The following is a 56,977-nucleotide window of genomic DNA, read 5'->3' on the forward strand; positions in this document are numbered from 1 at the left end:
TACTACGTGTGTTTCGGTCCGGCGGGGACTTCGCTCGCGGAGTTGGTTCGGGTCGCGGGGGCGCGGTGGGCGGTCGAGGAGTGCTTCCAGACCGCGAAGAACGAGACAGGGCTCGACCACTACCAGGTTCGTGGTTATCGGGCGTGGTATCGGCATGTCACGTTGTCGATGGCGGCCATGGCCTACCTGGTCATCACGCGGGATGCCGCGAAAAAAGGGGGCCCGGATTCTCGGGGGCGACAGGGCTTCCTCTGACCGTCAACGAGGTGCGGCGCTTGTTCAACCGACTTGCCGAACCGATCGTTCATTGTGTTGAGCACGTAGTCGGATGGTCGATCAGACGGCGGTCGAGTCAGCTCAAGGCGCAGCAAAGCCGATTACGACATCACCCTTATCACAACCTGTCGTTGTCGTGTTAAGGGCCAAGCGGGAAGAGCCAAGAGCGAAGAGCTGAAAGTCAAGAGCTGAAGAGCTCGCCTCGCCGGCGGGGCAGGCCTCCAAAAACGAGAGGGACGAGCTCTGCCGGCCGGTGGCCGTTGGGGCGGTGGTCCGGTTTACGGACAACTACTGCGGTGGTCGGGGTCCCTCGTCTCCGTTTGGCCTCCTTTCAGGCAAGCACACTCGTCAAGACGCCGGATGACTGTGCGGTCTGCCGGGTAGTGCGGCGGCATCTTGACGAGCGTGCTCGGGCTTCGCCAGGCCAAACGGAGACGAGGGACGCGGGATTGGGTGGCTGCGGGCTCGCTGCGCTCGCCCCGCAGCCCGCGAGGCGGGTGGCTTGCGCTGTGGTGGTTAGGAGGCGGTTCGCTCGATCGTCGCGCTGGCCAGCACCAGGTCGCCGGCCTCCGGATCCTCGCGGTAGACCGCCACCGCCTGGCCCGGCGCCACGCCCGACAGGGGCTCGCGCAGGTGGACCACCAAGTCGTCGCCCACCAGCTCCGCGATCGCGGGGGCGGTGCCGCCGTGGGCCCGGACCTGGGCCACGCACTCCACCGGGCCGGTCCAGTCCACGCGCGACACCGGGCGGACCGCCACGATCTCGCGGACGGCCAGCTTCTCCGCCGCGCCCACTCGGACGGTGCCGGACACCGGCTCCAGGGACAGGACGTAGCGGGGGCGGCCGTCCGGGGCCGGGGCGTCGATGCCCAGGCCCTTGCGCTGGCCGACCGTGAAGCCGTGCACGCCCACGTGCGCGCCCAGCACGGCGCCGGTCTCGTCGTCCACCAGGACGCCCGCGCGCTGGCCAAGGCGCTTGGTCAGGAAGCCCTGGGTGTCGCCGTCCGGGATGAAGCAGATGTCGTGGCTGTCCGGCTTCGCCGCCACCGACAGGCCGCGTCGCGCAGCCTCGGCGCGGACCTCGGCCTTGGTCGTCCCGCCCAGGGGGAACATCGCGTGCGCCAGCTGCTCGTGGGTGAGCGAGGCCAGCACGTACGACTGGTCCTTGCCGTCGTCGGCGCTGCGCCGCAGCTCCGCGCGGCCATCGACGGTGGCCAGGCGCGCGTAGTGGCCGGTGCACACGGCGTCGAAGCCGAGCGCGATGGCCTTGTCCAGCAGCGCCTCGAACTTGATCCGCTCGTTGCACCGCAGGCACGGGTTGGGGGTGCGGCCCGCCGCGTACTCCGCGACGAAGTCCTCCACCACGTCCTCGGTGAACCGCTCCGCGAAGTCCCACACGTAGAACGGGATGCCGAGCACGTCGGCCGCCCGCCTCGCGTCGTGCGAGTCCTCGATCGTGCAGCAGCCGCGCGACCCGGTGCGCAGCGTCCCCGGCTTCGCCGACAGCGCCAGGTGCACCCCGGTCACGTCGTGCCCGGCTTCGACGGCGCGCGCCGCCGCGACAGCCGAGTCGACCCCGCCGCTCATCGCCGCGAGCACCCGCATCCCCGTCACACCTCCGCCTTGTGCCTGCGCATCCCCGCGATGCCCGCCGAGCGGGCCCGCTCCACGACCGGTCCGATGACGCCCGCCAGCTCGCGCACCTCGGCCTCGGTCGAGGTCCAGCCGAGCGTGAAGCGCAGCGAGCCGCGCGCCAGCACCGGGTCGACGCCCATGGCCAGCAGCACGTGGCTGGGCTGGGCGACGCCCGCCGTGCAGGCCGAGCCGGTCGAGCACTCCACGCCCTTGGCGTCCAGCAGCATCAGCAGGCTGTCGCCCTCACAACCGGGGAACGTCAGGTGCGCGTGCCCCGGCAGCCCGTCCTCGGGGTCGCCGTTGACGACCACGTCCGGCACCACCGCGCGCACCGCGCCGACCAGCTGGTCCCGCAGCGCCCGCAACCGGGCCGCCGACGCCTCCCGCTGCTCCACCGCGTGCCGCACCGCCACCGCGAACGCCGCGATCGCGGGCACGTCCAGCGTCCCCGACCGCACGTCCCGCTCCTGCCCGCCGCCGTGCAGCAGCGGGGTGACGCCGACCTGCCTGCCGAGCAGCAGCGCGCCGACGCCGTACGGGGCGCCGATCTTGTGCCCGCTGACGGTGAGCGCCCCCGCGCCGCTGGCGGCGAACGAGACCGGCACCGAGCCGACCGCCTGCACGGCGTCGGTGTGCAGCGGGACGCCGAACTCGGCGGCGGCGGCGGACAGCTCGGCGACCGGGTTGACCGTGCCGACCTCGTTGTTCGCCCACATGGCCGTGACCAGCGCGACGTCCTCGCCCAGCACCGCCCGCAGCGCGTCGGGCGTGATCCGCCCGGCCGCGTCGGGCTCGACCAGGGTGACCTCGGCGCCCTCGTGCTCGGCCAGCCAGTCGACCGCGTCGAGCACCGCGTGGTGCTCCACGGCCCCGGCCACGACCCGGTTGCGGCCCTCGCGCCGCCGCGCCCAGTAGGCGCCCTTGACGGCCAGGTTGTCGCTCTCGGTGCCGCCTGCGGTGAACAGCACCTCGGACGGCTTGGCGCCGAGCGCGTCGGCGATGTCCTCGCGCGCCTCCTCGACCAGCCTGCGCGCCCTGCGCCCCGAGGTGTGCAGCGACGAGGCGTTGCCCGTGCGGGACAACGCCTCGGTCAGCGCCGCGATCGCCTCGGGGAGGACGGGTGTCGTGGCGGCGTGGTCGAAGTAGGCCATCAGTCGTCCAGGGTAGCCCGGCAGCGCGGTCCGGTGAGCACGGCACCGAGCACCGCGAGGGAGGCCATGAGCAGGTCCAGGGGGATGACGGCGGCGGTGAGGTTCGGGGCGGCGGCGAGCACGACGCCGCCGAGGCCGACCAGCAGGGCCGAACCGAGCATGTCGCTCACCTGCAGGGCCGAGGAGTTGAAGCCCCGGTCGGAGTCGGTGGACGCGGCGAGGGTGAGCACGCTCAGGCTGGACATGGCCATGCCGACGCCCAGACCTGCGACGCCCCACAGCACGGAGGTCAGCCAGGCGGGTCCCCAGCTCGGTGCGATGAGGGTCACGGAGGTGATGCCGACGGCGCTGACGGTGAAGCCCCAGCGGACCAGGCTCTCGCGCGGGATGTCGGTGCGGCGGGACTGCCACACGGACGCGGCGGACCAGCCGATGGCGCTGAGCGTGAGCGGGATGCCCGCGGCGGTGGCCGAGTAGCCGTGCACGGTGGTGAGGGTGAGCGGGATGAACGCCTCGACGGCGAAGAACGTGCCCGCGAGCAGGCCCCTGGCCAGGATCGTGACGGGAAGGCCGCGCCGGGCGGTGAGGGTGCCCGAGGGCAGCAGGACGCGCAGCGACGGGACGAGGACGGCCAGCGAGGCGGCCCCGAGCGCGAGGCTGGCCCAGCCGGGGTGCTGCGCGGCCCAGCTGAGCCCGGCGACGCCGCCACCGGCGCCGAACGCGGCCAGCGGCAGCCCCCGGCGGGCGGGCTCGTCGCCCCGGTGCGGGGGCAGACCGCGCAGCACCGGCAGGACCAGCGCGAACCCGATCGCGACCAGCGGGACCAGGCCGAGGAACACCCAGCGCCAGCTCAGGTTCTCGGTGAGCCAGCCCGCGACGGCGGGCCCGACCAGCGAGGGCACCACCCAGGCGGCGGACAGCGCGCCGAACACGGCGGGGCGCAGGCGCTCGGGGTAGACCAGGCCGATCAGGACGTAGACGGCCACGATCTGGGCGCCCGCGCCGAGGCCCTGGAGCACCCGGCCCGCCATCAGCAGGGCCATGTCCTGGGCGATCCCGGCGACGGCCAGCCCGACGACGAACAGCGCGGGGCCGACGAGCAGCGGCAGGCGCGGGCCGATCCGGTCGCAGACCCGGCCGGACAGCACGACCGCGACCACGCTGGCGGCCTGGAACCCGAGGAACGGCCACGAGTAGAACGCCTGGCCGTCGAGGTCGGCGACCATGCGGGGCATCGCGGTGCTGACGCCCATGGCCTCGAACGCGAGCAGGGTGATCAGCAGGACCATGCCGGTGACCGGGCCCCGGTTCTCGGGAGCCCACAGACCGGGTTCGGGGACGGGGGTGGGGACGGGGGTGGGGGTGGTGCCCGGTTCGGCGGCCGAGGCCGAGGCCGAGGCCGAGGCGGAGGTGGAGGTGGGGGTGGAGGTGGGGGCGGTGGCGACGCCCGCCTTGGCGGCGGGTTCGGTGGCCGAGGTGGAGGTGGTGGCGCCTGCCTCGGTGGTGGGCCGGTCGCCGGTGGTGGGGATGGCTGCGGACGTGGCACCCGGCCCTGCGGCTCCGCGCGCGGCGGCGCTCGTGTCGGCGGCGGCCCCGAGGGCGGTGGTGGGGAGGTCGTGCGGGTCGCCGTCGGGTCGGGTGTCACGTGGGGTCACCCGTCCCATGTTCCTACCTCGACCGCACTGGAGGTCAACCAGGTTTCCCGTTCGGGGCAGCCGCGCGAACGCGGGTTTCCCGGCAGCGCCCGGAGGCGGCGGAGGACTTCCCGCCGCCACTCGGACCGCACCCCGGTCAGCCCTTCCGGCTCAGCCGCCGCCGACCGCTCCTGCCCCGACGTGGGACGACCGCCTCGGCGCCCGGCGGCAGCACCACCGGTGACAGGACCACCCCGGCGGGCACCCCCGGCGCGACCATCCCCGGCGTCCGCGCCGCCACGACGGCCCGGTGGCCCGAACCGACCGCCGTCCCCGGCGGCAGCACCCGCTCGGTGGCCGCCTGCGCCAGCGCCGCCAGCTCCCGGCGGTCGGCGGCGCGGCCGGGCGCGATCTCGTCCAGCACGTGCACCTCCACGACCAGCCCGCCGGTGCGCACCACCCGCCAGATCGCGTCGACCAGCCCGTCCGCCCCCACGTACGCGGGCCGCGTGGTCGCCGCCCCGGCGCGCAGGTACCGCAGCGCCACCGGGCGCACCGGGACACCGGCGTCGAGCGCGGCCTGGAACAGCGCGGGCCGGAACCTGCCCGACTCGCTGCCGCACCAGGTCGTCCCCTCCGCGTGCACGCCCACCGCCGCGCCGGAGCGCAGCGCCGCCGTCAGCTCCGCGACGGTCCCCGGCAGCAGCCGCAGCCGCTCCCGGTCCAGGTAGACGGTCCGCGCGGCGGTGATGATCCAGCCGAGCACCGGCCACGACCGGATGTCGCGCTTGGCCACGATCCGGATGGGCTGCACCGAGTCGATGACCAGCTCGTCCAACCAGGACACGTGGTTGGCGACCACCAGCACCCCGCGTCCCGGCGTGCCCTGGAACCGCCGCTCGCCCACGACGCGCACCCCGACCCCGGAGGCCCGCACCATCAGCCGGAACCACCCGCGCAGCACCGCCTCCCGCGCCCGCCCGCGCAGCACCAGCACGACCGGGACCACGAGCGCCCCGCAGACGAGCGCGCCCGCCAGCCCGGCGAACCGCAGCACCGCGCGGGAGCGGCCGACCGTCGCGCCCTCGGCCACGCACCCCTCGCCGCACGGCGAGAGCGGCATCCACGCGTGCGCGGCCATCAGCCGACCTCGCCGAGGAAGAACTTCAGGTACCGCTGGTCGACCCGCTCCATGGACAGCAGCACGAGCAGGTCCGCCACGCCGAACGCCGGGTCGTGCGCGGGCCGCCCGCACACCCAGGCGCCGAGCCGCAGGTAGCCCTTGAGCAGCGGCGGCAGCGCGACCCGGCCGCCTCGGACGACCGCGTCCACGTCCCACGGCGAGCGCGGCGCGACCCGGTGGGTCTCGGGGGCGAGGTTCTTCGCCGACACCTGGTCCCACACGCCCGCCGCGTGCGCGCCGCCGTCGCCCAGCGGCACGGAGGCGCAGCCGACCAGCCAGGAGTGCCCGGACAGCAGCATGTACCGGGCGATCCCGGCCCACACCAGGGAGACGACCGCGCCGGAGCGGTGGTCGGGGTGCACGCAGGACCGGCCGGTCTCGACGATCTGCGGGCGGAGGCCGTCGAGCGCGGTGAGGTCGAACTCGGTGTCGGAGTAGAGGCCGCCCGCCTCGCGCGCCCGCTCCGGCGGCAGCATCCGGTAGGTGCCCACGATCTCGCCGGTGGCGTCGTCGCGGACCACGAGGTGGTCGCAGAACTCGTCGAAGGGATCGATGTCGAGGCCGGGGACGGGGGTGGCCAGGGCCGCGCCCATCTCCTCGGCGAAGACCCGGTGCCGCAGGCGTTGCGCGGCGACGACCTCGTCGCCGTCCCTGGCGACCAGGAGGGAGTAGCCCGCGCTGCGGTCGGCGGTGCTCCCGGTGCTGACAAGCAGTTGCGGCTGCGTCATGGCACGTGTGTACCGAGCGCTCGGCGACCTTTATCAGGTTTTTCCGGTGACGCCTCGGTGGCAGCCGGATGAATTGCGCGACGGGGTGATCGGCATTTCCACCGGGTACTCCTCTCGGCAATCCGCCGGTGGTCCGCTCGTCGGGATCCGGGGAATCCCAGGGGGAAAGCCGGAGGGCCGCCCCGCGTCGCGGGACGGCCCTCGGACCTGGCTGGAGCGGGTGCTCAGCCCTTGCGCTTCTCGACCTCGCCGGTCAGCTGCGGGACGACGTTGAACAGGTCGCCCACCACGCCGTAGTCCGCGATCTCGAAGATCGGGGCCTCGGCGTCCTTGTTGACCGCGATGATGGTCTTCGAGGTCTGCATCCCGGCCCGGTGCTGGATCGCGCCGGAGATGCCGAGCGCGATGTACAGCTGCGGCGACACCGTCTTGCCGGTCTGGCCGACCTGGAACTGGTGCGGGTAGTAGCCGGAGTCGACCGCCGCGCGGGAGGCGCCGACGGCCGCGCCGAGCACGTCCGCGAGCTTCTCCACGACGTCGAACTTCTCCGCGCTGCCGACGCCGCGGCCACCCGCGACGACGACGGTCGCCTCGGTCAGCTCGGGCCGGTCGCCCGCGACCAGGACCTCGCGGCCGGTCACCCTGGTGACCTTGGCGGCGTCGGTGGCGGGCACCTCGACGGCGACCTCGGCCGCCTCGGCCGGGGCCTCCTCGGCCTCGACGGCGCCGGGGCGCACGGCGATGACCGGGACGCCCTGCGTGGACTTCGCCTTGACCACGAACGCGCCGCCGAAGACGGACTGCGTCACGGAGCCGTCGGCGGCCACGTCGACCGCGTCGTACAGCAGGCCGGAGCCCAGCCGCACGGCCAGCCGACCCGCGACCTCCTTGCCCTCCAGCGTCGCCGAGACCAGCACGGCGGCCGGGGCGGCGGTGGCGGCGACGGCCTGCAGCGCGTCGACCTTCGGGGTGACCAGGAGGGCGTCCGCGTCGGCGGACTCGACCGCGTACACCTTGACCGCGCCGTAGCGGGCCAGGGAGTCCTTCACCTTGCCCGTGACGCCGGGCGATCCGACCACCACCGCGGCCGGGTCGCCGAGACGGCGCGCGGCGGATAGCAGCTCATGGGTGACCTTCTTGACCTCGCCGTCGACGTGGTCGACGAGGACCAGGACCTCAGGCATTTTTGGTTCCCCCTTCCCCTTCAGATGAGCTTCTGGCCGACGAGGTACTCGGCGATCTTGGAACCGCCGTCGCCCTCGTCCTCGACGCGCTGACCGGCGGTGCGCGGGGGCTTCGGGGAAGCCTCGACGACCTGGGTCCACGCGGCGGCGGCGCCGACCTCGTCCGCGCCGAGACCGAGGTCGGCGGCGGTGAGGGTGGTCACCGGCTTCTTCTTCGCGGCCATGATGCCCTTGAAGGACGGGTACCGGGGCTCGTTGATCTTCTCGTTGACGCTCAGCACGGCCGGGAGGCTCGCCTCCAGGTGCGCGACGCCCTCGTCGGTCTCCCGGACGGCCTTGACCACGCCGCCCTCGACGGTGACCTTGCGGACGTGCGTGAGCTGGGGCAGGCCCAGCAGCTCGGCCAGGATGGCGGGCACGGCGCCCGCGCGGCCGTCGGTGGCCTCGTTGCCCGCGATGACGAGGTCGAAGCCCTCGACCGTGCCGAGGGCCTTGGCCAGGACCTTGGCGGTGGTGAGCGCGTCGGAGCCGTGCAGCGCGGGGTCGGACACGTGGATCGCCTTGTCCGCGCCCATGGAGAGGGCCTTGCGGATGGCGTCGGTCGCGCGATCGGGACCCATCGAGAGGACCGTCACCTCGCCCCCGTGCTCGGCCTGGAGGACCAGCGCCTCCTCGACGGCGCGCTCGTTGATCTCGTCGAGCACGGCGTCCGCGGCGTCGCGGTCGAGGGTGTGGTCGGTGTCGCTGAGCTTGCGCTCGGACCAGGTGTCGGGCACCTGCTTGACCAGGACGACAATGTTCATGGGTCCTCTTCGACCTCCTGCGGACGGGCGGCGGACGTGACTTGGGCGACCGTGCTTCAGCCGTGGGTCGCCGGATTGCCGGTGTGACCCTGCCATGTCGGCACCGCGTTGGCACGGTGGTGTCGGCCACCCCGATGTTACCCACGAGTAGCAGCCCGTTCCGCACCTTCGGGACGTGACCCTGCTCACCGGGAACCCCTTGGGGGGCTGTTGGGGGCGACCCCCGGCAACCCCCTATCAGGCTAGCGTCGGGCGCATGTACCGGAGAGTTGCCATCGTCACCGACTCGGCCGCGTGCCTGCCCGAGCGCGTCACCGACCAGATGGGCATCGGCGTCGTGCAGATCCAGGTCAGGCTCGGCGACCGGACGGACGACGAGGCCCGCGTCCCGGTGGCCGACCTGGTGGCCGCGATGCGGGCGGGGACGCCCGTGAGCACGGCCCCGCCCGACCCCGGCGCGTTCTTCTGGACCTACTCCGACCTGGCGGCGGCGGGCGCGCAGGCCGTGGTGTCGGTGCACATGTCGGGTGCGCTGTCCCGCACCTTCGAGGCCGCGCGCGAGGCGGCGACGCAGGCGCGGGTGCCGGTGACCGTGGTCGACAGCGGGACGGCGGGCACGAGCCTGGGGTACGCGGTGCTGGCCGCCGCGGCGGCGGCGCGGGCGGGCGGGGACGCGGCGCGGGTCGCGGACGCGGCGCGGCGCACGGCCGGGCGGTGCACCGAGCTGATCTACGTGGACGCGCTGGAGTTCCTGCGGCGCGGCGGGCGGGTCGGGACGGCGGCGGCGCTGCTCGGGTCGGCGTTCGCGGTGAAGCCGCTGCTGACCGTGGAGCGCGGGCGGATCGTGCCGCTGGAGCGGGTCGTGGGCGGGGAGCGGGCGCTGCGGCGGGTCGTGGACGTGGCGGTGCGCCGGGCGGGCGAGTTCGAGGTGGACGTCGCGGTGGAGCACTTCGACGCGGTCGAGCGGGCCCAGGCGGTGCTGGAGGAGCTGCGCGCGCGGGTGCCGAGGGTGCGGCAGGCGATGCTCGCGCCGGTCAGCTCGGCGGTCGGCGCGCACGTCGGCCCAGGGGCCATCGGTGTGACCGTTTCGCCGGTTTAGCCCGATTCGGAACCCGAGCGGAGGTTTGCCCGTTGGACGGGGTGGGAAGTTGGACGGTGCGGGGAAGGAGAAGGACATGGCATCGCTGTTCAGCAGGATCACCGCGTTCGCGCGCAGCCCGCAGGGGCGCAGGATCACCGACCAGGTCAAGAACGCCGCGCGCGACCCGCGCACGCGGGCCAAGGCGCAGGACGTGCTGAGGCGCTTCAAGAAGCGCTGACCGGGGTCCGGGCTCCGGCCTGGGTCGCGGGGACGCGGCCGGACGGGGAACGGGCTCCACCGGCACGCCCCCTTCACGCGGCGCCCACCGGGGGCGCCGCCCTCCTTGAGCACGACCGGCTTTTCACCAGCAGCACCCGAGGGGTCGCCGACCGGCGGCCCCTCGGTCGTGCGCGGGCTTGGTCGTGCGCGGGCCTAGTCATGCGCAGGCCTAGTCATGCGCGGCCCCTCGGTCGTGCGCGGGCCTAGGTGCGCCTGCGGACCTGCTCCTCCGGCTCGTCCGAGACCGTGCCGCCCTGCGGCGGGACCTCGCGCCCGCCCTCCCTGGCCGCGCTGACCGGCGAGGGTGCGGGTTTGTCGCCCGGTTCCGGCCGCCGGACCCCGGCCGACCGCGCGGCCCTGCTGTCGACCTCGACGCCCAGCTCCGGCTCGACGTCCGCGAGGTCGCCGGACCTGCGCTGCTCGACGAGCTCGTCGACCGGGTCGGCCTCGGCGGCGCCCGCGATCGTCCCGGCCGCGCGCGGGGCCTCCTCCGGCTCGTCGGCGTCGACCGGGTCGTCGGGCAGGTCGAGCACGTCCACCAGGTCGGGCTCGGGCTCGGCGACGAGGCCGTCCGCCGACCGGGCGGGGGCGGACCCCCGGCTCCCCGCGCCGGGCGACTCGACCTCGGGCTCGGCGACCAGCTCCCCGGCCGCGCCCTCGTCCCTGGGCGCCGGAACCTCGGGCCGCCCGGAGCTGCGGGGGCCGGGGACGTGCGGCAGCGCCTCGGGGGCGGACGCCTTCGCCGCGTCGGCGGCCACGGCCCTGCCCCCAGCCCCAGCCCCGTCGACCGGCGCACCGGCGGCCTCGGCCTGCGCGCCGTCCGGCTCGCCCTCGGCCGCGTCACGGGCCGCAGGGGCGACCGCAGGGTGATCGGGCGCGGAACGGTTGGCGGAGGGGCGGTCGGACGCGGAGTGGTCGGCGGAGGAAGCTTCGGGCGCGGGGCGGTCGGTGGAGGAGGCGTCGGGCACCGGGCTCCCGGCTTCGGAGCGCTCGGCCACCGCGCGCTCGGCCACCGGCTGGTCAGCCGCGAGGTGATCGGTCACAGGCGCCTCGACCAACGGCTGGCCGGTCGCAGGGCGGTCGGCCACCGGCGGCCCGGCAGCAGGCCGATCCGCAGCGGGGCTCTCAGCCACAGGCTGGCCACCCGCAAGACGCTCGATCACCGGCTGGTCAGCGGCAGGGCGGTCAACCACCGGCGGCCCGGCAGCAAGCCGCTCCGCAGCGGGGCTCTCGGCCGCAGGCTGGCCACCCGCAAGACGCTCGGCCACCGGCTGGTCGGCCGTAGGTTGATCAGCGGCAGGGCGGTCAGCCGCGAGGTGCTCGGCCACCGAGCGCTCGTCCTCAGGGCGTTCCGCCGCCGAACGGCCACCCACCGGGTGGTCCGCCGCAGGGCGGTCAGCCACCGGGCGCTCGGCCACCTGCCGGTCCGCCGCAGGGCGCTGGCTCACCGGGCGCTCCGCCACCGGGTCACCCGCCACCTCCCGGTCGGCCACCGGGTGCCCGGCCACCTGCCGGTCCGCCTCAGTCCGGTCAGCCACCGGCCGGTCCGCCGCAGCCCCCTCGGCCACCGGGCGCTTCGCCCCTCCGGGCGCGGGATCGGCGCGGTCCGGCGTGGTCCGGTCGCTCGTGGTGAGGTCGACCGGTTCCCTCGGTCCCCGCCCACGGCCCTCCTCCACGACCCGCGCGACCTCCTCCGCCCACCCCAGCTCGGACAGCTTGGACACCAGGTAGGAGGCCTCCAGCGACAGCTCGTCCGCGTCGGCGAACCCGGCCCCGATCGCCACCTCCGGCTCCACCCCGCCGCCGTTCCGGCCTGCGGGCTTGCCGGTCCCGGCCGGGCCGCGCTCGTCGTCGGACGCGTCGGGCCCGGTCAGCAGGTGCAGCGGCACCACGCGCAGCCCGCTCGCCCGCGTCGTGGGCCGCGCCTCGGGTTCCTCGGACGCGAAGGCGTCCTCCTCGTCGGCGGGCTGGTCCTCCGCCGGGGTCGCGCCGCCCGCGCCGCCCTCCGCCGGTTCCGGCTGGGCGACCAGCTCGGGCCGCTCCCGCGCCAGCAGGTCCGCGATGTCCACCAGCCGCATCAGCGGCTTCGGGGGCGTCGCCGGGCGCTCGCGCGGGTCACCGCCGTCCGCCGCGCCGTCCCGCAGGACCTCGGCCGCGTCGACCCCGCCGTCCTCCCACGGGTCGTCGTCGGCCGCTCCCGACTTCCCCGGCCCGCTCGCGGCGCCCGGTCCGGCCGCGTCGACGCCGCCGTCCGACCACGGGTCGTCCCCGCCGGTCCCCCACCGCCCGACCACGCCGACCACCGGGTTGCGGTGGATCGGCCGGGTGGCGAAGTCGTCCGGCGGGAAGCTCGGCGCCTGCGCCTCGGCGCGCCCGCCCGACTCCCGCGCCGCGTCCGCCTGGTCGTCCGGCCGGTAGCCGTCCGCCTCGGCGGGTTCCTCCTCCACGTCCTCGGCGCGCCTGAGCATCCACGCCGTGAGCACGCAGCCCGCGGCGAACGACAGCATGCACAGGCCGAACACGAAAGCGACCGCCCCGGTCATCATCCGGACTCCCTACCCGACGAGCACGTCGACTTGCGGTCCACCGCCGGGGACCTCGTGCGCCCGGTCGGCGACGACGCGCGTCCTGATCGCCCCGACCGGCACGCCCCGGTCGACCAGCGCGGCCCGCACGACCTCCGCGCGGCGCAGCGCCAGCACCGAGGACTGGCCCTCGGGGGCCTCGCCCGGCCAGGTGTGGGCGACGAGCGTGACCGCGAGCCCGCCCGACCGGCCGAGCACGTCGCCGAGCAGCCCGAGCACCGAACCGCCCCGGCCCGCGTGCTCGACGCCGCCGGGTTGGAACTCCACGCCGGTGACCGAGTGCTCCGCGAGCACCCGCTCGACCTCGCGCCGCGCCTGCGCCACCGGGCCGGTGTGGTCCAGCGCGACCGTCCCGGCGCCGGTCGTGCCCGTTCCGGCGCCGGTCGTGCCGGCGTCCGGCGTCCCAACCCCGTGCGTCCCAGTTCCAGGCGTCCCGGTCCCAGGCGTCCCAGCGCCGGTGGTCCCGGACCCAGGTGTCCCGACCCCGGGTGTCCCGGCGCCTGCCGTCCCGAGGTCCGGCGTCCCGACCCCGTGCGGCGCGCTCTGCGGGAACGGGCCCGAGCGCGGGGCGGGCGGCGCGGCGAGGGGGTGGGTCGTGGTCCGCTGCGCGGGGTCGCGCGGCGGGGCGAACGGCAGCGCCCCGGTGATCTCCTCGTCGGCGAAGGCGAACCCGAGGCCGGTGAGCGAGGCCGGGACCACGACCAGACCCACGAGCAGCGGCGTCAGCGGCAGCCCGCGAGCGCGCATCAGGCCCCCGCCCGGAGGCTCGGGCGGTGGTGGCGCGGATTCACCCGCAGCTGTCGAAGAACCATCGCCCGCCCCGCTCGACTCCAAGAAGATTCGCCGAGGATAGCCACGGCCCCACGGCCGAACCAGCACGTGAAAATGGCTCACGACGGGCGGGTTCCGACGCACCCGACCCGCGTTTGCAGCGCAAACGCAGAGCAACAAGATCAAGAGTTCCACACCGCAGGTCACCCGATGGTGTCAAACGTGTAGCGGGCGAAAAAAGCGCTCGGACCAAGCGCCTGTGAATACGCCGGACTTCCTTCGCTCGGATTAGTGACACCCGTTCGGCAGAGCGCTGCTCTACCGGTGAGTAACGCCGAGTCCACGTCCAACTACCCTGGACGGGTGACCGTCGAGCCCCTTCCCCTCACCGGCGAGCGGACCGCGCCCGGCATCGAGGCAGAGAACTACTGGTTCCGGCGGCACGAGGCGGCCTACCTCGCCCTGCTGCGGCACTGCGCCGGAGCGGTCGTGCTGGAGGCCGGGTGCGGCGAGGGCTACGGCGCCGCGCTCATCGCCGACCGCGCGGACCGGGTGATCGCGCTCGACTACGACGCGCACACCGCCGCCCACGCCGCCCGCGCCTACCCCGGACTGGCCGTGGTGCGCGGCAACCTCGCCGACCTGCCGCTGCGCTCGGGCAGCGTGGACGTGGTGGCGAACCTCCAGGTGATCGAGCACCTGTGGGACCAGGAGGGGTTCCTGGCCGAGTGCGCGCGGGTGCTGCGCCCCGGCGGCAGGCTGCTGATCACCACGCCCAACCGGATCACCTTCTCCCCCGGCCGCGACACCCCGCTGAACCCGTTCCACACCAGGGAGCTGGCCCCCGCCGAGCTGGCCGACCTGCTCACCGGGGCCGGGTTCGAGGTCGAGGAGCTGACCGGGCTGCGGCACGGACCCCGGCTGCGCGCGCTGGACGAGCGGTTCGGCGGGTCGATCATCGACGCCCAAGTCGCGGTCGTGGTCGACGACAACCCGTGGCCCGCCGACCTGCTGGCCGCCGTCGCGGGCGTGACCTCCGACGACTTCGAGCTCACCCCCGACGAGATGGACGCCAGCCTGGACCTGGTGGCCGTGGCGGTCCGCCCGTGACCGGCGCCGAGGGCACGTTCTGCCTGGTGCTGCACAGCCACCTGCCGTGGCTCGCGCACCACGGGGCGTGGCCGGTCGGCGAGGAGTGGCTCTACCAGGCGTGGGCGCACTCGTACCTGCCGGTGGTGGACCTGCTGGAGCGGTTCGCCGCCGAGGGCAGGCGGGACGTGCTCACCCTCGGCGTCACGCCGGTGCTGGCCGCGCAGCTGGACGACCCGTACTGCCTGCGCGGCGTCCACGACTGGCTCGGCAACTGGCAGCTGCGCGCCAACGGGGCCGCGCCGAGGCTGCCGGAGCTGGCCGCGCGCGAGCACCGCGAGTCGGCGCTGGCGCTGGAGCGGTTCGAGGGCCGCTGGCGGCACGGGTTCTCCCCGCTGCTGCGCCCGCTGGTCGACTCGGGCGTGGTGGAGCTGCTCGGCGGACCGGCCGCGCACCCGTTCCAACCGCTGCTGGACGAGCGGCTGCGGGCGTTCGCGCTGGAGACCGGGCTGCGGGACACCGCGCTGCGGCTCGGGTCGCGGCCCGAGGGGATCTGGGCGCCGGAGTGCGGGTACGCGCCGGGCATGGAGCGCGGGTACGCGGCGGCGGGCGTGCGGCGGTTCCTGGTGGACGGGCCGTCGCTGGGGAACGAGACCTGGGCGGGCAGGCGGGTCGGCGACTCGGACGTGGTGTGCTTCGGGCGGGACCTGGAGGTGTCGTACCGGGTGTGGTCGCCGCGGATCGGCTACCCCGGCCACCCGGACTACCGGGACTTCCACACCTACGACCACGCCAGCGGGCTCAAGCCGTCGCGGGTGACCGGGGTCGAGGTGGCCCCCGAGCACAAGCGGCCGTACGACCCGGAGGCCGCGCGGGCGGCGGTGCGGGAGCACACCGAGGACTTCGTGGGCGCGGTCGTGGCGCGGCTGCGGGAGCTGCGGGCGGCGCACGGGCGCGAGGCGCTGGTGGTGGCCGCGTACGACACCGAGCTGTACGGGCACTGGTGGCACGAGGGTCCGCTGTGGCTGGAGTCGGTGCTGCGCGCGCTGCCCGAGGCGGGGGTGCGGGTGACGACGCTGCGCGGCGCGGTCGAGGCCGGGCACGTGGTGGGGTCGGTGGAGGTGCCGCCGTCGTCGTGGGGCGCGGGCAAGGACTGGAACACCTGGAGCGGGCCGCAGGTGGCGGACTTCGTGCACGCGAACGCCGAGCTGCAGCGGGAGCTGCTGGGGCTGGAGCTGGGCGGGGCGGTGCGGGACCCGGTCGCGGACCAGGCGGTGCGGGAGGCGCTGCTGTCGCTGTCGAGCGACTGGGCGTTCATGGTGACCAAGGACAGCGCGGCGGACTACGCGCGGTACCGGGCGAAGGAGCACGCGGAGCGGTTCCGGGAGCTGGCGGCGGAGCTGCGGGCGGTGCGCGGCGGGGGCGACGCTGACGGGACCGGCGGGACCGGCGCGGACCTCGGGCGGGTCGCTCGGGCGCGGGAGCGGGCGGCGGGGCTGCGGGCGCGGTCCGGGCCGTTCGGGCACCTGGACGCGAGGGCGCTGTGACCGGTGCGGCCGGTCGGGTTCCACCGGTGGGCTCGTGGTGGGATTCCTTGGGGCGGCGGGCTTTCCGGCCCGCGCGCGGGGGTTTTCGTGGCGGCAGGGGCGTTGTGGGCCGCGAGGGCGTTGTGATGCGGGTCGCCGCAGGATGCGAGGGTGCCGGATGCGCGTGCTGATGCTGTCGTGGGAGTACCCGCCGGTGGTAGTCGGGGGGCTGGGCAGGCACGTGCACGCGCTGGCCGGTCGGCTGGTCAGGGCGGGGCACGAGGTCGTGGTGCTGTGCAGGCAGCCCGAGGGCACCGACGCGGTGACGCACCCGACCGAGGACGCGGTGCTCGGCGGGGTGCGGGTGGTGCGGGTGGCGGAGGACCCGGCGCACCTGGTGTTCGAGCGGGACCTGGTGGCGTGGGTGCTCGCGATGGGGCACGCGATGACCCGCGCCGGGCTGGCGCTGCTGCGCGAGGGCTGGCGGCCGGACGTGGTGCACGCGCACGACTGGCTGGTGACGCACCCAGCGGTCGCGCTGGCCGAGGCGGCCCAGGCGCCGCTGGTCGCGACCGTGCACGCGACCGAGGCCGGGCGGCACAGCGGGTGGCTGTCGCAGACGCTCAACCAGCAGGTGCACTCGGTGGAGTGGTGGCTGGCGAACCGCGCGGACGAGCTGATCACCTGCTCGGCGGCGATGCGCACCGAGGTGGCGCACCTGTTCGAGGTCGAGCCGGGCGGGATCACCGTGCTGCACAACGGGATCGAGCCGAAGCGGTGGCGGGTGCGCGCGGCGGACGTGGCGGCGGCGCGGGCCAGGCACGCGCCGGACGGGGCCCCGGTGCTGCTGTTCTTCGGCAGGCTGGAGTGGGAGAAGGGCGTGCAGGACCTGATCGCCGCCCTGCCGCGCGTGCGGCGCAGGCACCCCGGCACGCGGCTGGTCGTGGCCGGGACGGGCACGCACGGCGGGTGGCTGGTGGAGCAGGCGCGCAAGCACAAGGTGAAGCGGGCGGTGGAGTTCGCCGGGCACCTGTCGGACGGGGAGCTGGCGGCGGCGATCGCGGCGGCGGCGGCGGTCGTCCTGCCGAGCCGCTACGAGCCGTTCGGGATCGTGGCGCTGGAGGCGGCTGCGGCGGGCGCGCCGCTGGTGGCGTCCACGGCGGGCGGCCTGGGCGAGGTCGTGCTGGACGGCGAGACCGGGCTGTCGTTCCCGCCGGGGGACGTGGACGCGCTGGCGCGGGCGGTGTGCGCGGTGCTGGACGACCGGGCGGCGGCGACGCGGCGGGCCAAGGCGGCGAAGGCGCGGCTGGCGACGGACTTCGACTGGGGGACCATCGCGGAGGGGACGGTCGAGGTGTACCGGGCGGCGGTGGTGCGCGAGCGCGCGGCGCTCGGCAGGCCGAAGATCGGGACGGGGAACGTGTTCCTGTAGGGCTTCGGGTTCCCGGTGCGGCCGGGGTCGGTTCAGCCCCGGCGCCCGAGCCGCCAGGCGGCGAGGGCGAAGAGCGCGGCGACGCCGAGGCTGAGCGCGCAGACCACCCCGTCGCCCCCGGAGCCGATCAGGCGCACCCCGACGACGAGGTGGCCGACCGCCCCGACGGCGAGCCCGCAGACGGAGATCCGCCAGAGCACCCACGAGGCCAGCACCAGTCGAGCCCGCTCCCGCGCCACCCGCCGCCGCACGGCCGCGAGGTCGGCGGCGAGGTCCTCGACGCTCCTGCCGTCGAGGGCGCGCTCGAACGCCACGGCGCCTCCTTCCGGGTTTTTCGCCGCGCCGCCGATCCGGGGTGAGCGGGCGGCGGGCGCTTTTTCCAGCAGGATCATATTGACGCGGTCAACCGGGTGCGGAGATCCCCACCGGAGCACCGGAATTCCACGTCGGAGCGGAAAACCGGGGGCGCGCGACCGGGGCCACACCACCCCCACAACCACGCTCACCAGCGACAACGCGCCAACCGGTGGACGCCTCGACCACCGGAGCGGTCGCGGCGGCGCGGAACGACGCCGGAGTCCTTGCGGATTCCTACCTCCGCCGAACCGGGCGCGGAACGCAATCCTGCGGGTGAGAGCGCTTCCACCCGGAATTCACTTCACGAAACGCCGTTCTCCGCCTCCGGGAAACGCAGAACCCACCGCTTCTGCCACGGCGTCTCCACCGCGTGCTTCCGGTAGTGCGCCCGCGTCCACGCCACCGCCTCCCCGCGCGGCACCCCGGACAGCACCGCCAGGCACGCCAGCACCGTTCCCGTGCGACCGTTCCCGCCCCCGCACGCCACCTCCACCGCCTCACCGGCCAGCGCCCGCCGGTGCAGGTCGTGGATCAGCCGCACCGCGGCGTCCCGGTCGCGCGGCAGCCAGAAGTCCGGCCAGTCCACCCACGCGTGCGGCCACGTCAGCACCGCGTCGTGCGCCGCCCGCAGCCGCGCGCCGCCCAGGTACAGCCCGTACCCCGGTTCGACGGCGGGCGGCCCGCCGCGCAGTCCGCGCCCGGACACCACCGCGCCGTCGGGGAAGTCCACCATGCCCAGGTTTCCTACTCCTCCGCCCGCGACTTCTCCAGCGCCTCGCGCGCCTTCCGAGCCATGTCCGCCACGGCGGCCCGCGTGTCCGCCCCCGCCTCGTAGTCCGCCCGCCGGTCCCGCACCACCCGCGCCGGGATGCCCACCGCGATCTTGTAGTCCGGCACGTCCCCGCGCACCACCGCGTGCGCCCCGAGCACGCACCCGCGCCCGACCCGCGTCCCCCGCGTCACGGTGACCTTCGTGCCCAGCCAGCAGTCCGGCCCGATCCGCACCGGGGACTTCACGATCCCCTGGTCCTTGATCGGCAGGGTGACGTCGCTGGTCACGTGGTCGAAGTCGCAGACGTACACCCAGTCCGCGACGAGCGTGGCGGCCCCGATCTCCACGTCCAGGTAGCAGTTGACCGTGTTGTCCTTGCCGAACACCGCCTTGTCGCCGATCCGCAGCGACCCCTCGTGGCACCGGATGGCGTTGCCGTCGCCGATGTGCACCCAGCGCCCGATCTCCAACCGGCCGAACCCCGGCCTGCAGTGGATCTCGACCTTCTTGCCGAGGAACACCATGCCGCGCAGCACCACGTGCGGGTTGGCGACGCGGAACTTCAGCAGCCGCCAGTACCGCACCAGGTACCAGGGGGTGTAGGCGCGGTGCCGCAGCACCCAGCGCAGCGAGGCGAGGGTGAGGAAGCGGGCCTGGGCGGGGTCGCGGCGCGATCCCCGCCACCGCGACCACACGGACGAGCCCCACATGCTGGTCATCCCGGAACCCTAACCGCGCCCGCGCACCCCGCCCTCGCGCGCCACCGCCGCGCCCCGCCAGGATGGCCGCCGTGACGACTCCGCTCATCATCGACACGGACCCCGGCGTGGACGACGCCTTCGCGCTCGCGCTGGCCGCGGCGAGCCCCGAGGTGGACCTGATCGGCGTGACCACGGTCTTCGGCAACGTCGGCCTGGAGCACACCACCCGCAACGCGCTCGGCCTGCTCGCCCTGCTCGGCCGCCCGGACGTCCCGGTGGCCGCGGGCGCGGACCGCCCGCTGGTGCACGCCCAGCCGTCGCGGTCCAGCGCGCACGGCTCGGACGGCCTGTCCGGCTTCGCGGGCACGCTGCCGCAGGCGGGCGCCCCGGACGCGCGGGACGCGGTGGGGCTGCTGGCGGACCTGCTGAACGAGTCCGACCGCCCGGTGGTGATCGCCCCGGTGGGCCCGCTGACGAACATCGCCCTGCTGCTGGCCGCGCACCCGTCGCTGAAGCCGAAGATCGCGCGCCTGGTGGTGATGGGCGGCGCGATCGGGGCGGGGAACATCTCGCCGAGGGCGGAGTTCAACGCGTGGTGCGACCCGGAGGCGGCGCGGCGGGTGCTGGTGGTGGAGGACGTGCCGACGACGCTGGTGCCGATGGACCTGACGATGCGCTGCTCGGTGGACGGCCCGTGGCTGGACGCGGTGGGCGCGGCCTCGGAGGTCGGCCGGGTGCTGGTGGGCCTGACGGCGGACTACCGGGAGGCGTACCGGGGGCTGCTGGGGTGGGACGGGATGGCGCTGCACGACGCGGTGGCGGTGGCCGAGGCGGTCCGGCCGGGGTTGCTGACCACGCGGTGGCTGCCGGTGGAGGTGGACTGCGGGTACGGGCCGGGACGCGGGTCGCTGCTGGTGGACGAGCGGCTGCACGCGCGCGACGCGGGACGGGTGGACGTGGCGGTGGACGTCGACGTGGACGGGCTGCGGGGGTGGTTGTCGGAGCGGTTGAGCGGGTGGTGAGGCGTCAGGGGCTTTCCGGTTCGGGTGGCGCGCTCATCAGCGCCACCGCGCCGCCCGGCCGGAGCTGCGTCCAGACGTGCCCGAGCGGCGCGACGAGCACGCGCAGCAGCACCCCGAACAGGACCGCCACCAGCCGCACCCGCAACCTGCCGAAGTCGATCAGCTCCGCCGGTGGTGGCAGGGGAGGCGGCTCCTCACCCGCGTCCACCTAGTCCGCGCTGCGGCCCCCCGTCCACGAGATCCACGCCTCAGGTCCGCTCGGCCCGCGCCAGCAGGTACACCGGGCTCCGCCCGACCCTGGTCAGCACCACCGCCATCGACTCGCTCCCGATCAGCTTCAGCTTGCGCCGCAACGGGTTCGGGTCCACGTCCAAGCCCCTGACCAGGATCTCCAGCACCCCCACGTCGTGCGCCTTCAGCACCGACCGCAGCGCCTTCTCGCTGTACCGCCCGTGCTCCACCACCCGGAACGCCCGCACCCCCGGCGGCGGCACGGGGCCGGTCAGGTAGGCGATGTGCTCGTCCAGCTGCGCCAACCCGAAGCGCGCCGCGTAGTGCCGCACCAGCCCCGCCCGCACGACCGCCCCGTCCGGGTCCACCAGCCACTCCCCCGGTTCCGCGACCGGGCAGTCGTCGGGCTCGGCGTCGGTCAGGGTCCACGGCTCGCCGCCGGTGCGCAGCACGGTCGCCCGCCGCGACACGCCCGGCGTGGCCAGCCCGCGCGTCCACAGGCACGCCTCGCGCACCTGCCCGTCCAGCGACACCACCTCGACCTCGTCGGCCCACGGGGCGACCGCGAAGTCCACGCCCGGCGCGCACTTCACCGCCAGGTCCCGCCCCTCGCAGGCCTGCGCGAGCCCGTCCAGCGGCGGCAGGAAGTCCGACGGGCGCCAGGTGCGCCGACCGGCCGAGTCGCGGCGCGCCGGGTCGGCCAGCAGCGGGACGCCGCGCGAGGCCGGGCGCAGCGCGTCCGCGAGCGCCAGGCCCACGTCCGGACCGAGGTTGTGCCTGGCCATCGCCAGCCGCACCGGGTCCAGGTCCGAGCCGATCGAGCCCTCCGGCAACCACGCCAGCTCCGCGCCGATCGAGCAGGTCAGGTCGTGCACCGGGCCGGTGAAGCGGGACGCGCGGTGCCTCGCCACCGGCGCGGCGGTGGCCTGCTGGAGCGCGTCGTCGGTGTACAGGCCGTCCGCGAAGTCCACTTTGGACGGCGCTTTCCGGCGCAGCAGCAGCGTTTCCAGCACCGCCGCGAAGAACTCACCGGCCTCGCGCCGGGCCGCCGCCACGTCCGCGAAGCGGGACGCGTCGGTCAGCGGCAGCCCGGACAGCGCCGACAGCGCGGCGCACCCGGCGTCGGAACGCAGGTACGCCACGTCGTCGAGGCTGAAGCCGTACCCCACGACTAGACCTTGCGGCCCGTCACGGACACGTTGTAGAACACCTCGCGCGGCAGGACCTTGGCCAGCACGTTCTCATCCACCCAGGACAGCCGCTGCCACGTCCGGTAGGCGAACATCGCCCACCCGAACCCGAGCTTCTCCCTGGGGACGGCCGCCTCGAAGGTGCGCACCGGCCACCCGAACAGCGCCGCCGACAGCTCCTCCGTCACCGCCTTGACCTGCTCGGCCCCGGCCTCCCGCGCGACCTTCTCCAGCTCGCCGGGGTCGAACGTGTGCAGGTCCACCACGGCTTCCAGCGCCGCCGCCCGCGAGGACTCGTCCAGCTCCTCCTGCGGGCGCCGCCAGCCGCCCAGCACCGGCACGGCCTTGGTCAGGTTCGTGGTGGCCCACCAGGTGAGCTGCCCGAGCTTGCGCGCGTAGAAGTTGCCGATGTTCGTGGGGTCGCCCGCGAACACGAACCGCCCGCCGGGCTTGAGCACCCGCAGAACCTCGCGCATCGCGGCGGGGACGTCCGGGATGTGGTGCAGCACCGCGTGCCCGACCACGAGGTCGAACGTGTCGTCGTCGTACGGGATGCGCTCGGCGTCGGCGACCCGCCCGTCCACGTCCAGCCCGAGGTTCTCGGCGTTGCGCAGCGCCACCTCGACCATGCCGGGCGACAGGTCCGTCACCGAGCCCTTCTCGATCACCCCGCCCTGCATGAGGTTCAGCAGGAAGAAACCGGTGCCGCAGCCGAGCTCCAGCGCGTGCCCGTACGGCCCCTCGCCGCCGGAGACGGCGCGGAACCGGTCCACGGCGTAGGTGATGCAGCGCTCGTCGTAGGAGATGGACCACTTCTCGTCGTAGGTCCCCGCCTCCCAGTCGTGGTACAGCACGTTGGCGAGCTTGGGGTCGCCGTAGGCGGCCTTCACCTCGTCCTCGGTGGCGTGCGGGTGCGGCTTCGGGTCGGTCTGGGGGGCCTCGACGCCGGGGGTGCCGGTCGTGGGGTCACTTGCCACTGAACTTCGCCTTTCCGGGCCCGTTCTCGATGAACGACCTCATGCCGGTCTTCTGGTCCTCGGTGGCGAACATCGCCGCGAACAGCTGGCTCTCCAGCCGGAGCCCGCTGCCGAGGTCGGTGTCCAGCCCGCCGTCGATCGCGGCCTTGGCGGCGGCGTAGGCCCGCGCGGGCCCTGCCGTGAACTGCCCGGCCCACCGCAGCGCGGCGGCGTGCACGTCGTCCGGGGCCACCACCTCGTCGACCATGCCGATCCGCAGCGCCTCCTCGGCGCCGACGAACCGGCCGGTGTAGATCAGGTCCTTGGCGCGGGACGGCCCGATCAGCCGGGGCAGCCGCTGGGTGCCGCCCATGCCGGGGATGACGCCGAGCAGGATCTCCGGCTGGCCCACCTTGGCGTTGTCGCCCGCGATCCGCCGGTCCGCGCACAGCGCCAGCTCGAACCCGCCGCCGAGCGCGTAGCCGGTGATCGCGGCGACGGTCGGCTTCGGGATCTCCTCGACGGCCCGCAGCGCCGAGCTGAACCCGGCGGCGCGCTCGGCCATCTCGGCGTAGGACAGCTCGGCCATCTCCTTGATGTCCGCGCCCGCCGCGAACACCTTCGGACCGCCGTAGACGATCACCGCGCGCACGTCGGCCCGCGCGGACGCCTCGGTGGCGGCGGCTCTGATCTCCTCCTGGACCTGCCGGTTGAGGGCGTTCATCGGCGGCCGGTCGAGCCGGATGGTTCCGATCCCGTCGGAGACTTCGAGCCGTGCGAACTCAGCCACAGGTCCTCCTCGACCTCACTCGGGCGCCGCGCCGCCGGGTGGGACCGGGGCGCGCGGGGTGCGGTCGCGCGGGCGCCGCCCGAGGCGCGGGAGCGCCAGTCGGGCCCGGACCGCGAGCACGACGCTACTACTCGGTAGCCCCCGCCTTGCGCCGGGCGAAGTAGCGGTCACCGGCGCGCTGGAGCTCCAGCGGCTGGTCGAAGGTCTTCGCCAGGTTGTCCTCGGTGAGCACGTCCTCCAGCAGGCCCTGCGCGACGATGCCGCCCTCGCGCAGCAGCAGCGCGTGCGTGAAGCCCGGCGGGATCTCCTCGACGTGGTGCGTGACCAGCACCATCGCGGGCGCGTCCGGGTCCAGCGCCAGCTCGGACAGCCGGGCGACCAGGTCCTCGCGGGCGCCGAGGTCGAGACCCGAGGCGGGCTCGTCCAGCAGCAGCAGCTCCGGGTCGGTCATCAGCGCCCTGGCGATCAGCACGCGCTTGCGCTCGCCGTCGGACAGGGTGCCGAACTCGCGATCGGACAGGTGCTCGACGCCCAGGGTGCCGAGCAGCTCGCGGGCCCGCCCGGTGTCCAGCCGGTCGTAGTGCTCGCGCCAGCGGCCCATGATCGCGTACCCGGCGCTGACCACCACGTCGACGGCCTTCTCGTCGCGCGGGATGCGCCCCATCAGCGCGTTCGTGCACAGGCCGATGCGGGTGCGCAGCTCGAACACGTCGGTGCGCCCGATCCGCTCGCCCAGCACGCTCAGCTCGCCCTCGCTGGGGTGCACCTCGGCGCTGGCCAGCCGGAGCAGGGTGGTCTTGCCCGCCCCGTTCGGGCCGAGCACCACCCAGCGCTCGTCCAGCTCGACGCCCCACTCGACGCCGCCGACCAGAGTGGCCTGCCCGCGCCGGACCGACACGCCCCGCATGTCGATGACCAGATCCTCGTTCTCCACGCCGCCCCGCCTCGCCAGACACCAACGCCACCCCCATTCTCGTGGAAAGCGGGCCGCGCGCCGAACAGCGGGGGGAGCCCATCCGGGTGGCGGTGACCGGGATCACCGGCGAAGTGGCTGATCGTGCCCGCGCGAGCGCGTTCCGCCGCCGTTCCGGGCCAGCCGAAACGATCAAATCCTGCGACCATCGACGCATGGCTGCCGAACCCATCGTGCTCGCGGGCCGCCCGTTCCCCCTGGGGGCCCACCCGGAGGCGGGCGGGGTCCGCTTCGCCGTGTCCGCGCCCCCGGCTCACGCCGTCGAGGTGTGCCTGGTCGACGACGACGGGTCCGAGCGCAGGGTGGAGCTGACCGAGCGGACGTTCGGCGTCTGGCACGGCCTGATCCCCGGCGTCACCCCCGGCCAGCGCTACGGCTACCGGGTGCACGGCCCGTACGACCCGTCCAGGGGCCTGCGCTGCAACCCGGCCAAGCTGCTCGTGGACCCGTACGCGCGGCGGATCACCGGCAAGGTGACCGACCTGGACGCGGTGCTCGGCTACGCGGGCGACCCGATGCTCGGGGCGCCGTCCGCGGTGGACTCGCTGGGGTCCGCGCCGCTGTCCGTGGTGGCCTCGCCCGGCGGGCCGGACACCGGGCCGAAGCCGGAGGTGCCGTTCGAGGAGGCGGTGCTGTACGAGCTGCACGTGCGCGGGTTCACGAAGCTGCACCCGGACGTCCCGCCGAAGCTGCGCGGCACCTACCTGGGGCTCGCCCACCCGGCGGCCGTGGAGCACCTGGTGCGGCTGGGCGTGACGTCGGTGGAGCTGCTGCCGGTGCACGCGTTCATCGACGAGCAGGGCCTCACCCGAGCGGGCAGGCGCAACTACTGGGGGTACACGCCGCTGTCGTACTTCGCGCCGCACCCGGACTACGCGTCGGTGCCCGGCGAGGAGGTCGAGGAGTTCCGCACGATGGTCGCGGCGCTGCACGCGGTCGGCATCGAAGTGATCATGGACGTGGTGTTCAACCACACCTGCGAGGGCGGCCCGGACGGCCCGACGCTGTCCTACCGGGGGTTCGACGCGCCCGGCTACTACCTGCACACCGACGGCGGCAGCACGCTCGACATCACCGGCTGCGGCAACACCCTGGAGGCCGGGTCGCCGCAGGTGGTGCGGATGGTCACCGACTCGCTGCGGTACTGGACCACCGAGATGGGCGTGGACGGGTTCCGGTTCGACCTGGCGTCCACGCTCGGCAGGCCCGGCGGCGGCTGGTTCGACCGGTCGTCGGCGATGCTGACCGCGATCACCTCGGACCCGGTGCTGTCGACCTGCAAGCTGATCGCCGAGCCGTGGGACGCCACCGGCGACGGCTACCGGGTGGGCGACTTCGGCGTGCAGTGGGCGGAGTGGAACGGGCGGTACCGGGACACCGTGCGGGACTTCTGGCGCGGGTCGACCGGGGTGCGCGACCTGGCCTACCGGCTGTCCGGGTCCTCCGACCTGTACGCGGACGACCTGCGGCGGCCCTGGCAGTCGATCAACTTCGTCACCGCGCACGACGGGTTCACCCTGCGCGACCTGGTCTCGTACAACCACAAGCACAACGAGGCCAACGGCGAGGACAACCGGGACGGCACCGACGACAACCGGTCCTGGAACTGCGGCGTCGAGGGCGAGACCGACAACCCGGCGGTGCTCGCGCTGCGGGCGCGGCAGGCCAGGAACCTGCTGGCGGTGCTGCTGCTGTCCACCGGCACGCCGATGCTCACGGCGGGCGACGAGCTGTGGCGCACGCAGGGCGGGAACAACAACGCCTACTGCCTGGACGACGAGACGTCCTGGGTGGACTGGGCGCCGACGCCCGAGGGCGACGCGATGACGGCGTTCACCCGGCGGGTGATCTCGCTGCGGGCGGACAGCCCGGCGCTGCGGCAGCCGGAGTTCTTCGAGGGGCGGCGGCACGGCGAGCCGGACCTGGTGTGGTTCAGGGCCGACGGCGAGGAGATGGCGGAGACGGACTGGTTCGACGAGGGCAGGCGGTTCCTGGGGATGTGGATCGACGGGTCGACGAGCCTGTCGCGGACCAGGGACGGCGAGCTGGTGTCGGACGACTCGTGGCTGCTGCTGGTGAACGCGGCGGCGGACGCGGTGGACGTGCGGCTGCCATCGGCGGAGTACGGGACGCGGTACGAGCCCGCGCTGGACTCCAGCACGCCGGACGGGGCGCCGCAGGCGGGCGGGGAGGCGTTGAAGGCGGGGGCGTCGATGTCGCTGATGGGGCGGTCGCTGGTGCTCTTGCGGGTGCCGGAGTAGCGGGTCGGTCCGGGGGGGCGCCGGGGTGGCGCGGGGCCGGTCCGGTACCGCCGGGCGCCGTCTCGCGGGGCGGGGCGGCGGGCCCAGCGGGTGCGGCCGGACGCCGGACCACGGACGGCGGTACCTCGGCGGCGGAGGTTTTCCTGACTGGTGGGAGCAGCCGCGTGGAACGCCGCGACGTGCGACGATGCGTTCGTGGCCCTGTTCTGGAGCGACCGCACGGTCGACCTGCTGCTGGTCGCCTCCTGCGGCTGTAGCGGGACGCGACGCGCTCCCGGCCGCTGAGCGATCGGCTCGCCGCCACCCGCCCCCGCGCTGCGCCGCAGCGGGTCCCAGCGTCGCGTCTCCCCCACGTCAGCACCCCCGAACGTGGCACCCAGGAGCCGTCATGCCCACGACCCGGATCCGCCCCGCCCGTCCTGTCGGCGAGGCCGCCGCCGACCTGCACCCCCGCTTCGACGCGGACGCCCTGCGCGCCCTGCTGCACCCCGACCGCGACCTGTGGACCCCGACGCAGCTGCGCGAGCTGACCACCTCCGTGGCGGCGGGCTTCCGCGCCGAGCTGGCCGACCTGGTCCGGTACACCCGCCCGCAGCGCTGGTGGGCGCGGCTCGGCCTGACCGAGGGCGTCGAGCTGTGGCTGCTGTCCTGGGCGCCCGGCCAGGGCACCGAGCCGCACGACCACGGCGGCGCGGCGGGCTCGTTCACCGTGCTGGCGGGCGAGCTGCACGAGGACTTCCGGCACCCCGGCGGCCAGGTGGGCACCGCGACCCGCCGGGCGGGCGCCGCGCTCGGCTTCGGCGCGGGCCGGGCGCACCAGGTGCGGAACACGTCGGAGGCGAACGCGGCGAGCGTGCACGCGTACTCGCCCCCGCTGGTGCCGACCCGCGACTACCGGAGCCTGTGGGACATCCCGACCACCATCCCGCCCCTGCCCGCGCACCGGCTCCCGCTGGACCGGCTGCGCGAGCTGGCCGACCTGGAGGGCCCGTGACCGAGGGAGAACCGCGCGCCGCGCGTGCGGAGAGCGCACGTGTGGAGGGCGCAGGGGTGGAGGGCGCAGGGGTGGAGGGCGCAGGGGTGGAGGGCGCCGAGCCGGGCGGAGTCGGTCCGGGTGGAGTGGGACCGGGCGGCGCGAGCGCGCTGGACGGGCGGTTGGCACGGGCTCGGGAGGGCCTGGACCGCCTGTCCCCGCAGCGCCTGCACGAGCTGCTGGGGGACGCCCCCGGTGACGCGACCGGGTCCGGTGACGCGACCGCCCCCGGTGACGCCTCCGGGTCAGGTCGCGCCGACGTGCTGGTGGTCGACATCCGCCCCGAGCACAACCGGGCCGCCGAGGGCGAGATCCCCGGTTCGGTCCCGGTGGAGCGGATCGTGCTGGAGTGGCGGCTGGACCCGTTCGGCGAGTTCCGGCTGCCCGGCTTCACCGCCGCGACCCGCGTGGTCGTCGTCTGCAACGAGGGCTACGCCTCCTCGCTGGCCGCCCGCGACCTGCGCGAGCTGGGCCTGCCGCTGGCCACCGACCTGGCGGGCGGCTTCCGGGGCTACGCGGCGGCCGGTCTGCCGGTGCGACCGGGCCCCACCGACCCGGTCCGCTGACCGCACCCGCCCGATCGGACCGCCGGACCACCCGTTCGCCGCCGGTTCACCGCCCGCTGTCGAGCTACTCACACGTTCGGGTTACCGATGCCGCCGGGAGCGGGTAGCGTCCGCACACCGTGTGGAAGCTGCTGACCGCCCTGGTCCCCCTGACGCTCCTGCTCTGGGGCCTGTCCGGCTACCCCCTGGCCCTGCTGGGCGCGGTGCTGGGCGTGCTCGCCTGCCTGGGGCTCATCGCGCTGGGGCAGGTGATCGGCGCGGCGCTGCTGTCCGTCCGGGTGTCCCAGCTGACCATCGGCGTCGGCTCCGAGGTGAGGACCTGGAGCGGCGCGGGCCGCCGGGTGGTGCTGCGCAGCATCCCGGTGCTGTTCACCGTCATCCTGACCTCGGTGAAGTCCCCCGTCCGCCCGCGCCTGTGGGGCACCGCCCTCACCGCCGTCCTGCTCACCGCAGCCGCCGTCGTCGCGGCCTGGTTCGCCGCCTCGAACCCGCTGGCGCGCGGGTTCGCCGTCGCGGGCACGGCGGTGCTGGTCAACGCGCTCGTCCCGCGCCGGGGCGCGGGACTGACCTCGATGGGGTGGTTCCTGTTCGCCCTGCCGAGGCTGTCCGGAAGGCCGCTGGCCGAGCTGGAGGCCACCCCGGCGGTCAACCGGGCGGTCGTCGCGCTGGAGTCCGGCGACCTGGACGAGGCCGAGCGCATCGCCGACGAGCTGGTGGCCGCGCACCCGGACCTGCTGGTCGCGATCGGCTCGAAGACCGGCGTGCTCACCCTGCGCGGCAAGCACGCGGAGGCGTTGAAGCTGGTCAGCGCCCTGGTGGGCCGCCAGGACCTGAACCAGCGCGACATGGCGTTCCTGATGGCCGAGATGGCGAGCACCACGGCGAACGCCGTCGAGGCGGGCGTGCTGCCCGCCGAGGTCGGCCTCGGCGCGGCGCAGCGGGCGCTCGACGGCGCGATCCAGCTGGGCTACCCGTCGTACCGGTGCAGCGGCATCGTCGCCCAGCTGTCCCTGATCGCGGGGGACACCGAGAACGCCCTGCTGATGGCCCGCCAGGCCGCCGAGCTGAGCGAGAGCTCGCTGTCCCGCGCCGACGCGCTCGCCTCGGTGGCGAGGGCGCACATGGCGGCGGGCGACAACGCCGCGGCCCGCGAGGCGCTCGCCGAGGCCGAGCAGCTGGCGGGCTGGTCGCCGAGGGTCGCCGAGACCTCGGCCCGGCTGAACATCGCCTGACCGGCACCGGCGCCCACAACCGCGACCGGCACCGGCACCGCCCCACCGCCCGCACAACGGCGAACGGGCGCCCGACCCCGAGGTCGGACGCCCGCCCGTCACCCCAAGACGACTACCCAGCCAGCACCACGCGCCCCAGCTCGGCCCGCGAGGCCAGCAGGTCGTGCCTGGGCAGCACCCGCACCGTGTACCCGACCCCGCCCGCGTGCGGCAGGGACAGGTCGACCTCGTACTCCTCGCCGCCCGCGTGCCGCATCGGCGTGGACACCGCGTCGACCAGCTCGTCGCCGTCGCCGACCCGCCCCAGCACCGCCTGCACGTCCACCTCGCCCGGCTCCAGCCCGGCCAGGTCCACCCGCGCCCGCACCGAGACCGGCGCGCCCAGCACCGGGGTGCCCTCGCCCAGCCGGATCTCCGAGTCGAGCACCCGCACCCGCGCCCACGACGCCCGCAGCCGCTGCCGGTACGCCGACAGCTCCTTCGCGCCCCGGTACCCGTCGCCGACCACGGCCTCGGCCGACCCGGCGGCGGGCGCGTACAGCTCCTCCACGTACTCCCGCACCATCCGGGACGCCTGCACCGACGGCCCGAGCGAGGCCAGGGTGTGCCTGACCATCGCCAGCCACCCGCGCGGCACCCCGTCGGACCGGTCGTAGAACAGCGGCGCGACCTGGTTGCCCAGCAGCTCGTAGAGCGCCGTCGCCTCCAGGTCGTCGCGCCTGGTCGGGTCGCCGACGCCGTCCGCCGTGGGGATGGCCCAGCCGTTGGACCCGTCGTACAGCTCGTCCCACCAGCCGTCGCGGATCGACAGGTTCAGGCCGCCGTTGAGCGCCGACTTCATGCCGGACGTGCCGCACGCCTCCAGCGGGCGCATCGGGTTGTTCAGCCAGACGTCGCAACCCCAGTAGAGGAACCGGGCCATCGACATGTCGTAGTCCGGCAGGAACACGATGCGGTGGCGCACGCCCGCGTCGTCGGCGAACCGCACGATCTGCTGGATGAGCGCCTTGCCGCCGTCGTCGGCCGGGTGCGACTTGCCCGCCACGACCAGCTGCACCGGCCGCTCCGGGTGCAGCAGCATCGAGCGCAAACGTTCGGGGTCGCGCAGCATGAGGGTGAGCCGCTTGTAGGTGGGCACCCGCCGGGCGAAGCCGACGGTGAGCACGTCCGGGTCGAACACGTCGTCGGTCCAGCCCAGCTCCAGCGCGGACGCCCCGCGCTGCAACCACGACGCCCTGGTGCGCCGCCGCACCTCGTCGACCAGCTTGCCGCGCAGGTGCCCGCGCAGCTCCCACAGCTCCTCGTCGGAGATCTCCGCGCCCTCGACCACGGCGCTCATCCGGGCGTCCGCCCAGGTGGGGCCGTGCACGCCGTTGGTGACCGAGCCGATCGGCACCTCGGCGGTGTCGAAGCCCGGCCACAGGCCGCGGAACATGTCCCGGCTGACCGTGCCGTGCAGCTTGGACACGCCGTTGGCGCGCTGCGCCAGCCGCAGCCCCATGTGGGCCATGTTGAACAGGCCGGGGTTCTCCTCGGCGCCCAGCGCGAGGACCCGCTGGGTGCTCACGCCCGGCAGCAGCTCCTCGTCGCCGAAGTAGTGCTGCACGAGGTCGACCGGGAACCGGTCGATGCCCGCCGGGACGGGGGTGTGCGTGGTGAAGACGGTGCCCGCGCGGACGGCGGCGAGGGCCTGGTCGAAGTCCAGCCCGTCGCCGGTGACCAGCTCGCGGACGCGCTCGAGGCCCAGGAACCCGGCGTGGCCCTCGTTGGTGTGGAACACCTCGGGGCGGGGGTGGTCGGTGGCCTCGCAGAAGGCCCGCACGGCGCGCACGCCGCCGATGCCCGCGAGGATCTCCTGGCGGATGCGGTGGTCCTGGTCGCCGCCGTAGAGGCGGTCGGTGACGCCGCGCAGGTCCTCGTCGTTGTCCTCGACGTCGGAGTCGAGCAGCAGCAGCGGCACCCGGCCGACCTGCGCCTTCCACACCTTGGCGCGCAGCACCCGGCCGCCGGGCATGGTCACGTGGACCAGCACGGGGGCGCCGGAGCGCTCGGTGACCAGCTCCAGCGGCAGGGCGCGCGGGTCGAGCACCGGGTAGTGCTCGACCTGCCAGCCGTCGAGGGACAGCGACTGCCGGAAGTACCCGGAGTGGTAGAGCAGGCCGACCGCGATGAGCGGGACGCCCAGGTCGGAGGCCGCCTTGAGGTGGTCGCCCGCCAGCACGCCGAGGCCGCCGGAGTAGTTGGGCAGCGCCTCGGTGACGCCGAACTCCATGGAGAAGTAGGCGATCGCGGACGGCAGCGGGGCCTGGCCGTTCCCGGCGGCGCGCTGCTCGGCGCGCCGCCGCTGGAACCAGCGGTCGTCGGTCAGGTAGCGGTCGAGGTCACCGGCGGCGGCGCGCAGGCGACCGAGGAACTCCTCGTCCCTGCTCAGCGATTCCAGCCGATCGGGCGATGCCGTCGACAGGACGCGCAGCGGGTCCCCACTCTCGGACCAGAGCACCGGGTCGATCGAGGCGAGGAGGTCCTGCGTGGGCTGGTGCCAGGTCCAGCGCAGGTTGGTGGCGAGGGTGCCGAGTGCCGCCAGCGGCTCGGGGAGGCTGGCTCGGACGGTGAACCGGCGTAGTGCTCGCATGGCGTCGGACCTTATCCCCCATCCAGCGGTGTCGGGCAATGGTCACCCGAACCGATGCAGTGAACGATCCAGCGCTACCAGCGGTAACGCCTCCCGGTCCAGCTTTCCGCAAACCGGCGGTCACCGTCACCCCCGGAAGGGCTTTCGCCCGGACGGACCAGACCCTCCGGGTGGGTCGCGCTCCGCGAGCGCCGGGCGGGTCGACCCCCGCGCGGGGTCGGCCGTCCGGGTGGCGCGCGCACCCGGCGCGCCGGTCCGTCCCAAGAGGACGGTCACCCGGCCGCGCCCCGACCGCAGGAGGCTCCACAGTGGACTCGACGCCCCCGGCGCTCGACCGTCCGACCGAACGCCGCTCACCCGTCAGGGCGGACCTCGCGCGGGCTCGGCGCGCCGAGGAGGACGCCCGCCGGAGGCCCCGCCGCCGGAGCGCCCGCGCCGACGCCCCGGAAGCGCCAGGTGCGCGCGCCGGATCGCCAGCCCCCGCAACGCCCCCGCCCGCCGGGGGACCGTCACGCCGATCACCGCACCGGTGCGGTGATCGCCCCGCCTCCACTGTGGACCGGGCGACGCGCCGATGAAGGAAACCGTTCACCCCGCCGTGATCCGGCGGCCACCCGGAACAGCGAGACTGAGGCGCGGATCACGAGATGCACCCGATCGCCGAGTGTGTGATCGATCCGCACCGGGTAGTAATGCACAGGAGTCCCGCCGATGAGCGCCTCGTTCGAGGAGTGCAGACTTGGCGGGGCTCGGGCAAGACGGGCAACACGGGCACGGGCAAGACCGAAGAACCACACCAACTGAGCCGCAGCGCGGGGTCGCGGTGCTGCGGTTCGTGGTCCCGCGCTGCGGCGCAGCGCGGGGGCGCGTCACATCCAGGCGAGAGGGGCGCTGCCGATGAGCGGACGACTCGGTGTCGACGACGTCTCCCCAGCGGTGAGCTGCGGGCGCTACCCGGCGAAGGCCGTGGTCGGCGAGCACGTCCCGGTCCGCGCCACGGTGTGGCGCGAGGGCCACGACGCCGTGGCGGCCACCGTCGTGTGGCGCGGTCCCGAGGACCGCGTCGCCAGACAGACCAGGATGTCCCCGGAGGGGATCGGGCTGGACCGCTGGGCCGCCGTGATCGCCCCCGACACCACCGGCGCCTGGACCTTCCGCGTCGACGCCTGGAGCGACCCGTGGTCGACCTGGCTGCACGCGGTGGAGGTCAAGGTCGCCGCCGGGCAGGGCCCCGACGAGCTGGCGAACGACCTGGAGACCGGCGCGCGGCTGCTCGACCGGGTCTCCCGCAGGCCGGACCGGCGCCGCGAGAAGCCGCTGCTGGCCAACGCCGCCGCCGCGCTGCGCGACGAGGGCCGCCCGCTCACCGAGCGCGTCGCGCCGGCACTGGCGGGGGACGTCCGGCGGGTGATGCACGAGCACCCGGTGCGGGAGCTGGTCACCAAGGGCAAGCAGCACCGGGTGTGGGTGGACCGGGAGCGGGCCGCGTTCGGCTCCTGGTACGAGTTCTTCCCGCGCTCCACCGGCGGCGTCGACGAGTCCGGCGTCCCCGTGCACGGCACGTTCGTGACCGCCGCGCGCGAGCTGGACCGGGTGGCCGCGATGGGCTTCGACGTGGTGTACCTGCCTCCGATCCACCCGATCGGCCGGGTCAACCGCAAGGGCCCCAACAACGCGCTGACCGCCACCGAGGACGACTGCGGCTCGCCGTGGGCGATCGGCTCGGACGAGGGCGGGCACGACGCGATCCACCCCGAGCTGGGCACCGAGGACGACTTCAAGGCGTTCGTGGCGCGCGCCGCCGAGCTGGACATGGAGGTCGCGCTCGACCTCGCGCTCCAGGCCGCGCCCGACCACCCGTGGGTGCTCAAGCACCCGGAGTGGTTCACCACCCGGCCGGACGGCACGATCGCCTACGCCGAGAACCCGCCGAAGAAGTACCAGGACATCTACCCGGTCAACTTCGACAACGACCCGCAGGGCATCTACAACGAGGTGCTCAGGGTCGTGCTGCACTGGGTCGGCCTGGGGGTGAAGGTGTTCCGGGTCGACAACCCGCACACCAAGCCGCCGGACTTCTGGGCGTGGCTGATCTGGACCGTGAAGGACCGGCACCCGGACGTGCTGTTCCTGGCCGAGGCGTTCACCCGCCCGGCGCGGCTCTACGGGCTGGCCAAGCTCGGGTTCACCCAGTCGTACACCTACTTCACCTGGCGCACCTCGAAGGACGAGCTGACCGAGTTCGCGCTGGACCACCTCGCGCACTGGGACGAGGCCAGGCCGAACCTGTTCGTCAACACGCCGGACATCCTGCACGAGTCGCTCCAGCACGGCGGGCCCGCCACGTTCGCGCTGCGCGCGGCGCTGGCGGCCACGCTGTCGCCCACCTGGGGCGTGTACTCCGGCTACGAGCTGTTCGAGCACCAGGCGCTCAAGCCGGGCAGCGAGGAGTACCTGAACACGGAGAAGTTCCAGCTCCGGCCGCGCGACTACGCGGCGGCGGTGGCCGAGGGCCGGTCGCTGGAACCGTGGCTGCGCAAGCTGAACGGCATCAGGCGGGCGCACCCGGCGCTGCGCCAGATGCGGACGCTGCGGTTCCACGAGGTCGACAACCCGGCCCTGATCGCCTACTCCAAGCAGGACCCGGCCACCGGTGACACGATCGTCGTGGTGGTCAGCCTGGACCCGAACGGGGCCCAGGAGGGGACCATCCGGCTCGACCTGCCCGCTCTCGGCATCGACTGGCACGAGCGCCTCATCGCGCACGACGAGGTCACCGGCGAGACGTGGGACTGGGGTCAGGCCAACTACGTGAAGCTCGAACCCTGGCGGGCGACGGCGCACATCGTCGCCGTGCAGCGCAGGTTCGCGGGCTAGCGATCACCGGTTAGCGCAGTACCCCCCGCGTCGCGCGGAACGCGGGGGGCGGTCGAGCGTACCCCCGATGAGGTGGGACGAGGTGGAGCATCATGCACGACGAGGAACCCCGACCCGACGCGGCACTCGGTCTGGACGGCATCCCGCACACCGGTGAGGCCATCGGTGCCGACGGCCTGCTGGTCGAACCCCAGGCCGAGGACTTCAAATCGGCCAGGGAGGTGCCGCGCGACCAGGCCTGGTACAAGGGCGCGGTGTTCTACGAGGTGCTGGTGCGCGCCTTCTCCGACTCGAACGGGGACGGCACCGGCGACCTGAGGGGTCTGGCCTCGCGGCTGGACTACCTGGAGTGGCTCGGCGTCGACTGCCTCTGGCTGCCGCCGTTCTACGCCTCGCCGCTGCGCGACGGCGGCTACGACATCAGCGACTTCCGGGCGGTGCTGCCGGAGTTCGGCACCGTCGACGACTTCGTGTACCTGCTGGACGAGGCGCACCGCAGGGGCATCCGGGTGATCACCGACCTGGTGCTCAACCACACCTCGGACGCGCACCCGTGGTTCCAGCAGTCGCGCGCCGAGCCGGACGGCCCGTACGGCGAGTACTACGTGTGGAGCGACGACGACTCGCGCTACGCGGACGCGCGCGTCATCTTCGTGGACACCGAGTCCTCGAACTGGACCTACGACCCGGTGCGCGGCCAGTTCTTCTGGCACCGGTTCTTCTCGCACCAGCCGGACCTCAACTTCGAGAACCCGGACGTGCAGGAGGCGATGCTCGACATCCTGCGGTTCTGGCTGGACCTGGGCATCGACGGGTTCCGCCTGGACGCCGTGCCCTACCTGTTCGAGCAGGAGGGCACGAACTGCGAGAACCTGCCGCGCACGCACGACTTCCTCAAGCGCTGCCGCAAGGTCGTCGACGACGAGTACCCCGGCCGGGTGCTGCTGGCCGAGGCGAACCAGTGGCCCGCGGACGTGGTGGAGTACTTCGGCGACCCCGAGGTGGGCGGCGACGAGTGCCACATGGCGTTCCACTTCCCGCTGATGCCGCGCATCTTCATGGCGGTGCGCCGCGAGTCCCGCTTCCCGATCTCGGAGATCCTGGCCCAGACGCCGAGCATCCCGGACGGCTCCCAGTGGGGCATCTTCCTGCGCAACCACGACGAGCTGACCTTGGAGATGGTCACCGACGAGGAGCGCGACTACATGTACGCGGAGTACGCCAAGGATCCGCGGATGAAGGCGAACATCGGCATCCGCCGCAGGCTGGCGCCGCTGCTGGAGAACGACCGGAACCAGCAGGAGCTGTTCACGGCGATGCTGCTGTCGCTGCCGGGCTCGCCGGTGCTGTACTACGGCGACGAGATCGGCATGGGCGACAACATCTGGCTGGGCGACCGCGACGGCGTGCGCACCCCGATGCAGTGGACGCCCGACAGGAACGCCGGCTTCTCCGGCTGCGACCCCGGCCGGCTGTACCTGCCGGTGATCATGGACCCGGTGTACGGCTACCAGGCGCTCAACGTCGAGGCGCAGCTGAACAACCAGTCCTCGCTGCTGAACTGGACCCGGCGGATGATCGAGATCCGCAAGCAGCACCACGCCTTCGCGGAGGGCGACTTCGACGACCTGGGCGGCTCGAACCCGAGCGTGCTGGCCTACCGGCGGCGCTGGGCGCGGCCGGACGGCCAGGAGGACATCGTGCTGTGCGTGAACAACCTGTCCCGGTTCCCCCAGCCGGTGGAGCTGGACCTGGGCGAGCACCGGGGGCTGCGGCCGGTCGAGCTGACCGGCGGGGTGCGGTTCCCGCAGATCGGCGAGCTGTCCTACCTGCTCACCCTGCCGGGGCACGGCTTCTACTGGTTCCAGCTCGTGGCTGCGGGCGACGACGGCGAAAGCAGCAGGTGACGCGACGTGACGCAACCGCAGGAGCTGGTGGACAAGGTGGTCGCCGAGCTGACCGGCTGGCTGCCCGCGCAGCGCTGGTTCGGCGGCAAGGACCGCCCGGTGGACGCGGTGCGCCCGCTGCGCAGCACCGTGCTCTCCCAGGACCCGCTGCTGGTGCACCTGGTCGTGGAGGTCGAGCAGGCCGACCGGCTGGACCCGTACCAGCTGGTGGTGAGCGACCGGCTGGAGGGCTTCGAGGCCACCGGTGACGCCGAGCTGACCGGGCTGCTGCTGGACGGGATCGCGCGCGGCGACACCGTCGAGGGCCTGGAGTTCCGGACCGAGCCGGGCGTCGAGGTGCCGGAGGGGCTGCGCGGCAGGCCGATCACCTCGGAGCAGTCGAACACCTCGGTGGTGTTCGGCAGCCAGTGCATCCTCAAGCTGTTCCGCAAGCTCACCCTGGGCGAGAACCCGGACCTGGTGCTCCAGCGGGCGCTGCACGAGGTGGGCTGCGAGCACATCGCCCGGCCGCTCGGGTCGATCAGCGGCGAGGTGAAGGGCGAGCGCACCACGTTCGGGATGCTCCAGCAGTTCCTCCCGGACGCGGTGGACGGCTGGGCCATGGCCACCACGAGCGTGCGCGACCTGATGGCCGAGGGGGACCTGCACCCGAACGAGGTGGGCGGGGACTTCGCGGGCGAGGCGAGCAGGCTGGGCGCGGCCGTGGCGCGGGTGCACGCGGACCTGGAGCGCGCGCTGGGCGCCCAGGTCGCGGACGCCGACGACATCGAGCGCTCGGTGCGGGCCATGCACGCCAGGCTGGACCTGGTGCTGGGCTCGGTGCCGGAGCTGGAGCAGTACGCGCCGTCCCTGCGCGAGGCGTTCGACCAGGCGCGGGACACCCCCGGCGCGATCGCGATCCAGCACATCCACGGTGACCTGCACCTCGGTCAGGTGCTGCGGACCGTGCACGGCTGGCTGGTCATCGACTTCGAGGGCGAGCCGGGCGCGCCGCTGGCGGAGCGGACCGCGCTGCGCTCGCCGCTGCGGGACGTGGCGGGGATGCTGAGGTCGTTCGACTACGCGGCGCACCAGCTGCTGGTCGGGCAGCCGGAGGACGAGCAGCTGACCAGGCGCGCGCTGGAGTGGTCGCGGCGCAACCGGGCCGCGTTCACCGAGGGCTACGCGGAGGCCTCGGCGGCGGCCGTGGGCGACCCGCGCGAGCGCGGCCCGCTGCTGCGGGCGTTCGAGCTGGACAAGGCGGTCTACGAGGTCGCCTACGAGCATGCCAACCGACCGGAGTGGTTGACGGTTCCGCTGTCGTCGATCGCCCGGATCACCGGAGAAGGAGCGTGAGCGGGACGTGAGTGCGATCCAGCCCGAGGACGTCGACCGGCTGCTGGCGGGGTCGCACCACGACCCCCACTCGGTGCTGGGGGTGCACGGCGTCGGTGGCGGCGCGGTCGCCCGCGCGCTGCGGCCGGGTGCGAGCGCGGTGTCGGTGCTGGTCGGGGACAAGAGGTTCGAGCTGGACCGGGTCGCCGACGGGCTGTTCGCGGGCGAGCTGCCCGAGCACCCCGGCGGCGACTACCGCCTGGAGGTGGACTACCGGGGGCACGTCGTCGAGGTGGACGACCCGTACCGGTGGCTGCCGACCGTGGGCGAGCTTGACCTGCACCTGATCGCCGAGGGCCGCCACGAGCGGCTGTGGGACGTGCTCGGCGCGCACCCGCGCAGCTACGACACCCCGCTGGGCGTGGTGCGGGGCGTGTCGTTCGCGGTGTGGGCGCCGACCGCGCGCGGCGTGCGGGTGTGCGGCGACTTCGACGGCTGGGACGGCCGCGCGAACCCGCTGCGCTCGCTGGGCTCCACCGGCGTCTGGGAGGTGTTCGTCCCGAACCTGCCGGTGGGCTCGCGGTACAAGTTCCGCATCCTGGGCGCGGACGGGGTCTGGCACGAGAAGGCCGACCCGATGGCGTTCGCGACCGAGACCCCGCCGCAGACCGCGTCGGTGGTGACCGAGTCGCTGCACGCGTGGAACGACGGCGAGTGGGAGGCCAGGCGCGACGCCACCCAGTGGGTGAACGCGCCGATGAGCGTCTACGAGGTGCACCTCGGGTCGTGGAAGCCGGAGAAGGACGGGCGCAGGCTCGGCTACCGGGAGCTGGCGGAGGAGCTGGCGGACTACGTGACCGAGGCGGGCTTCACGCACGTGGAGCTGCTGCCGGTGGCCGAGCACCCGTTCGGCGGGTCGTGGGGCTACCAGGTCACCTCGTACTACGCGCCCACCTCGCGGTTCGGCTCGCCGGACGACTTCAAGCACTTCGTGGACGTGCTGCACCAGCGCGGCATCGGCGTGATCGTGGACTGGGTGCCCGCGCACTTCCCGAAGGACGCGTGGGCGCTGGCGAAGTTCGACGGCACCCCGCTGTACGAGCACGCCGACCCCAGGCGCGGCGAGCAGCCCGACTGGGGCACGCTCGTGTTCGACTTCGGCCGCAACGAGGTGCGCAACTTCCTGGTCGCGAACGCGCTGTACTGGATCGAGGAGTTCCACGTCGACGGGCTGCGGGTCGACGCGGTGGCCTCGATGCTGTACCTGGACTACTCGCGCGAGGACGGCAAGTGGCTGCCGAACGAGTTCGGCGGCCGGGAGAACCTGGACGCGGTGCGGTTCCTGCAGGAGCTGAACGCGACGGTGTACCGGCGGCACCCCGGCGTGGTGATGATCGCCGAGGAGTCCACGGCGTGGCCGGGCGTGTCGCGGCCGACGCACCTGGGCGGGCTGGGCTTCGGGTTCAAGTGGAACATGGGGTGGATGCACGACACCCTGCACTACCTGTCGCGCGAGCCGATCCACCGCTCGTTCCACCACAACGAGATCACCTTCTCGCTGGTGTACGCGTGGAGCGAGAACTTCGTGCTGCCGCTCTCGCACGACGAGGTGGTGCACGGGAAGGGCTCGCTGTGGCAGCGGATGCCCGGCGACGACTGGAACAAGGCGGCGGGGCTGCGCACCCTGCTGGCGTTCATGTGGGCGCACCCCGGCAAGCAGCTGCTGTTCATGGGCGGCGAGTTCGGGCAGCCCGCGGAGTGGTCCGAGTCGAGGTCGCTGGACTGGCACCTGCTGGAGCAGCCGCTGCACGCGGGCGTGCGCAGGCTGGTGTCGGACGTGAACCGGGTGTACCGGGCCTCGCCCGCCCTGTACAGCGCCGACTCCAAGCCCGAGGGCTTCTCGTGGATCGACGCGAACGACTCGGGCGGGAACGTGCTGAGCTTCCTGCGGATCGGCGAGGACGGGTCGCTGCTGGCGTGCGTGGCGAACTTCTCCGGGCAGCCGCACCACGACTACCGGGTCGGCCTTCCGGTGCCCGGCCGGTGGCGCGAGGTGCTGAACACGGACTCCGCGCACTACGGCGGTTCCGGGGTGGGCAACCTGGGCGGTGTGGAGGCGGACGGGCGGCCGTGGCACGGGCGCCCGACGTCGGCGCTGCTCCAGCTGCCGCCGAACGGGGTGCTGTGGCTGGCGCCGGAGGACGGGCCCGAGGAGGTCGCGGCCGAGGCGGCGGAGGCGGTGCTGGCGGACGGGGCCGAGGGCGGCGTGGTGCTGGAGGCGGTGCTGGACGAGCTGCCCGAGGTGGAGGTCGTGCCGCCCGCCGAGGTCGTGCCCGCCGAGGTGGCGCCCGCCGAGCCCGCGCCCGTCACGCCCGTCGAGCCCGCGCCCGCCGAGGTGACGCCCGCGACGGCGCCGCCGGTGAAGGCCGGGACCACCGGGCTGGAGCCCTCGGGCGGCGAGCCCGCGAAGGCCTGAGGCGCGCGGACCGACCGGAACGGCCGGGGGGCGGACGCCGCCTCCCGGCCGTTCCGCGTTCCCGGACTTCCCGGTCCGCTCCCCCGGAGGGTCCGAACGGGGCACAATGTGCCCATGCTGCGCTCATCCGGTCGGCTGGTGGAAGTGGCCGCGCTGATCACCCTGGTGGCCCTGGTGAGCGGCTGCACGCAGCCCGTGCCGGGACGGCCGGTCGCGGGCGAGGGGGTCACCAGGGGCACGGTCGACACCTCGTTCATCCGGGGCGCCGACGGCAGCCCCATCGACCAGCTCGCCGCCGCCGCGATCACCGACGTCGAGGAGTTCTGGAAGACCGCCTTCCCGGAGACCTTCGGCGAGGACTGGAAGGAGCTGTCCGGCGGGTACTACTCGGTGGACACCAGCAGCCAGTCCGCCAAGCCGCCGCCGTGCACCGAGAAGGCGCTCGACGTGGAGGGCAACGCGTTCTACTGCCCGAGCGCCGACGCGATCGCCTGGGACCGGGCCGCGCTGCTGCCGGTGCTCCAGGACAGCTTCGGCGACTCGGCCGTGGTGATCGTGCTCGCCCACGAGATGGGCCACGCCGTGCAGCGGCGCATGGGCATCACGCAGGAGCTGGAGCGCAGGCAGCCGGAGAAGTACCCGACCATCCTCACCGAGGCGATGGCCGACTGCTACGCGGGCAACTTCCTCAAGTGGGTCAACGACGGCAAGGCCGAGCACCTGTCGATCGGGACCGAGTCGCTGGACTCGGCGCTCGGCGCGCTGATCACCTTCCGCGACCCGGTGGGCACCTCCGCCGCCGACCGCTCGGCGCACGGCAACGCGTTCGACCGGGTGTCCGCGTTCCAGGACGGCTACCAGCAGGGAACGAAGTTCTGCGCGGCCATGACCGTGGACAACCGGCCGTTCACCCAGCAGTCGTTCACCACCGCCGCCGACCAGAGCCGGGGCGGGAACCTGCCGTTCGCGGACATGCTCGACAGCGTCCTGCCCGACCTGACCGCCTACTACCAGGCCGTGGTGCAGCAGGCGGGCGGGCGGTGGACCGCGCCGAAGATCACCACGGTCGAGCAGGAGCCGGACTGCGCCGGTGACCAGGGGCCGATCGCGTTCTGCCCGGCCGACGCCGCCGTCGAGATCGACGTGAACGCCGAGCTGCCCAAGCTGCACGCCAGGATCGGCGACTACGCCACCGGCGTGCTGCTGGCCAGCCGGTACGGGCTGGCCGCGCTGGCGGCCACCGGCAAGCCTGTTGAGGGCGACGGGGCGGCGGAGAGCGCGCTGTGCCTGGCGGGCGCCTACACCCGCGAGGTGTTCAGCAGGCAGCAGGGCTTCGGGCTCTCCCCCGGCGACCTGGACGAGGCCGTGCAGGTGCTGCTGGCCCACGACTACGCGGGCCGCGACGCGGAGGGCGGGTCGGCGGTGGGGCCGGGGTTCAAGCGGGTCGAGGTGTTCCGGACCGGGGTGCTCGAAGGGCTCCCCCGGTGCGGGCTCGCCTGACGGGCTCAGACGAGCAGCGCGCGGATCACGGCCTTGAGGCGCGCGGCGGCGGTGTCCGCGCGCAGCGCCTCGGTGGACGCGAGCAGGAACCCCCTCGGCGCGTGCCGCCACAGGTCGCCCGCGACCGGGAGCTCCACGATCCGCAGGTCGAACAGCGGGGCCTCGCCGCCCCGCTCGGCGGTGAGCTCGTCCACGGCCTGCCACGCGGGCAGGGCGGAGCGGGTGCAGCGCAGCCCCGCCGCCTCCTCGTCCAGCCGCCTGGCCCGCGACCACCGGGCGGACGCCGACCGCAACCGGTCCTCGTGCGCGGCCAGCCCGGCCGGGAACCCGCGCCACCCGTCGCCGGGGCGGTCCCGCGCGGGCTCGCGCGGGAACAGGTCGACCCACCAGTCCTCCCAGTCGGCGGTGACCCGGAGCAGGTCCAGCTCGGCGGTGGGCAGCAGGTCCGCGTCGGGCAGGGGCCGGTCCAGCGGCGGCACGGCGGGCGCGAGCACCTGCTCCAGCCCGAGCGCGGCGCGGACGTGCAGGGCGAACCCGACCTCCCCGCTGGTGTCGAGCGCGACCCGCCAGCTGGGCCTCCCGGCGAACCTCATGGTCGGACGCTATCCAGGACCTCACACCCCTGGGTGAATGATCACCCTGTTGGGCGCGAAGCGATGGGCGACCCCGGCGGGGGTCCGGCACGCGCTGTGTCGCAGGACACCGCGCTCCTGACTCCCGCCCGGACCGGACTGGGGGCGAAGTAGGGTGCGCGGAGCGGGGCCGGTGGCCCGGTTGTCAGGTTGGCGCGGATCTGGACGGGGCTTGGGCATCATGGCTCGACGGACGGGCAAGGGCGCGGCGCTCGTCGCGGTGCTGGCGGTGGCCGCGCTGCTCAGCGGCTGCACCGAGGTGGTGACGGGGCAGGGGCGGATGATGCCGCCCGACGCGTCGAAGGTGTCCGGTCTGGACATCACCACGGGGGAGAGCGGCCCCAAGCCGGGGGTGCCGGACGCGGACCTGCGGGTCGAGAACAGCGACGGCGGCGAGATGGACCGGCTGGCGATCAACGCGCTGGCCGACGTGGAGCAGTACTGGACCGAGCACCTGCCGAAGAGCTTCGGCGGGCGCGAGTTCCAGACCGTGAAGCGCCTGGTGTCCTACGACTCGACCGGTCGGGGCGTCGAGATCTGCCGGATCAACACGGCGGGCGTGCCCAACGCGTTCTACTGCTCGCTGGACGACAGCATCGCCTGGGACCGGGGCGACCTGCTGCCGATGCTGCACGAGGCGTTCGGGCCCATGGCCGTGGTGACCGTGCTCGCCCACGAGATGGGCCACGCGATCCAGTACAAGCTCGGCCCGGACGGCGGCATCACCCAGGCCACCAGCAGCATCGTCAAGGAGCAGCAGGCCGACTGCTACGCGGGCAACTTCTTCCGCTGGGTCGCCGAGGGCAAGTCCGAGCACTTCCGGATCTCCACCGGGCCCGGCCTGAACCAGGTGCTCCAGACGATGTTCTTCATCAAGGACGCGGCGGGCACCAGCGCCGAGAAGCGCGGCGCGCACGGCAGCGCGTTCGACCGGGTCACCGCGTTCCAGTTCGGCTTCGCGGGCGACCCGAAGCGGTGCTCGGAGATCGACGAGGCCGAGGTCCAGGAGCGGATCACCCAGCAGCGGTTCAGCTCGAAGGACACCGACTCCGGCATGGGCATGGGCAACCTGCGGGTCGACGAGCGGAAGGTCCTCGACAAGCTGGAGGCCAGCCTGCGCGACGCCTACAAGCAGAGCGGCGCCACCCCGCCCGCGCTCAAGGAGACCATGGTCGACTGCGCGGACGCGGAGGAGACGCTGCCCGCGTCGTACTGCCCGGCCACGAACGTGATCGCGGTGGACCTGGTGGAGCTGGTGAAGATCGGCACGCCGACCAAGCGCGGGCAGACCGGCGGCATCGGGGACTTCGCGGCGTTCGCCGAGATCGCGTCGCGGTACGCGCTGTCGATCCAGAAGGCCACCGGGTACGCGCTGGCCGGTCCCGCCGCCGGGCTGCGCACGGCTTGCCTGACCGGGTACTGGGCCGGGACGACGGACAAGGAGGGCGTGGAGCTGCGCCTGTCGTCGGGCGACCTGGACGAGGCGGTGGCGGAGCTGCTGGCCGAGGGGAGCCTGATCGCGGCGGACGTGAACGGCTCCTCGGTGCCGTCCGGGTTCGCGCGGGTGGAGGCGTTCCGCGACGGGTTCTTCGAGGGCTCCGGGCTGTGCACGCGGAAGTACGGGAGCTGAGGACGGCTCGACGCGCCGAGGGGCCGCCGGGAGATCCCGGCGGCCCCTCGGCGCTTTCCGGCTGCTAGTAGAGCGCGCTGGCGAGGTTGCGGCGGGCCTTGGCCACGTCCGGGTCGTCCGCCGGGAACAGCTCGAACAGGGCGATCAGGTGGTTGCGCACCTTGTCGCGGTCGTCGCCGAAGACCCGGCGGACGGTGTCCACGAGCCGCTTGAACGCCTGCTCGACCTCCTGGCTGACGATCTGCACGTCGGCGGCGGCGAGCTGCGCGTCCAGGTCGTCCGGGTTCGCGTCGGCGGTGGCCACCACGTTCGGGTCCAGGCTCTCGACCCGCGCGGTGAACCGGACCTGGGCGAGCGCCGCCTTGGCCTCGGCGTTGCCCGGCTCGGCGGACAGGACCGCCTCGTAGGCGGCCTCGGCTGCGGCGAAGTCGCCCTCCTCGAAGGCGGCCTCGGCCGCGGCGAAGCGCGGGTCCTCCGGCTCGGGCGCGGGCGCGCCGCCCCGGTTCGCCTCGGCCGCCGCGATGCCGGGGAGGCGGTCGCGGAGGGCGTCGAGCAGGCGGTCGATCCACTGGGCGATCTCGGCCTCGGGCAGCGGACCGGCGAACGCGTCGATCGGCTGGCCGCCCGCGACCGCGACGACCGTGGGAACCGACTGCACGCCGAACAGCTGGCCGATGCGCGGGCTGGCGTCCAGGTCGACCCTGGCGAGCAGCCAGGAGCCGCCGCCCGCCTCGGCCAGGCGCTCCAGCACCGGGGAGAGCTGCCCGGCCTCGGGGCTCCACGACGCGGTCAGCTCGACCACGACGGGGATCTCCAGGGAGCGCTCCACCACCGGTTGGAAGGTGGCCTCGGTGACGTCGACGACCCACTGGCTCGGTGCGCCGGAACCGGCTCCGGGGGCGGCGGACGCGCCGGGGGGCGGCGCCGCGGCGCGCTGCCGGGCCGCGTCGGCCCGCGCCTTGATCGCGCCGAGGTCGACCGCCCCGGACAGCGCGGCGGACAGTGCTGCGGTCTTGCGAGGGTCTGGCCTTGTCACGCTCCCATCCTGGCACGAGTCCTAGCCGGGGAGGTCGCGGACCGGGTCGATCGCCATCGGGTTGTCGCGCATCACCTCGTTGCGCGCCCCGATGGTCAGGGCGAGCGGGGTGAGCAAGTCGCTCAACCGGGTGGTCCCCGCGACGCCGAGCACCCGCCACGGCCGCTCGGCGACGGCGTCGGTGACCCGCTCGACCTGCTCCCGCAGGGCGATCCCGGCGGTGGTGAGCACGACCTGGCGCTCGGGGGTGGGGGGAGGCGGGGAGGCCGGGCGGTCGGCGGGGGTGGCGCGGCCGGTGCGGTCGACCTGCCAGGCGGGTTCGGGGTGGCCTGCGGGTTCGGCGGGGGTGGCGCGGCCTGCGGAGTCGACCTGCCAGGCCGGTTCGGCGGGGTCGGCACGTCCACCCAACCGGTTCGGGTCGCCCCCGCTGCCCGTCCCCCGCTCCCGGCTCTCCGCCTCGCCCTCCTGCTCCCCTGTCCCCTGCTCCCGGCTCCCCGCCTCGCCCTCCTGCTCCCCCGTCCCCCGCTCCCGCTCCTGCTCCCGCTCGGCCGGTTCGGCGGCGGGCCTGGCGTACCCGGTGACCGGTTCGGTCTCGGCGGGCTCGTGCTCCAGCAGGCCGCGCTCGGCCAGCCGCTCCTCGGCCTCGGCCCACTCCCGCGCCGACCAGCCGCGCGCCAGGCGCAGCCGGGTGGGGTCGAGGGCGCGGTCGGCGGCGAACAGCACCAGCGCCTCGCACGGGTCCAGGTCGGCCGCGACCAGCGCGGCCACGTGGCCGTCCCCCCTGGACTCGCGCAGCACCGCCGTCGCCTGCCACAGCGCGAGGTGCGCCTCCCGAGGCCTGCCGAGCGCCCGGTTCGCGGCGGCGAGCGGGCGCCCGGCGACCGGTGCGGCCTCGGCGGCGGCCCAGGCCAGGTCGGCGGCCTCGGCCAGGTGCCCGCTGGTGGCGAGGTCGCCGAGGTCGAGCGCCGCGCGCCCGCCGTCCAGGTCGGTGGGCGCGGGGTCGAGCAGCCTGCGCAGCGCCCCGTCGACCCCGCGCAGCCGGGCGGCGAGGAAGTCGGCGGGCGCGGCGTCGCGCCAAGCCGTCGGCACGGCCCTGGCGACCATGTCCGGGTGGAAGCTGTAGAAGGTCGCCGCGACCACCTCGGGCGGGGCCGCGCCGAGCGGCGCGGCCCGCATCCCGAAGTACCCGGTCCAGTGCCGCGCGCAGCCCAGCTCCTTCGCGGCGGCCTTGCTCTCGGGCGTGAAGTACGTGACCGCGTGGTACGGCTCGTACCTCAGCCATAACCGCCGGGCCGCTCCGCTCCCGCTCATCCCCGCTCCCCCTCGGACTCCGCCTCCGCGCCGCCTGCGGCGAGGTGCTGCTCGACCCGCGCCACCTTGGCCGCCATCTGCCCGGTGTGCCCCGGCCGGATGTCGGCCTTCAGCACCAGGCTGACCCTGGGCGCCCGCGCCCGCACGGCATCGGTGGCGCGCTTGACGACGTCCATCACCTCGTCCCACTCGCCCTCGACGAGCGTGAACATCGCGTTGGTCTCGTTGGGCAGCCCCGACTCGCGCACCACCCTGACCGCCTCGGCGACCGCTTCCGCGACGCTGTCCGACTCCCCGCCGAGCGGGCTGACGCTGAACGCGACGAGCACAACTGCCTCCTGAACGATTCGCGGTACCCACTGGTAGCTTCGGGTCATGACGCACCGGCCACTTCCCTTCGACCCCATCGCGCGCGCCGCCGAGCTGTGGGAGAAGCGGATCGGGCCGTCCCCGTCGATGGCGGCGGTGACGAGCGTCATGCGGGTACAGCAAATCATCCAGTCCGCCGTGGACGCCTCCCTCAAACCGCACAACCTGACCTTCGCCCGCTACGAGGCGCTGGTGCTGCTGACGTTCTCCAAGTCGGGCAGCGTGCCGATGCGCGTGATGGGCGAGCGCCTGCAACTGCACCCGACGAGCGTGACGAACATCGTGGACCGCCTGGAGGCCGACGGCCTGGTCCGCCGCACCCCGCACCCGACCGACCGGCGCACCACGCTGATCCAGCTCACCGAGGCCGGTCACGAGCGGCGCGAGGCGGCGACGAAGGCGGTGATCGACGTGAACTTCGGCATCCACGGGCTGACCGAGCGGCAGACCGAGCAGTTGACGGAGCTGCTGTCGAAGGTCAGGCGCGCGGCGGGGGACTTCGAGGACTGAGCGGCGGGGCGGTCGCCGGGTCCGCTCGCCCGTCCACCGCCGCCCGCCGCCCGTTCCCCCGATCGCCGTTCCCCCACCCGCGTTAATCTCTTCTCCGCCGCCCCGTCCGCTCCTACCTTGACCGTCATGCGCGAGGCGGTGGTGCTGGTCGAGCACGAGGGGCTGCACCTGGGTTCCCTGTCCTTCGAGGTCCCCTCCAGTCCGTGGTGGAACGACGTGGAGCCGGTCACCGCGCACCTGGACGCGGTGCTGGGCGTGACCTCGGCGGTGCTGCGGCTGGTGTCCGTCGCGGGTGGTGGCCGGACCAGGGACGGGCGGGTCACCTACCAGGTCGAGGTGGACCGGGTGCCCACGCGCGGGCTGCTGCTGCGCTCCCCCGACCCCGAGCTGCCCGACGACCCGCTGCGCCTGCCGTGGGCGCGCCCCGGTGGTCCGCGCGCGCTGCTGGACTGGGCGGACGGCGTGGTGACCAGGACCGGTCCGGCCGTGCAGGTGAAGACCTGGAACCTGTCGTGCGTGTACCGGCTGCCGACCGCGTCCGGTCCGGTGTGGGTGAAGGCCGCGCCGCCGTTCCTGGCGGACGAGGGCGCCGTGGTCGCGCTGGTCGCCGGGGTGGCGCCGGACCTGGTGCCGCGCGTGCTGGCGGCGGAGCCGGGTCGGGTGCTCAGCGCGGGCGCGGGCGGTCACGACTGCTGGGACGCCACGTCGGCCGACCTGCGGGCCGTGCTGCCGCGCTTCACCGCCGCGCAGGTCGCGCTGGCCGGGAGCCCCGCGCTGGCCGCGCTGCGCCGCCGCGACGCGGGGATGGGCTCGCACGGGTTGCCGGAAACCCTGCTGCACGGGGACTTCCACTGCGGGAACTGGCGCTCGTCCGGGGTGGTGCTGGACTGGACCGACGCGCACCGCGGCAACCCGGCGCTCGACGCGGCGCGGATGCTCGGCTCGTTGCCGGTGGGCCTGCGCGGGATCGCGGAGCGGGTGTGGGTCGAGGGGTGGCGGGAGGCGTTCCCCGGCAGCGACCCGGTGGCCGCGCTGGCCGAGGCGCGGTCGGTCGTGCACCTGGTGGCGGCCGAGGTGTACGGGGAGTTCCTGGCCGGGATCGAGCGGTCCGAGCGGGTGTACCACGAGGGCGACGTGGAGCGGGCCCTCTCGGACGCGGAGGCAGCGGCCGGGGCGGTGGCCCGAGCCGCTGCGGGTGACGCCGGTCAGGCGGCGGGGGCTCCGGAGTCCTGAGCGCTCGCGCTGTCGGCGGGCCGCTCGTCCAGCTTGCCGTTCTTCAGCGCCCAGCGCTCGAAGAGCACGGTGCCGAAGGGCGGGATGGAGGCCAGCATCGCGACCACGAGGGTGCCCTTGGACCAGCGGTCCGACATCATCAGGGTGACCAGCAGGTAGCCGACGAAGATCGCGCCGTGCACCGGCCCGAAGATCTTCACGCCGAGCTCGTTCTCGACCACGACGTACTTGAAGAACATGCCGAGCAGGAGCCCGGCCCAGGAGACGGCCTCGGCGAACGCGAGGAGGCGGAACCGACCGACGGGGCTGGAGAGCATGTCCCCATTGTCAGTTATGACGTGTTTCACCCCGCCTGGGGGTCGGCGGCCACCGGGTACTCGCGGCCGGTCAGGCCGAGGAAGACGTCCTCCAGCGCGGGGGTGCGGACCTGGAAGCCGTCGGTGGGGCAGTGCGCGGACAGGGCCGAGAGGACCTGGCCGGGGCGGCGGGTGGCGATGACGAGCGAGGAGCCGATCTCGCGGGCGCGGTCGACGCCGGTGATCGCCTGCGCGTCGCGCGCGCTGATCTCGCCCGAGGGCAGGATGACCAGCGTGGGCGCGCCGAGGCCGCGCACGAGGGCGGCGGGCGTGTCGGCGGCGAGGACCCGGCCGTGGTCGAGGATCGCGACCCGGTCGCAGAGGATCTCGGCCTCGTCGGGGTGACCGGTGGCGCAGACGACGGTCTTGCCGCTGGCCTGGACGGTGCGCAGCACGTCCCACACGTGGCGGCGGGCGGTCGGGTCGAGACCGGCGGTGGGCTCGTCGAGCAGGAGCACGTCGGGGTCGTGCGCGAGGCAGCAGGCGAGCGAGAGCAGCTGGCGCTGGGCGGCGGTCATCCGGTACTCGGGCACGTCGAGCTTGCCCGCGAGCCCGACGAGGTCGAGCGCCCGCACCGCCTCGGTGACCCCGACCCCGCGCAGCGCGCCGAACGTCATGACCTGGTCGAGCGCGGCCATGCCGTCGAAGAAGGAGGGCACCTGAGGCCGCATCCCGACCCGCCGCACGAGCCACTCGTCACGCGGCCACGGCTCGACCCCGAGCAGCTCGACGCGCCCGGAGTCGGGCCTGCGCAGGCCTTCGAGGACTTCGAGCAGCGCGGTCTTGCCGGACCCGGCGGGCCCGAGCAGACCGAAGAACTCGCCCTCGGCGACGGTGAAGGAGACGCCGTCGAGCGCACTGCGCCCACCGACCCGGTCCTTGCGGACGTCGGACACGACGACAGCCGGGTTGCCTGTGCCTGTCATGGCCCCTGACCGTAAGGGCTTCGGGTTCCCGCCGAGGGGAATTTCCCGCTTAGCCGTCCGGAGTTGGTCTGAGTCGGGACTTTCGGCCCCATTCGGGACAACCGTCCACCCCGGAGAGCCAGCCTACTCGCTTCGGGGGTGGGGTGGGGGGACGGGGCCGGGGGGTTCCGGTGGGTGGGCGGCGGGGGCGGAGGCGTGGGACGACGGGAGGCGGGGTGGGTGGAAACGGGCTACCGGAGACAGCGGTCCGGGTATCGTGATCTGCGGAATCATTGGAATCAGCCGACGAGCCCGAGGTGTGCCGACAACAATGGACATGAAATCCATACAGACGTTGACGCAGAACATGACCGGCTTCCGCCAGGCGGCTGAATCCGGTGGATTCGCGATCAGCAGCGATGGCGCCCAGGCCTACCTCGACGCGATCGACCAGGCGCTGCGAAGCCTGGACGACACCGCGAAGAACTTGCACACGCTCAGCCAGGAGGTGCGGCTCGGAACGAGTCCCGACGCACTGGCGATCGCCAAGTACAACCTCGAGAACGCCACCGGCGGAAGCGGGACGATCGGGATCGTTCCGGCGCTGAATCAGTTGACGACTGCTCTCAGTGAAGCCAGAGCTGCCGTGCAGAAAGCGATAGAGAACTACGAGGCGAACGACTTGCAGACCAAGAAAACCCTCGACAAGCAGTGAGGCCAGCGATCTTGAAAAAGCACCGGGCACTGCTCAGCGCGCTGCTCCTCTCCACCATCGCCCTCAGCGGCTGCTCGACCGTCGAACCGGGCAGCCCTTCCGCCGCCGACACGGACAGCCCCACCACGTCAGGCACGAGCAGCCCGAGTTCCACCTCCCAGGCGGCCCCGGACGCCTGCGCGCTCCTGGAGAAGGTGTCCAGCGAGTTCGACCTGACCAACCTGGAGAAAAAATCGGCCTCGGACTGCGAAGCCGATCTGCCCGAAGTCCGATCGGTGGGCGTCACGATCTACTCCGATCGCGGCTTGGCCCAGTACAACGCAGGCTCCCAGGCCGTGGTCTCCGAGATCGACATCAACGGTCGCCGGGGAAAGCTGGTCGAGAAAGCGCTGAGGGAGGTCGACTGCGCCGTCGTCGTCGAACTGGACGAGAACTCCCGCGTGGACGTCTTCGCCTCCGCCAGCTTGACCGGCGACTCCTGCACGGTGGCCCAGCAGATCGCCAAGGCGATCGAGCCCGACCTCCCCCGCTCCTGACCCCTCACCCCACCGGGCGAAGACCTCGCTGGAGCCGCCCTCGGCTCCGGCGAGGAGCACACCCTCCCCTCACCGCTGACAGTCATCACCTGCCTGGGTGTGACGTCGTCACTACGACGATGTCGTCCCGCATGGCGCGCAACCCGACACCCACAAGATGCTGCGCGACCTGACGAGCGCCCGCTCGGCCGTGCGGAAAGCGGTGGACAGCTACGGGTCGAACGACTCGCAGACCAAGAACATCCGCGACAAGCAGTAAGGTCAGTGATCTTGAAACCGCACCGGGTGCCGCTCAGCGCGCTGCTCCTGTCCGCCGCCGTCCTCAGCGGCTGCTCGACCGTCGAGCCCGGCAGCCCTTCCCCCGCAGGCACGGGCAGCCCCGCGACTTCAGGGGCCAGCAGCACGAGTTCCGCTCCCCAGGCCGTCCCAGACGCCTGCGCGCTCCTCGAGAAGGTGGCCGGTGAGTTCAGCGTGACGAACGTGGAGAAGTCATCGGACGGGGAGGACTGCGACGGCGACCTGCCCGAGGTCCGGTCGATCGCGATCCAGGTCTACCCCGATCTTGGGCTAGCCCAGTACAACCCGATCTACCAGGCCGTGGTCTCCGACATCGACGTCAACGGACGCCGGGGCAAACTGGTCGAGAAGGCGCTGACGAAGTTCGACTGCGCCGTCGTCCTCGAACTCACCGAGACCTCCCGCGTCGACGTCTTCGCCTCCGCCAGCGTGACCAACGACTCCTGCGCGGTGGCCCAGCAGATCGCCAAGGCGATCGAGCCCGACCTCCCCCGCTCCTGACCGATCAAGCCCCCTCCCCGCCTTCGGCCACCCGCCCCCTCCCCCCACCCCACCGTTGACAGCCATCACCCGCTCGGGGTGTGATGCCGTCACTATGACAACGTTGTCCCCGAACGGCGCGCAGTCAGGTGCCCGCAAGATGCGGCGCGCCACCATGAACGACGTCGCGCGTCTGGCCGGGGTCAGCATCAAGACCGTCTCCCGCGTCGTCAACGACGAGGCCGGGGTGCACCCGGCCACCGCCGAGCGGGTGCTCGCGGCCATCGACCAGCTCGGGTTCCGGCGCAACCTCAGCGCCCGCAACCTGCGGCGCGGCTCCTCCACCGGCACCATCGGCATGGTCCTGGAGGACGTCGCGAACCCCTTCTACTCCGGCGTCACCCGCGCCGTGCAGGAGATCGCGCGGTTGCGCGGCAGGCAGGTCATCACCGGCTCCTCCGACGAGGACCCCGCCCGCGAGCGCGAGCTGGCCCTGGAGTTCTGCTCCCGCCGCGTCGACGGCCTGCTCATCGTCCCCGCAGGCCTCCAGCACGGCTACCTCGTCCCCGAGATGCGCGCGGGCACCCCGGTCGTCTTCCTCGACCGCCCCGCCGGTGACGTCGTCGCCGACACCGTCCTGGTCGACAACATCGGCGGGACGGCGGAGGCCGTCGCGCACCTCGCCGCGCACGGGCACCGGCGGATCGCGTTCCTCGGCGACTCGCCCGACATCTTCACCGCCAACGAGCGCCTGCGCGGCTACCGCGAGGGCTGCGCGCGCGCAGGTCTCGGCCACCACGACGCCCTGGTGTCGATGGGCCCGCACGACGAGCACTCGGTGCGCCGCGCCCTGCACCGGTTGCGCACCGCCCCCGCCCCCGCGACCGCGCTGGTCACCGGCAACAACCGGATCACCGTGCACGTGCTGCGCGCGCTGGCGGGCTCCACCGACCGACCGGCCCTGGTGGGCTTCGACGACTTCGAGCTGGCCGACCTGCTCTCGCCACCGGTGACGGTGATCGCGCACGACGCGAAGGCGCTGGGCAAGGCCGCCGCCGATCTGCTGCACGCCCGGCTGGACGGGGACACCTCGCCGCCGCGCCGCGTGGTTCTGCCCGTGCGCCTGGTGCCACGGGGTTCAGGGGAGGTCCGCAGGTGAGCAACACCGGTGCACGGGCGATCGAACTGCCCGCCAACCAGCCGAAGCAGTTCTACCGGGGTGGCGCGTCCATCGCGGAGCTGCGCGGCGCGCCCGAGGCCGACTTCGGCCCGGAGGACTGGGTCGCCTCGACCACGACGCTGTTCGGCAAGCCCGACGCGGGCCTGTCCCGGCTGCCGGACGGCAGGCTGCTGCGCGACGCCGTCGCCGCCGACCCGACGACGTGGCTGGGCCGGGAGCACGTCGCGGAGTTCGGCGCCGACACCGCGCTGCTGGTGAAGCTGCTCGACGCGGGCCAGCGCCTTCCGGTGCACTGCCACCCGTCGAACGCGTTCGCCGCGACCCACCTCGACTGCCGCCACGGCAAGACCGAGGCCTGGATCGTGATCGGCACCAAGGGCGCGAACCCGTTGGTGTACATCGGTTTCCGCGACGACGTGCCCGAGGACGTGGTGACCCGCTGGGTCGCCGAGCAGGACACCTCGGCGATGCTCGGCGCGCTGAACGAGGTCCGCGTCTCCCCCGGCGACGTGGTGTTCGTGCCCGCCGGGGTGCCGCACGCGATCGGCGCGGGCGTGTTCATCGTGGAGCTCCAGCAGCCCACCGACTTCTCGGTCACCCTGGAGTGGTCCGGCTTCCTGGACAACCCGGACGCGGGCCACCTCGGCCTCGGCTACGACAAGGCCCTCGGCTGCGTCGACCGGGACGGCTGGGGCGGCAGGCTGGACGAGCTGATCCGGCGCACCGGTGATCAGTCCCAGGGCGCCGTGGACCTGTTCGCCCGCAACGCCGATCCGTTCTTCCGCGCCGACCGCCTGCACGTGTCCGGCTCCGTCGAGCTGGACCCGTCGTTCGCCGTGCTGGTCGTGCTCGAGGGCAGCGGGACCCTCGGCTCCCTGGACCTGCGCCGGGGGAGCACTGCCGTCGTGCCGCACGCGGCGGGGCAGGAGGTCCTGTCCGGCGACCTGGTCGCCGTGCGGTGCAGGCCGCCACTGCCGTCCAGCCTCGGGAGCTGATGTGGGCTTACCGCTGTTAGAAGCGCGCGACCTGGTCAAGCACTACGGCGGCGTGGAAGCGTTGCGCGGCGCCGGTTTCAGCGCCGAGGCCGGTGAGGTCGTCGCGCTGATCGGCGACAACGGCGCGGGCAAGTCGACCCTGGTGAAGTGCCTGTCGGGGGTGGAGCAGCCGGACTCCGGGACGATCTCGTTCGACGGGAACCCGGTGTCCCTGCCCTCCCCGACGGCCGCCCGCGCGCTGGGCGTCGAGACGGTCTACCAGGACCTCGCGGTCGCGCCGGACCTCGACCCGGCCGCGAACCTGTACCTGGGCCGGGAGCTGCGCAAGCCCGGCCTGCTCGGGAAGCTCGGCGTGCTGGACAAGAAGGAGATGCGGCGGCGCGCGCAGAACTCGTTCGCCGAGCTGGGCGTGTCGCTGCAGAGCGTGGACGTGCCGATCGGGTCGCTGTCCGGCGGGCAGCGGCAGAGCGTGGCGGTGGCCCGCTCGGTGGTGTGGGCCAGCAGGCTCGTGTTCATGGACGAGCCGACGGCCGCGCTGGGCGTGGTGCAGCGCCAGAAGGTGCTCGACGTGGTGCGGCGGGTCCGCGACCAGGGCATCGCGGTGGTGCTGATCAGCCACAACATGCCCGAGGTGCTGGCGGTGGCCGACCGGGTCGAGGTGCTGCGGCTGGGCCGCAGGGTGGCCCGGTTCCGGGCGGCCGACGCGACCGTCGAGGACCTGGTCGGGGCGATGACCGGCGCGCTGTCCCAGGAGGAGTCGTGACCGCTCCGGAGAAGCCGCTGGACCCGGACGTCCAGCCGGGGAGCCCCCTCGGGCGCAGGCTCGCCACCTCCAACACGCTGTGGATCGGCCTGGTGCTGCTGGTCCTGGTCGCGGTGTTCGGCGCGCTGCGCCCGGACGCGGTGCTGACCACCTTCACGCTCCAGACGACGCTGGTGGAGACCTCGGTCCTGCTGGTGCTGTCGGTCGGCATGACGTTCGTGATCATCACCGCCGGGATCGACCTGTCGGTCGGCTCGGTGCTGGTGTTCTCCGGCGTCACGGCGGCGATGGCGATGAACGCGGTCAGCGGCGGCGACGCCACCGGCGCCGGGTGGGGCACCGTCCTCTTAGGACTGGTCGTCGCACTCGCGAGCGGCTCCGCGTGGGGACTGCTCAACGGCGTGCTCATCGCGCGGGCGGGCATCCCGCCGCTGATCGTGACGCTGGGCTCGTTCGGCGCGGCGCTCGGCGCGGGCCAGCTGCTGTCCGACGGCTCGAACGTCAGCGGCGTCCCGGACGTGCTGACGAACGGCCTCGGCACCGGCACCTGGTTCGGCGTGCCCAACCTGGTGCTGCTGGCCGCCGCGGTGACGGCGGTGGGCGCGCTGCTGCTGTCCACCACCCGCTTCGGCAGGCACACCCACGCGATCGGCTCGAACGCGGAGGCCGTGCGGCGGGCGGGCGTCTCGGTGTCCGGGCACCTGGTGAAGGTGTACCTGCTGGCGGGCGCGCTCGCCGGGCTCGCCGGGTTCATGGCGCTGGCCTACTTCCGGGTCGCCTCCATCACCGGCCACGACACCGACAACCTCAACGCGATCGCGGGCGTGGTCCTGGGCGGCACCAGCCTGTTCGGCGGGGTCGGCTCGGTCGTCGGCACGGTGCTGGGCGTGTTCATCCCGGCGGTGCTGCGCAAGGGCTTCGTGATCGTGGGCGTGAACGTGTACTGGCAGCCGATCGCCGTGGCCGTGGTGCTGGTGGCCGCCGTGTGGTTCGACCAGTCGCGGCGCAAGGCGCGGAACCGGCGCTAGAGCGGGCGGCGCCGGTCGGAGGGCACGGGACGCGAACGCTGATGCGGGAGGGAACGATGTCGACGAGGACAGCGGTTCTGGGAGCGGCGGCGGTGCTGCTGCTGGCGGGCTGCGGCGGTGGCGGGCAGATCGGCGACTCGGGCGGTGACGTGGACGCCAAGAAGATGGTGCTGATCCCCGGCGTGACCGCCGAGCCGTTCTACATCTCCATGGAGTGCGGGTTCCGCGAGGCCGCGCAGGCGGCCGGGTACGAGGTCGACGTGCAGGCGCCGTCGAAGTTCGACTCGAACCAGCAGATCCCGATCGTCAACGGCGTGCTGGCGAACAAGCCGGGCGCGGTGCTGATCTCCCCCACGGACGACACGGCGCTGGCCGGTCCGATGAAGTCGCTCGTGGACGCGGGCGTGAAGGTCGTGGAGGTGGACACCGCGCTGCAGAACGCCTCGATCGCGGTGTCGTCGGTGTCCTCCAACAACGAGCAGGGCGGCGCGCTGGCCGCGCGGACCCTGGCCGAGCTGGTGGGCGACAGGACCGGGTCGGTGCTGGTGCTCAACACCAAGGCCGGGACGAGCACGACGGACGCCCGCGCGAAGGGCTTCGAGACCGAGCTGGCCAAGCACCCGAACCTGAAGTACGCGGGCCAGCAGTACACCGACAACGAGCCGGACCAGGCCGCGTCGAAGGTGACCGCGACCCTGGCGGCGTACCCGGACCTGATCGGCGTGTTCGCCACCAACCTGAACACCGGCGAGGGCGCGGCGACCGGGCTGCGCAACGCGGGCAAGACGGGCGCGGTGAACCTGATCGGGTTCGACGCGAGCCCCAAGCAGGTCGAGGACCTGCGGGGCGGGGTG

General features: G+C 73.9%; 51 protein-coding genes and 1 pseudogene (1 of these 52 cut by a window edge). 28 read left to right on the forward strand and 24 right to left on the reverse strand.

Going from position 1 to position 56,977, the window contains the following annotated elements:
- A pseudogene (locus tag LV78_RS36700) lies at window positions 1-255 on the forward strand (IS701 family transposase); the annotation flags it as partial.
- 537 nt (window positions 256-792) lie between these two features.
- Here the strand turns inward: LV78_RS36700 and mnmA are convergent.
- From mnmA to LV78_RS36735, 7 genes are all read right to left on the reverse strand, one after another.
- A complete protein-coding gene (gene mnmA, locus LV78_RS36705) occupies window positions 793-1,881 on the reverse strand; it encodes a tRNA 2-thiouridine(34) synthase MnmA (protein WP_253850737.1) in 1,089 nt (362 codons plus the stop codon).
- Between the two features lie 5 nt (window positions 1,882-1,886).
- A complete protein-coding gene (locus tag LV78_RS36710) occupies window positions 1,887-3,062 on the reverse strand; it encodes a cysteine desulfurase family protein (RefSeq protein WP_253850739.1) in 1,176 nt (391 codons plus the stop codon).
- A complete protein-coding gene (locus tag LV78_RS36715; protein ID WP_253850741.1) occupies window positions 3,062-4,726 on the reverse strand; it encodes an MFS transporter in 1,665 nt (554 codons plus the stop codon). Before LV78_RS36715 ends, LV78_RS36710 begins: the two co-directional genes overlap by 1 nt.
- 127 nt (window positions 4,727-4,853) lie before the next feature.
- A complete protein-coding gene (locus LV78_RS36720) occupies window positions 4,854-5,837 on the reverse strand; it encodes a lysophospholipid acyltransferase family protein (RefSeq protein WP_253850743.1) in 984 nt (327 codons plus the stop codon).
- Window positions 5,837-6,607, reverse strand: a complete 771-nt coding sequence (locus LV78_RS36725) for a GNAT family N-acetyltransferase (protein ID WP_253850745.1) — start codon at window positions 6,605-6,607, stop codon at window positions 5,837-5,839. Before LV78_RS36725 ends, LV78_RS36720 begins: the two co-directional genes overlap by 1 nt.
- Window positions 6,608-6,831: 224 nt before the next feature.
- Complete coding sequence (locus LV78_RS36730; RefSeq protein ID WP_253850747.1) at window positions 6,832-7,791, reverse strand: electron transfer flavoprotein subunit alpha/FixB family protein; 960 nt, start codon at window positions 7,789-7,791, stop codon at window positions 6,832-6,834.
- Between the two features lie 20 nt (window positions 7,792-7,811).
- Window positions 7,812-8,594 (reverse strand): electron transfer flavoprotein subunit beta/FixA family protein, encoded by a 783-nt coding sequence (locus LV78_RS36735; protein WP_253850749.1) that lies wholly within the window; start codon window positions 8,592-8,594, stop codon window positions 7,812-7,814.
- 256 nt (window positions 8,595-8,850) lie between these two features.
- On the opposite strand from LV78_RS36735, the gene LV78_RS36740 reads away from it, so the two are divergent.
- Window positions 8,851-9,693 carry a DegV family protein gene (locus tag LV78_RS36740; RefSeq protein ID WP_253850751.1) on the forward strand — a complete coding sequence of 281 codons (843 nt, stop codon included), beginning with the start codon at window positions 8,851-8,853 and terminating at the stop codon, window positions 9,691-9,693.
- A 76-nt stretch (window positions 9,694-9,769) separates the two neighbouring features.
- Window positions 9,770-9,913 (forward strand): hypothetical protein, encoded by a 144-nt coding sequence (locus tag LV78_RS36745; RefSeq protein WP_253850753.1) that lies wholly within the window; start codon window positions 9,770-9,772, stop codon window positions 9,911-9,913.
- Window positions 9,914-10,157: 244 nt separating this feature from the next.
- Here the strand turns inward: LV78_RS36745 and LV78_RS36750 are convergent, their stop codons facing one another.
- Together LV78_RS36750 and LV78_RS36755 are read right to left on the reverse strand one after the other, a co-directional pair.
- Window positions 10,158-12,497, reverse strand: a complete 2,340-nt coding sequence (locus LV78_RS36750; protein ID WP_253850754.1) for a hypothetical protein — start codon at window positions 12,495-12,497, stop codon at window positions 10,158-10,160.
- A 12-nt stretch (window positions 12,498-12,509) separates the two neighbouring features.
- Window positions 12,510-13,286: an OmpA family protein gene (locus LV78_RS36755; protein WP_253850758.1), complete on the reverse strand. Its 777-nt coding sequence runs from the start codon at window positions 13,284-13,286 to the stop codon at window positions 12,510-12,512.
- Window positions 13,287-13,673: 387 nt separating this feature from the next.
- Between LV78_RS36755 and LV78_RS36760 the strand changes: the two genes are divergently transcribed.
- The 3 genes from LV78_RS36760 (at window position 13,674) to LV78_RS36770 (ending at window position 17,357) form a co-directional block, all read left to right on the forward strand.
- Window positions 13,674-14,420 (forward strand): class I SAM-dependent methyltransferase, encoded by a 747-nt coding sequence (locus tag LV78_RS36760; RefSeq protein WP_253850760.1) that lies wholly within the window; start codon window positions 13,674-13,676, stop codon window positions 14,418-14,420.
- Window positions 14,417-15,946 carry a 1,4-alpha-glucan branching protein domain-containing protein gene (locus LV78_RS36765; RefSeq protein WP_253850761.1) on the forward strand — a complete coding sequence of 510 codons (1,530 nt, stop codon included), beginning with the start codon at window positions 14,417-14,419 and terminating at the stop codon, window positions 15,944-15,946. The genes LV78_RS36760 and LV78_RS36765 overlap by 4 nt, the downstream gene beginning before the upstream one ends.
- Before the next feature lie 157 nt (window positions 15,947-16,103).
- Window positions 16,104-17,357 (forward strand): glycosyltransferase family 4 protein, encoded by a 1,254-nt coding sequence (locus LV78_RS36770; RefSeq protein WP_253850762.1) that lies wholly within the window; start codon window positions 16,104-16,106, stop codon window positions 17,355-17,357.
- A 32-nt stretch (window positions 17,358-17,389) separates the two neighbouring features.
- Here LV78_RS36770 and LV78_RS36775 read toward each other — a convergent pair whose 3' ends face one another.
- From LV78_RS36775 to LV78_RS36785, 3 genes are all read right to left on the reverse strand, one after another.
- Window positions 17,390-17,671: a hypothetical protein gene (locus tag LV78_RS36775; RefSeq protein ID WP_253850765.1), complete on the reverse strand. Its 282-nt coding sequence runs from the start codon at window positions 17,669-17,671 to the stop codon at window positions 17,390-17,392.
- Window positions 17,672-18,015: 344 nt separating this feature from the next.
- A complete protein-coding gene (locus tag LV78_RS36780; protein WP_253850767.1) occupies window positions 18,016-18,447 on the reverse strand; it encodes a protein-tyrosine phosphatase family protein in 432 nt (143 codons plus the stop codon).
- Window positions 18,448-18,458: 11 nt separating this feature from the next.
- Window positions 18,459-19,205 carry an acyltransferase gene (locus tag LV78_RS36785; RefSeq protein ID WP_253850768.1) on the reverse strand — a complete coding sequence of 249 codons (747 nt, stop codon included), beginning with the start codon at window positions 19,203-19,205 and terminating at the stop codon, window positions 18,459-18,461.
- A gap of 71 nt (window positions 19,206-19,276) precedes the next feature.
- Here LV78_RS36785 and LV78_RS36790 point away from each other — a divergent pair, with 71 nt between their 5' ends.
- On the forward strand, window positions 19,277-20,209 hold the full coding sequence (locus LV78_RS36790) for a nucleoside hydrolase (RefSeq protein WP_253850770.1): 933 nt from the start codon (window positions 19,277-19,279) through the stop codon (window positions 20,207-20,209).
- Window positions 20,210-20,213: 4 nt separating this feature from the next.
- On the opposite strand, the gene LV78_RS36795 is transcribed toward LV78_RS36790, so the two are convergent.
- From LV78_RS36795 to LV78_RS36815, 5 genes are all read right to left on the reverse strand, one after another.
- Entirely contained in the window at window positions 20,214-20,417 is a 204-nt protein-coding gene (locus LV78_RS36795) for a hypothetical protein (RefSeq protein WP_253850772.1), read from the reverse strand.
- 40 nt (window positions 20,418-20,457) lie between these two features.
- Window positions 20,458-21,609: a THUMP-like domain-containing protein gene (locus tag LV78_RS36800; protein ID WP_253850774.1), complete on the reverse strand. Its 1,152-nt coding sequence runs from the start codon at window positions 21,607-21,609 to the stop codon at window positions 20,458-20,460.
- 2 nt (window positions 21,610-21,611) lie between these two features.
- On the reverse strand, window positions 21,612-22,607 hold the full coding sequence (locus tag LV78_RS36805; protein WP_253850775.1) for a class I SAM-dependent methyltransferase: 996 nt from the start codon (window positions 22,605-22,607) through the stop codon (window positions 21,612-21,614).
- The gene (locus tag LV78_RS36810) at window positions 22,597-23,376 is read right to left on the reverse strand and encodes an enoyl-CoA hydratase/isomerase family protein (protein ID WP_253850777.1); all 780 of its coding nucleotides are present in this window, start codon (window positions 23,374-23,376) and stop codon (window positions 22,597-22,599) included. Before LV78_RS36810 ends, LV78_RS36805 begins: the two co-directional genes overlap by 11 nt.
- Window positions 23,377-23,503: 127 nt before the next feature.
- Entirely contained in the window at window positions 23,504-24,283 is a 780-nt protein-coding gene (locus LV78_RS36815) for an ABC transporter ATP-binding protein (RefSeq protein ID WP_253850904.1), read from the reverse strand.
- Window positions 24,284-24,504: 221 nt separating this feature from the next.
- Between LV78_RS36815 and glgX the strand changes: the two genes are divergently transcribed.
- The 5 genes from glgX (at window position 24,505) to LV78_RS36835 (ending at window position 29,441) form a co-directional block, all read left to right on the forward strand.
- Entirely contained in the window at window positions 24,505-26,610 is a 2,106-nt protein-coding gene (gene glgX / locus LV78_RS36820; protein WP_253850779.1) for a glycogen debranching protein GlgX, read from the forward strand.
- 150 nt (window positions 26,611-26,760) lie between these two features.
- Complete coding sequence (locus tag LV78_RS41325) at window positions 26,761-26,895, forward strand: hypothetical protein (RefSeq protein ID WP_301308070.1); 135 nt, start codon at window positions 26,761-26,763, stop codon at window positions 26,893-26,895.
- Between the two features lie 103 nt (window positions 26,896-26,998).
- Window positions 26,999-27,604 (forward strand): cysteine dioxygenase, encoded by a 606-nt coding sequence (locus LV78_RS36825; protein ID WP_253850780.1) that lies wholly within the window; start codon window positions 26,999-27,001, stop codon window positions 27,602-27,604.
- 125 nt (window positions 27,605-27,729) lie between these two features.
- Window positions 27,730-28,209: a rhodanese-like domain-containing protein gene (locus LV78_RS36830; protein WP_253850905.1), complete on the forward strand. Its 480-nt coding sequence runs from the start codon at window positions 27,730-27,732 to the stop codon at window positions 28,207-28,209.
- 119 nt (window positions 28,210-28,328) lie between these two features.
- Window positions 28,329-29,441 carry a hypothetical protein gene (locus LV78_RS36835; protein WP_253850782.1) on the forward strand — a complete coding sequence of 371 codons (1,113 nt, stop codon included), beginning with the start codon at window positions 28,329-28,331 and terminating at the stop codon, window positions 29,439-29,441.
- Window positions 29,442-29,553: 112 nt separating this feature from the next.
- On the opposite strand, the gene glgP is transcribed toward LV78_RS36835, so the two are convergent.
- Complete coding sequence (glgP, locus tag LV78_RS36840) at window positions 29,554-32,073, reverse strand: alpha-glucan family phosphorylase (protein WP_253850784.1); 2,520 nt, start codon at window positions 32,071-32,073, stop codon at window positions 29,554-29,556.
- An 897-nt stretch (window positions 32,074-32,970) separates the two neighbouring features.
- Between glgP and LV78_RS36845 the strand changes: the two genes are divergently transcribed.
- The 5 genes from LV78_RS36845 to LV78_RS36865 all read left to right on the forward strand — a co-directional run bounded on the left by LV78_RS36845 (window position 32,971) and on the right by LV78_RS36865 (window position 42,147).
- The gene (locus tag LV78_RS36845) at window positions 32,971-34,950 is read left to right on the forward strand and encodes a maltotransferase domain-containing protein (RefSeq protein WP_253850786.1); all 1,980 of its coding nucleotides are present in this window, start codon (window positions 32,971-32,973) and stop codon (window positions 34,948-34,950) included.
- Window positions 34,951-35,042: 92 nt separating this feature from the next.
- Window positions 35,043-36,857: a maltose alpha-D-glucosyltransferase gene (treS, locus tag LV78_RS36850; protein ID WP_015804765.1), complete on the forward strand. Its 1,815-nt coding sequence runs from the start codon at window positions 35,043-35,045 to the stop codon at window positions 36,855-36,857.
- A 6-nt stretch (window positions 36,858-36,863) separates the two neighbouring features.
- Entirely contained in the window at window positions 36,864-38,192 is a 1,329-nt protein-coding gene (locus LV78_RS36855) for a maltokinase N-terminal cap-like domain-containing protein (protein ID WP_253850787.1), read from the forward strand.
- A gap of 7 nt (window positions 38,193-38,199) precedes the next feature.
- Complete coding sequence (glgB, locus tag LV78_RS36860) at window positions 38,200-40,647, forward strand: 1,4-alpha-glucan branching protein GlgB (RefSeq protein WP_253850790.1); 2,448 nt, start codon at window positions 38,200-38,202, stop codon at window positions 40,645-40,647.
- Between the two features lie 114 nt (window positions 40,648-40,761).
- On the forward strand, window positions 40,762-42,147 hold the full coding sequence (locus LV78_RS36865; RefSeq protein WP_253850792.1) for a neutral zinc metallopeptidase: 1,386 nt from the start codon (window positions 40,762-40,764) through the stop codon (window positions 42,145-42,147).
- Between the two features lie 5 nt (window positions 42,148-42,152).
- Here LV78_RS36865 and LV78_RS36870 read toward each other — a convergent pair whose 3' ends face one another.
- Window positions 42,153-42,740, reverse strand: coding sequence for a hypothetical protein (locus LV78_RS36870; protein ID WP_253850794.1), 588 nt, complete (start codon window positions 42,738-42,740; stop codon window positions 42,153-42,155).
- 181 nt (window positions 42,741-42,921) lie between these two features.
- Between LV78_RS36870 and LV78_RS36875 the strand changes: the two genes are divergently transcribed.
- The gene (locus tag LV78_RS36875; protein ID WP_301308079.1) at window positions 42,922-44,409 is read left to right on the forward strand and encodes a neutral zinc metallopeptidase; all 1,488 of its coding nucleotides are present in this window, start codon (window positions 42,922-42,924) and stop codon (window positions 44,407-44,409) included.
- Between the two features lie 64 nt (window positions 44,410-44,473).
- On the opposite strand, the gene LV78_RS36880 is transcribed toward LV78_RS36875, so the two are convergent.
- From LV78_RS36880 to LV78_RS36890, 3 genes are read right to left on the reverse strand one after another with little or no spacing between them, the layout of a single operon-like run.
- Window positions 44,474-45,445: a tetratricopeptide repeat protein gene (locus tag LV78_RS36880; RefSeq protein ID WP_253850797.1), complete on the reverse strand. Its 972-nt coding sequence runs from the start codon at window positions 45,443-45,445 to the stop codon at window positions 44,474-44,476.
- Between the two features lie 21 nt (window positions 45,446-45,466).
- Window positions 45,467-46,756, reverse strand: a complete 1,290-nt coding sequence (locus tag LV78_RS36885; protein ID WP_253850799.1) for an SCO6745 family protein — start codon at window positions 46,754-46,756, stop codon at window positions 45,467-45,469.
- A complete protein-coding gene (locus tag LV78_RS36890) occupies window positions 46,753-47,085 on the reverse strand; it encodes an MTH1187 family thiamine-binding protein (RefSeq protein WP_253850801.1) in 333 nt (110 codons plus the stop codon). The genes LV78_RS36885 and LV78_RS36890 overlap by 4 nt, the downstream gene beginning before the upstream one ends.
- A 46-nt stretch (window positions 47,086-47,131) precedes the next feature.
- On the opposite strand from LV78_RS36890, the gene LV78_RS36895 reads away from it, so the two are divergent.
- Both LV78_RS36895 and LV78_RS36900 read left to right on the forward strand, forming a co-directional pair.
- Complete coding sequence (locus LV78_RS36895) at window positions 47,132-47,635, forward strand: MarR family winged helix-turn-helix transcriptional regulator (RefSeq protein ID WP_096496732.1); 504 nt, start codon at window positions 47,132-47,134, stop codon at window positions 47,633-47,635.
- Window positions 47,636-47,761: 126 nt separating this feature from the next.
- Complete coding sequence (locus LV78_RS36900) at window positions 47,762-48,868, forward strand: phosphotransferase (RefSeq protein ID WP_253850803.1); 1,107 nt, start codon at window positions 47,762-47,764, stop codon at window positions 48,866-48,868.
- On the opposite strand, the gene LV78_RS36905 is transcribed toward LV78_RS36900, so the two are convergent.
- Window positions 48,841-49,185 (reverse strand): DUF3817 domain-containing protein, encoded by a 345-nt coding sequence (locus LV78_RS36905; RefSeq protein WP_253850805.1) that lies wholly within the window; start codon window positions 49,183-49,185, stop codon window positions 48,841-48,843. The genes LV78_RS36900 and LV78_RS36905 overlap by 28 nt on opposite strands.
- Before the next feature lie 26 nt (window positions 49,186-49,211).
- A complete protein-coding gene (locus LV78_RS36910) occupies window positions 49,212-50,150 on the reverse strand; it encodes an ABC transporter ATP-binding protein (RefSeq protein ID WP_253850807.1) in 939 nt (312 codons plus the stop codon).
- Between the two features lie 310 nt (window positions 50,151-50,460).
- On the opposite strand from LV78_RS36910, the gene LV78_RS36915 reads away from it, so the two are divergent.
- The 8 genes from LV78_RS36915 to LV78_RS36950 form a co-directional block, all read left to right on the forward strand.
- Complete coding sequence (locus LV78_RS36915) at window positions 50,461-50,844, forward strand: hypothetical protein (RefSeq protein ID WP_253850809.1); 384 nt, start codon at window positions 50,461-50,463, stop codon at window positions 50,842-50,844.
- Window positions 50,841-51,380, forward strand: a complete 540-nt coding sequence (locus LV78_RS36920; RefSeq protein ID WP_253850811.1) for a DUF3558 domain-containing protein — start codon at window positions 50,841-50,843, stop codon at window positions 51,378-51,380. The genes LV78_RS36915 and LV78_RS36920 overlap by 4 nt, the downstream gene beginning before the upstream one ends.
- Window positions 51,381-51,644: 264 nt before the next feature.
- On the forward strand, window positions 51,645-52,178 hold the full coding sequence (locus tag LV78_RS36925; protein WP_253850812.1) for a DUF3558 domain-containing protein: 534 nt from the start codon (window positions 51,645-51,647) through the stop codon (window positions 52,176-52,178).
- Between the two features lie 154 nt (window positions 52,179-52,332).
- A complete protein-coding gene (locus tag LV78_RS36930) occupies window positions 52,333-53,316 on the forward strand; it encodes a LacI family DNA-binding transcriptional regulator (RefSeq protein ID WP_253850906.1) in 984 nt (327 codons plus the stop codon).
- Window positions 53,313-54,332: a class I mannose-6-phosphate isomerase gene (locus LV78_RS36935; protein ID WP_253850813.1), complete on the forward strand. Its 1,020-nt coding sequence runs from the start codon at window positions 53,313-53,315 to the stop codon at window positions 54,330-54,332. Before LV78_RS36930 ends, LV78_RS36935 begins: the two co-directional genes overlap by 4 nt.
- 1 nt (window position 54,333) lies before the next feature.
- Entirely contained in the window at window positions 54,334-55,095 is a 762-nt protein-coding gene (locus tag LV78_RS36940; protein WP_253850815.1) for an ATP-binding cassette domain-containing protein, read from the forward strand.
- On the forward strand, window positions 55,092-56,123 hold the full coding sequence (locus LV78_RS36945) for an ABC transporter permease (protein ID WP_253850817.1): 1,032 nt from the start codon (window positions 55,092-55,094) through the stop codon (window positions 56,121-56,123). Before LV78_RS36940 ends, LV78_RS36945 begins: the two co-directional genes overlap by 4 nt.
- Window positions 56,124-56,179: 56 nt before the next feature.
- Window positions 56,180-56,977: the 5' portion of an ABC transporter substrate-binding protein gene (locus tag LV78_RS36950; protein WP_253850819.1), read on the forward strand. Its footprint extends 174 nt past the window's final position; the window shows 798 of its 972 coding nt (coding positions 1-798); its start codon is at window positions 56,180-56,182; the stop codon falls past the right edge of the window.

The sequence above is a fragment of the Actinosynnema pretiosum genome, assembly GCF_024171695.1.
Taxonomy (GTDB): domain Bacteria; phylum Actinomycetota; class Actinomycetes; order Mycobacteriales; family Pseudonocardiaceae; genus Actinosynnema; species Actinosynnema pretiosum.

Bases quoted from the DNA above. Each gene is read 5' to 3' on its own strand.
- mnmA (WP_253850737.1), bottom strand. From the start codon at position 1,881: ATGCGGGTGCTCGCGGCGATGAGCGGCGGGGTCGACTCGGCTGTCGCG.
- LV78_RS36710 (WP_253850739.1), bottom strand. From the start codon at position 3,062: ATGGCCTACTTCGACCACGCCGCCACGACACCCGTCCTCCCCGAGGCG.
- LV78_RS36715 (WP_253850741.1), bottom strand. From the start codon at position 4,726: ATGGGACGGGTGACCCCACGTGACACCCGACCCGACGGCGACCCGCAC.
- LV78_RS36720 (WP_253850743.1), bottom strand. From the start codon at position 5,837: ATGGCCGCGCACGCGTGGATGCCGCTCTCGCCGTGCGGCGAGGGGTGC.
- LV78_RS36725 (WP_253850745.1), bottom strand. From the start codon at position 6,607: ATGACGCAGCCGCAACTGCTTGTCAGCACCGGGAGCACCGCCGACCGC.
- LV78_RS36730 (WP_253850747.1), bottom strand. From the start codon at position 7,791: ATGCCTGAGGTCCTGGTCCTCGTCGACCACGTCGACGGCGAGGTCAAG.
- LV78_RS36735 (WP_253850749.1), bottom strand. From the start codon at position 8,594: ATGAACATTGTCGTCCTGGTCAAGCAGGTGCCCGACACCTGGTCCGAG.
- LV78_RS36740 (WP_253850751.1), top strand. From the start codon at position 8,851: ATGTACCGGAGAGTTGCCATCGTCACCGACTCGGCCGCGTGCCTGCCC.
- LV78_RS36745 (WP_253850753.1), top strand. From the start codon at position 9,770: ATGGCATCGCTGTTCAGCAGGATCACCGCGTTCGCGCGCAGCCCGCAG.
- LV78_RS36750 (WP_253850754.1), bottom strand. From the start codon at position 12,497: ATGACCGGGGCGGTCGCTTTCGTGTTCGGCCTGTGCATGCTGTCGTTC.
- LV78_RS36755 (WP_253850758.1), bottom strand. From the start codon at position 13,286: ATGCGCGCTCGCGGGCTGCCGCTGACGCCGCTGCTCGTGGGTCTGGTC.
- LV78_RS36770 (WP_253850762.1), top strand. From the start codon at position 16,104: ATGCGCGTGCTGATGCTGTCGTGGGAGTACCCGCCGGTGGTAGTCGGG.
- LV78_RS36780 (WP_253850767.1), bottom strand. From the start codon at position 18,447: ATGGTGGACTTCCCCGACGGCGCGGTGGTGTCCGGGCGCGGACTGCGC.
- LV78_RS36785 (WP_253850768.1), bottom strand. From the start codon at position 19,205: ATGACCAGCATGTGGGGCTCGTCCGTGTGGTCGCGGTGGCGGGGATCG.
- LV78_RS36815 (WP_253850904.1), bottom strand. From the start codon at position 24,283: ATGCGGGGCGTGTCGGTCCGGCGCGGGCAGGCCACTCTGGTCGGCGGC.
- glgX (WP_253850779.1), top strand. From the start codon at position 24,505: ATGGCTGCCGAACCCATCGTGCTCGCGGGCCGCCCGTTCCCCCTGGGG.
- LV78_RS36825 (WP_253850780.1), top strand. From the start codon at position 26,999: ATGCCCACGACCCGGATCCGCCCCGCCCGTCCTGTCGGCGAGGCCGCC.
- glgP (WP_253850784.1), bottom strand. From the start codon at position 32,073: ATGCGAGCACTACGCCGGTTCACCGTCCGAGCCAGCCTCCCCGAGCCG.
- LV78_RS36845 (WP_253850786.1), top strand. From the start codon at position 32,971: ATGAGCGGACGACTCGGTGTCGACGACGTCTCCCCAGCGGTGAGCTGC.
- treS (WP_015804765.1), top strand. From the start codon at position 35,043: ATGCACGACGAGGAACCCCGACCCGACGCGGCACTCGGTCTGGACGGC.
- LV78_RS36865 (WP_253850792.1), top strand. From the start codon at position 40,762: ATGCTGCGCTCATCCGGTCGGCTGGTGGAAGTGGCCGCGCTGATCACC.
- LV78_RS36870 (WP_253850794.1), bottom strand. From the start codon at position 42,740: ATGAGGTTCGCCGGGAGGCCCAGCTGGCGGGTCGCGCTCGACACCAGC.
- LV78_RS36885 (WP_253850799.1), bottom strand. From the start codon at position 46,756: ATGAGCGGGAGCGGAGCGGCCCGGCGGTTATGGCTGAGGTACGAGCCG.
- LV78_RS36895 (WP_096496732.1), top strand. From the start codon at position 47,132: ATGACGCACCGGCCACTTCCCTTCGACCCCATCGCGCGCGCCGCCGAG.
- LV78_RS36900 (WP_253850803.1), top strand. From the start codon at position 47,762: ATGCGCGAGGCGGTGGTGCTGGTCGAGCACGAGGGGCTGCACCTGGGT.
- LV78_RS36905 (WP_253850805.1), bottom strand. From the start codon at position 49,185: ATGCTCTCCAGCCCCGTCGGTCGGTTCCGCCTCCTCGCGTTCGCCGAG.
- LV78_RS36910 (WP_253850807.1), bottom strand. From the start codon at position 50,150: ATGACAGGCACAGGCAACCCGGCTGTCGTCGTGTCCGACGTCCGCAAG.
- LV78_RS36915 (WP_253850809.1), top strand. From the start codon at position 50,461: ATGGACATGAAATCCATACAGACGTTGACGCAGAACATGACCGGCTTC.
- LV78_RS36930 (WP_253850906.1), top strand. From the start codon at position 52,333: ATGAACGACGTCGCGCGTCTGGCCGGGGTCAGCATCAAGACCGTCTCC.